Origin of the sequence: Pseudoflavonifractor sp. 60 (genome assembly GCF_009911645.1) — a bacterium.
In the GTDB taxonomy this organism is placed as follows: Bacteria; Bacillota; Clostridia; order Oscillospirales; family Oscillospiraceae; genus Lawsonibacter.
Genome location: NZ_QWKI01000125.1, coordinates 1 through 43581, shown reverse-complemented (window position 1 = coordinate 43581; position 43581 = coordinate 1). Strand labels below are relative to the sequence as shown.

The window sequence follows — 43581 nt, the reverse complement described above, 5'->3', positions numbered from 1 at the left end:
TGTTGCTTTTTTCTCCTTCCTCTATGTCCACAAATTTATTTCATTTTCCTATTGACTTTTCCTTTGCAGACTTTTCCCCACGGGAGGCGTCCTCGGGCTGGGTCGGCTCCTCCGGTGCGGGCGCGGGAGGGGGCGGGGCCTCCTCTTTCGCCGGGGCGGGCTGACTGGCCGTCTTGCCCTGCCTGGGAGTTTTGGCCGCCTTGCCAGCGCCGCCCCCGCCGGGGGCCTGCTTCTCCGCCTTGGGCGGGCGGCCCTTGCGTTTGGGTTTCTCACCCTGGGCCGGGGCTTCCTTGTTCTTGGGACGGCGGCCACGGCGTGGAGTCTCCGGCTGCTCCTGGGGCTTCTCCCAATCCTGCCCGCCCTCCTTGGCGGAGTCCGTCTGCTCCTGCCCGGCCCCCGCCCGGACCGACGACAGGTCGATCACCTTGTTCTCCGGAGACGGGGGACCCTCCATGCCGGGGATCACCCCCTGGGCCTCCGGCTCCGGGGTGGGCGGGTCCGGGATCGTCACGCCGGGAAGTTCGGAGGCGTCCGGGATCGCCTCACCCATTTCAAAAAGGGCGGCCCGCCCCTCATGCTCCAAAATGAGCTGTTCCTCCACGGTCAGCACCTCCGGCCCCGGTGGGGTGGGGACATTTGGCGTTTCCGGCGCGGGAGGCTCCGGCCTCTGCTCCTCCGGGGCTGGGGTCGTTTTCTTTTCTTCTGCCATTCGCTTGACCTCCTTACTTTTTCAAATGCGAACGGGGCCAAAACCTTAGTTTGGCCCCGCCCCTTGATACCTTTTCCTCCTTTCCCTGTCACGCAAAAACGCCGCCCTTTTTACAGCCGGGCGGCGTTTTCGGTAAGGTTGACAGTCCATTTTGTTGTTGTTTATATTGTTTCCCTTTGTCAAGCGTTGCAAGCAACTTAGGATTAAATGGCTACTTCAATAAAAGTATAGCATATTTTAAAGGAAAAGCAACTATTTTGTTGTAATTGATTGAAAACTCTCGAATAAGGTACTGCCGCAATCTGGTAATATCAACCTCGTATACCTTTGGTTGAAATTGGCCATTAGTTGCACATAAGAGTGCAACCAAATCGCTATTTTTATTATATTTTTATATTTTGTTTCTCAAAACCACAATTATACGATTTAGAAAAAATTACAATAATCCGAGTTATTCTGTTGAAAAACCAGTATTTGCACTGGCTGTGAAGAGTAACTCGGATTATTATTACTGCTCAGATTATATTCGTAATCCGAGTTCTCGGATTAGGAATAGTTGTGGATATCCTCCGGTGCAATGTATTTCAAATAGACGTTGTAGACCCTGGTGCTCCACTCCATGTAATGGGCCATCCGGGGCGGGGCCACGATATAATCCACCGCCAGGCTGGGATCGGCTTTCAACCTGGTATCGTCAGAGGAAGGACCGGTAAACTGCCGCCCCGGCGCGCACCGCAGCCTTCGGGCGTTGACTTCCTCTACCCTCTGCACGACCTCAAATAATCTGGCGCGGCCATAAATGCCATAGGCTTTCAGAGAGGGGGTAACCGCCAGACAGATGGTCTTTTCCGTTCGGCTCAGGTCGGCCACCACCAGGTTGGTGGTCAGAGGGTCAAGGCCGCGCTCGACACACTCTACCGAAGCGTAAAAGCTGCGCAGGTCGATGGCAATGTAGGTGCGTTCTGCCATAGTGGCCTATCCCCTCTCTAAAACATTTGTTCTTTTATTATAGCATATCCTAATTCAGAGCGACAAGTCAGAAATGCGAAAAATATGTACAAGGAGCATATCAAAATGGATATCCGAAGTGACAGACAAAAGGGTAGGACGGAAGTACCACATGGATCCCCAGACGGCAAAGTGGTATGCGGAGTCGCCGCAGAAGCCGGAGTACATGTTAAGCGAACCCAAGCCCTCGAAGATAGACCTAAGCAGATCGCGGACAAGCGACAGGAGGAGGCACCGTATTCGGCGTTGCAGATCTCGGAGAAGTTGCGCTCTTTTTGGCGTTTTTTGGCATAATAAACGAGAGCAAACCCTATATTTCATCGCCTTCTAAAAAAACTCACAAAAGCTCTTGACAAATGGAGAAAAAGGGTTTACAATGACTGAAGCAGCTGGAGATGTGTTTGTTGTATCTCCTGCTGATTGAAAATTCTGCAAGGAAAGAGGTGGGCACAGATGCAACAGCGTTATGTCACCCAAGGAGCACTCTTCATTTGCAAGCGATTGGAGTATACTGTGCGTGTGTCTGCCCCCTGACGGAGTCAGAGTCCCAACATCTACACAGCTTCTTCTCCATCGTTTGCATGGCAGACGGTGGTATTTTTATACCCATTTTTAAGTAAACACCACGATTACAGAAAGGAGATGGCAGAAATGACGATGCCGAAACGGGAAATAAACAGCATTTGGGCCCGGGTCCGCGACGATGTGGACATTGACGATCTGATCTTTAATTACGACGCCTATCACACCAGTGAGGACGACACAGTCAGCGACTGCTGATCTGACAGAATACAGCTGAAAAAGGAATGATTTGCCGCCCCAGCCGGGGCGGCGTTTTGTATTGTGGGCAGGTGTTAAAAATGGAAGCTCCAGGGCGGTTCCCGAAGAAAGAGAGCCAACAGCCACACCGCCATAGCGGCACAGGGCCCTGCCGCCAACAGAGGGAACAGCGCCAGCGCCCTGTAACGCGAACGCTTCCAAATATTCCGCGCCAGAAGGAGCAGGAAGACGGCCCCTCCCGCCGCGCCGGCTATCATAACCAGAATGAGGAAATAACCCAGACCCATAATCCTCTCCCTTTCTCACAGATCGTCTCCGACTCGCCCAAAAAACTGCCTTATAAGCTCGATCTGCTCCTTGATATTTCCCTTGCGCAGACAGTCCGCCTCTTTCCGTCCGCCCAGCCCCAGCAGGGGCACAAAGCAGAAGCACTGGCCGAATTGCAGAGGCCCCCACCGCCTCACCGCCGCCTGGTACAGCTCCAGGTCAAAGAATCTTGCATCAAAGGCGCCGCTCTCCACATCCTCCCAGAAGAAGTCAAAGCCGGCGGCGACGCCCTGGAAGACGCCCTCCCTGTATTTGACCATGCGGATATACCGGCCCTTCTCCCAGGTAATCAGGTCGGCAAAGGCGGTGGCAAAGATGGGAATGGCCTCGCCGCCCAGGGCGTAGGTGTCCTGAAGCAGGTCCTGGTAGTCCTCCGGATTGACCACCTTCAAATAGCCGTCCAGCACCGTACCGAAGCCATATTTCTGCCAGACCGCCGTCAGCGCCGGAGGCAGCAGCGGCGAAAATCTGGCACACAGCGCCCCAGAGGCGGCGGATTCCTGTACAAAACCGTCAAACAGCATTGGTATATCCTCCTGAATCGGGAGAATCATTCCCGGCGGGAACAGACATCATTAAAATAAACAGTTTACTACAGAAGGTCAAATATTTCCACCCCTGGCGGTCAAAAAGGCCCTCCGCATTTTTGCACAAGAAAATACAGAAAAAAGGTCAGAATATTCCAAGGAAGGGGCTTGCTTTCTGAGAGGGATTATACTAAAATAATAGGCAAGCGACTAAAACGTCCGCCCCAAGGGGCAAATTTTCCCGGTTTGCTCCGGGGAGCAATTTGGAGGTCGAAACTATTATGAGCAAGAGCAAGACTAGAAAAGTAGGCTTTACCGAAACCGTCCTGCGCGACGCCAACCAGTCCCTCATCGCAACCCGCCTGCCCTACAGCAAGTTTGAGCCCATTCTGGAGACCATGGACAAGGCCGGCTACTACTCCGCCGAGGTGTGGGGCGGGGCCACCTTCGACGTGTGCCTGCGCTACCTGCAGGAGGACCCCTGGGAGCGGCTGCGGAAGATCCGCAAGAAGATGCCCAACACCAAGCTCCAGATGCTGCTGCGCGGCCAGAACATCCTGGGCTATAAGCACTATCCCGACGACGTGGTGCGCAAGTTTGTGGAGTACTCCATCAAGAACGGCATCGACATTATCCGCATTTTCGACGCCCTGAACGACGCCCGCAACCTGGAGGTGGCCATTGACGAGACCGTCAAGCGGGGCGGCCATGCCTCCGGCACCATCTGCTTTACCACCAGCCCGGTCCACACCCTGGAGAAGAACGTCCAGATGGTGAAGGACCTGAAGAGCATGGGCGTCAAGTCCATCTGCATCAAGGACATGGCCGGCATTATGGGCCCCAAGGAGTCCTATGACTTGGTGTCCGCCATCAAGGACGCCGTGCCTGAGCTGCCCCTGGTCATCCACACCCACTGCACTACCGGTCTGGCCTTTATGACCTGTCTGAAGGGCGTGGAGGCGGGCGCCGACGTGATCGACACCGCCATCTCCCCCATGTCCGGCGGCACCGCCCAGCCCGCCACCGAGACCCTGGCCTATGCCCTGCGCTCCCTGGGCTACCAGGTGGACCTGGACGACAAGGTGCTCATCAAAATGGCCGACTTCTTCAAGGGCGTCCGGGCCGACTTCATCAAGGACGGGACCCTGGATCCCATCTCCATGGCCACCGACACCCAGTGCCTCAACTATCAGATCCCCGGCGGTATGCTGTCCAACCTGATCTCCCAGCTGAAGATGATGAACGCCATCGACAAGCTGGACCAGGCCCTGGCCGAGACCCCCAAGGTCCGCGCCGACCTGGGCTATCCCCCGCTGGTCACCCCCACCAGCCAGATGGTGGGCTCTCAGGCGGTGCAGAATGTGCTGGCCGGCGAGCGCTACAAGGTGGTGGGCAAGGAGATCAAGGCCTACTGCCGCGGCGAGTATGGCCGCACCCCCGCCCCCATCGACCCCGCCATTCAGAAGAAGATCCTGGGCGACACTCCCGTGGTAAAGGGCCGCTTCGCCGACTCTCTGGAGCCCGAGTTCGAGAAGACCAAGAAGGAGCTGGGCGCTACCGCCAAGTGTGACGAGGACGTGCTGAGCTACATCGCCTTCCCCCAGGTGGCTATGGCCTTCTTCAAGGACCGGGAGGCCGGCTTCCCCAAGAAGGCAGACCCCGCCAAGAAGGCCAGCGCCCCCGCCGCCCCCAGGCAGGAGGACCTGCCCCCCATGCCCGCCTGGCAGGGCCACGTGTACTACGCCAATGTGCCCGCCTCCGCCGCCAACGGCATGACTTCCCGGCCCATTCAGCCCTTTGCCGCCAGCTATCAGCCCCCCCACCTGGTGATGGGCGCCCGGGACAACTGCCCCGGCACTTACACCATTACCATTGACGGCAAGGCTTACGCTGTCTCTGTGGCCGCTGCGGATGGTTCTGCGCCCACTGTTGCGGCTCCGGTCGCTGCCGCCGCCCCTGTGGCCGCGCCTGCTCCGGCTCCTGCCCCCGCCGCCGCTCCGGCTCTGGCCCCTGCACCTGCCGCAGCACCTGCACCCGCTGCCCCCGCCGCCGGCGAGACCCCTGTCCCCAGCCCCATGCCCGGCAACGTGTTTAAGGTGGAGTGCAAGCCCGGTCAGGCTGTGAAGGCCGGCGATGTGCTGGTGGTCCTGGAGGCCATGAAGATGGAAATTGAAGTGACCGCCCCCGTGGACGGCACCGTCAAGTCTGTCTCCGCCGCCGTGGGTACCGCTGTCAATACTGACGACCTGCTGGTGACCCTGGGCTGACCTGAATCCCCAATCCCATAAACTATACAGCTCCCTGGCGAAAGCCGGGGAGCTGTTCTGTGTAAAGAAAGTACAAAACCCATGCAGCAGGGCATCAGGCGCAGCAAAATGGAGAGATTCAGATTAGCGGGCGGCCATATGGGGCCACTCCTACAAAAATAAAGAAATCCACCCACAAAGGGCCTTCGTTACCGGGCGGCGGACTGCCAGTGCCCCAAAGACTTCCAGAGCGAGGGGAACGTTCTTTTTCGCTTCCCTTTTCTTACAAGAAAAAGGAAGGCCCGCCCGGCGAGGGCAAACAGCGGTCAGCCGCTACCCGCCAGGACTGTCAAAGAGGGAGAGCTGTTCCGGCGCGGGGCCGGCCAGGGCGGGGGCCTCCAGGGAGATCAGGTGACGCAGTAGGCCATCCTCACTGACCCGCAGGCCCTGCATCATCCGGCCGGAGCAGGTAAGAAAATACTGGGCCCGTTTCAACACAACCCCCAGCCGTTTCAGCCCCTCGAAATTCAGCGGTCCCACCCGCCGTGCGGTCAAAATCCGCTTGGCGGAGCGGACCCCCAGCCCCGGGACCCGGAGCAGCGCCTCATAGTCCGCCTTGTTCACCTCCACCGGGAAGAACTCCAGGTGGCGCAGGGCCCAGCAGCATTTGGGGTCCATCCGGGGGTCCAGGTCGGGCTGCTCCTCGTCCAATATCTCCTCCGCCCGGAAGTGGTAATAGCGCAGCAGCCAATCCGCCTGATACAGCCGGTGCTCCCGCAGCAGGGGCGGCTGAAAATTCTCCGGCACGGGAAGCAGAGGACTGGAGGACACAGGCATATAGGCGGAGTAAAAGACCCGCTTCAACTGGTAGCGGTCGTACAGTGCCTGAGTCAGGGCGAGGATGTGCCGGTCGCTCTCCGGCGTGGCCCCCACAATCATCTGGGTTGACTGCCCCGCCGGTGCGAAGCGGGGGGCGTGGCGGCAGGTGGCCAGCTCCTGCTTTGAGGCGTCAATGCCGTCCCGGATCTGCCTCATAGGGGCCAGAATCGCCTCCCGCTTCTTGTCAGGCGCCAGCAGAGCCAGGCTGGGAGAGGAGGGCAGCTCAATGTTCACGCTCAGCCGGTCGGCCAGCAGGCCCAGGCGCCGGGTCAGGATCGGGTCAGCCCCTGGAATGGCCTTGGCGTGGATGTAGCCGCCGAATCGGTACTCTCTGCGCAGCAGCTGGAGGGTACGGATCATCAGCTCGGTGGTATGGTCCGGATTTTGAATGACAGCGGAGGAGAGAAACAGCCCCTCAATGTAGTTGCGGCGGTAGAAGCCCATGGTCAGCTCGCACAGCTCCCTGGGGGTAAAGGCCGCCCGGGGCACGTCGTTGGATTTGCGGTTGACGCAGTACTGGCAGTCGTAGACACAGACGTTGGTCATAAGCACTTTCAGCAGCGAAATGCACCGTCCGTCGGCGGAGAAGGAGTGGCAGCACCCCGCCATTGTGGTGTTCCCGATGGTCCCCGGCCTGCCGGAGCGGTCCAGTCCGCTGGAGGTGCAGGCCGCGTCATATTTGGCGGCATCAGCCAGGATATTCAGCTTGTCCAGCAGCTCCATGGTCGGGACCTCCTTGCAGAAAATATGTTCTATAGAACTTATGTACTACCATTATAACGTAAAAAATCCCCCTGTCAAGGGGGATTTTTCTTGGGCGGGGAATTATACGGTGGGGCTTGTCTTGAGTATGTCGATTATGGTATAATACGCCAAGCAAGAGGGGAACGGCTTGACCTCCGGATTCTGGAGGTGACGAGATGTCAGTATTAGAAGTGTTGACACTACTTAATCTGCTCGCCGTTGTGATTTTCGGCATTCTCAATCTAAAGAAATAACCGGCCCCCCGCAATAGGAAACCGGCATTTCTCCAGATTCTAAATCTTTGAGGAAGAGCTGTGTGACCTGTTGCAGCAGGTCGCCCCTCTTGTCCCTCATTATAGCAAAGGAGTTTGGTTTTGTCAATGGAGAAACGAGAGACATTTTCCTCCCGCCTGGGCTTCGTGCTCATCTCGGCGGGCTGCGCCATCGGCCTGGGCAACGTGTGGCGCTTCCCCTACATCACGGGGAAATACGGCGGAGCGGCCTTTGTGCTGCTGTACCTGCTGTTCCTGGTCATCCTGGGTCTGCCCGTTATGGTGATGGAGCTGGCGGTAGGCCGGGCCAGCCAGCGGAGCATTGCCCTGTCCTTCCAGCGGCTGGAGCCCAAGGGGAGCAAATGGCACTGGTACAGCTATGCCGGCTTTGCGGGCAACTATCTGCTGATGATGTTTTACACCGTCATCGCCGGGTGGCTGCTGTACTACTTTGTCAAAATGCTGCGGGGAGAGTTTACCGGCCTGGACGCCCAGGGGGTCGCGGCGGAGTTCAGCGACCTGCTGAGCCGTCCGGGAACCATGACCCTGTATATGGTGATCGTGGTCTGTGTCGGAATGCTGGTGTGCGTCCAGGGTCTGCGCAACGGCGTGGAGCGGGTGAACAAGGTGATGATGGTGTGCCTGCTGGCCCTGATGGTGGTGCTGGCCGCCAACTCCGTCCTGTTGGAGGGGGCCGGGGAGGGCCTGCGGTTCTACCTCCAGCCCAATTTCCACAATCTGGTTTACGACGCTGAGGGAAACTGGATCCTGGGCGAGGCGGTGTTTGCCGCCATGGGGCAAGCCTTCTTCACCCTGTCCCTGGGCATTGGAGCCATCTCCATTTTTGGCAGCTATATCGGCAAGGAGCACCGTCTGGCCGGGGAAGCTCTGCGCATCGGCGTGCTGGACACCTGCGTGGCCTTTGTGGCGGGACTGATTATCTTCCCCGCCTGCTCCGCCTTTGGGGTGTCCACCGGAGAGGGGCCCTCCCTGGTCTTTATGACCCTGCCCAACATCTTCAATCACATGGCACTGGGCCGGCTGTGGGGCGGAGCTTTCTTCCTGTTCCTGTCCTTCGCCGCCCTGTCCACGGTGATTGCCGTCTTTGAGAACATCATTTCGTTCACCATGGACCGGTGGGGACTCGACCGCAAACGGGCGGTCATTGTCAACTTTGTGGGCATACTGCTGCTGTCCATGCCCTGTGTGCTGGGGAGCAATCTGTGGTCCGGTTTCACCGTACTGGGGATGGACATATCCGGCATTGAGGATTTCCTGGTCTCCCAGAACATTCTGCCTCTGGGCTCTCTGCTCTATGTGCTGTTCTGCACCAGCAAGGGGGGCTGGGGCTGGGAGAACTTCCTGGCCGAGGCCAACGAGGGTCAGGGGCTGGTTTTCCCCAAGGGGGTCCGGTTCTATGTCAGCTATATCCTGCCCCTGATCGTCCTCTTCGTTTTTGTTATGGGCTACTGGAACCAGTTCGGCCCCAAGTGACAGCACAAATGGAACGCCCGCCCTCCAGCCGGAGGGCGGGCGCATTTCGTTCAGTTGGACAGGCGGCGCAGGGGACAGTCCGAAAGGGACACTCGGTCCACCAGAGCGTGGAGGCCGTTGTCCTCCAGATAGTCCTGCAAAATAGCCAGGGACTGAGCGGATTCCGGCCCAATAATAAGCTCTGCCACCAGGTCCTCTATGCCAACGCCGATCTCCTGGCACATGGCGGCCAGGTCCAGGGGGTAGTACTTTTTGATCCGCTCCTGGGTCACGTGGTAGCAGGCTTTAACCCCGAACTCCTCCTTCTCGAAGGGGGAAACTACCAGCCTGGTCTCGTACTCTGAGGAGAAGGAGGGGTGCTTGAAGGACACCGAGCAGGCCCAGGCGTCCCGCATAGCCTTCCGGACGGCGGGATTGCCGGCGGACAGACTTCCATCCTGACCGGCCAGTTCACAGAAGGTCTCCACCATGGGGTGGCCCGCCATATCGTCCTGGTAGAAGACGGTCTGAAGGGACAGAGCCCCCTTGGCAATTTTTTGTAAATACTCCCGCTGAAAGGCAATGCAGATGCCTCGCCCCCGGTTGCCGTACCGCTCCCACTGGGCGGCATCGTCCCGCTGGAAGGAGAAGCAAGCGGCAAAGGCGGAGTACTCCTTTTTCAGCTCCAGCTCAAACAGCTGCTGGACCGCCCGAGCCTGTCCTCTGCGTCCCTCCCCCTCCAGCCGCTCCACAATGGCGCTGGCCAGCCGCTTCATGAAGTGGCGCATCTCCGCTGAGTCGTTCATGCGCAGAACGTTGTTGACCCGCAGCTGGGCGCAGCGGAGAATGCCGTCCAGCGCCTGGAAATCGGTGTAGTGATACAAAATGCTTCCGCTGTACATATTTTCCTCCCCTATCCGCTCTGAACCGGCGGCCTCTGTTCTATTATAGCACAAACAAGGGGATTTGACATGATTTTTTTCAGCCCGCGTCTGCCATCACAACCCCTTTCAGATATTGGTCAAAGATCTGGTACTCCCCCTGGGACAGAGGGGTTGGACAGGACAGGACCACCAGCCGGTGTCCAGGACAGTTCGAATGGTAGGGGGGATGGACGTGGGGGAAGGGGTTGGTCTGGTAGCCCTGCCGCTGATAGAAGCCCTGCCGCCGCCGGGAAACCCCGTCCTCCGGCGGGTCGATCTCCAAAATGATGGACTTCCCCCGGCTGCGGAGCAGCTCCAGCGCGCGCCGTCCGTATGCCTGATTCCGCAGGTGGGGCTGGATACAGAAGTGTTCCACATAGATAAACTCCGCCGTCTCCCAACACAGCAGCAGTCCGACAAACAGCTCCTGGTCATAAATCAAATGGTATTGGTAGTCCGAACAGCCCATGATCCTCCGCTGGGAGTCCTCCTCCCGCTGCTCGTGGAGGGGAAAGCCGAGGGCATACAGCTCCCTGGCCTGGGGGTACATGGGGTGGTCCGGGGATGTTATACGGTCCAATCTCATCAGAATTCTCCTTTGCATTGGATTTGGACCTTAGCATACCACAGAGGCGGCGGCAGCGCAAGAGGGAGCGGTAAAAGCCGCGTCCGGGAGGGCGTCACCCCGAGGAGAGCATCGCTCCACCTGGTCCGCCGGAGGGCAAACGGAATTGGGTCCGTCGTTTTATCTAAAATCTCCCCAAAATGATTAGTGAGAATGACCGAGAAAAAGGGGGAGGGTTTGGAGCAAAACGATTGGACAAAACTTGCTCCTGTGGTATAATGTGAAAAGGATTTCAAGATACCGGGGAGAAGGGCTATGAACATTTCAGAAATCGCCAAGCTGGCAGGGGTGTCCCCCTCGGCCGTTTCGCGCTACTTAAACAACGGCTATCTGTCGGCGGAAAAGAAAGAGGCCATCCGCAGAGTGATTGAGGAGACCGGTTACCGTCCCCTGGTCCAGGCCCAGATCCTGCGTACGCGGAAAAGCAAGACGGTTGGGGTTATCATCCCCAACATCGAGTCCTTTTCCATCAGCAGCGTGGTGTCTGGCATCGACTCCGTGCTGGAGGAGCAGGGCTTTCAGATTCTGCTGGCAGACGCCCACAACCTCCCGTCCAAGGAGCTGGTCTATCTGGACACCTTTGACGACCAGCGGGTTGACGGGGTGATTCTGCTGGCCACCGTGTTTACCGCCAGGCATATCACCATGATCAAGAAGAGCCGGGTCCCCGTGGTGGTGGTGGGCCAGCAGCTGGCAGGGGTTCCCTGTGTCTATCACGACGACTACCACGCCTTCTACGACGTGACCAGTCTGGTGTTGGAGCAGGGCTGCCAGCGGCTGGGCTACATAGGCGCGCCGCCCCAGGATAAGGCGGCGGGTCAGGCCCGCAGCCGCGGCTATCAGGACGCGGTCCGGGACGCGGGCCTGGAGGACCAGGCCAGCCACACTGCTGCTGCCAGCTTCACCATTGCCTCTGGACGGGAGAAGGCCCAGGAGCTCTGGGAACGCTGGGGACCCCTGGACGCGCTGGTCTGCGCTGCCGACGCTCTGGCGGTGGGGGCCCTGCAATATCTGAGAAGTCAGAACATTGCGGTGCCCCAACAGGTCCGGCTGACTGGACAGGGGGCCTCCAGCCTCAGCGAGGTCTCAGTCCCCTCCATCACCACCATTCGGTATTTTTATCAGGAGAGCGGGGCCAACGCCGCCGCTTTGCTGCTGGAACAGCTGAAGGACCCCAGCAGCCCTGCCAAGGAGATCAAGCTGGGCTATACCATTGTAGCCTGCGGCTCCACCGGGCAGGAACGGCCCTGAAAGCGGGAACGGGAATCATAAGTTTGTCACAGACTTGACGGAAAAAAATCCGCTTCTCCACGTAAAAACAGCAGATTTTTCACTATTTCCCCCGGAGATGAGTGGAAATGGCTGAAATTGATTTCATCATTTCGCACAAAACAGAGTCTAAAATTTTGGCCCGCCCTCCAATTTACAAAAATTTTGTTTAGATTTATAATTTTACAAGCCGTAGTCTCACAAGAGCGTGCAATTGATTTTAATGCCCCTGCGGCGTCTGCAATCTGGCGCGATCCAGATATCAATCTATATCAAGAAAGGATGTTATGCACCATGAAACAGTTTACCTACACCATTACCGATCCCGTAGGCGTCCACGCCCGTCCCGCCGGCCTGCTGGCCAAGGCAGCCAAGGGGCTGGACAGCACCGTCACCATTACGAAGGCCGACGGCAGCAAGTCCGCCGCTGCCACCAAGCTGATGGCTCTGATGGGCATGGGCATCAAGACCGGCGAAACGGTCACCGTCACCATCGAGGGCGGCAACGAGGAGGCCAACGCCGCCGCCATGGAGCAGTTCTTTAAGGAGAACCTGTAAACGCCGCTCAGAGGGCGTCTGCCCACTGGGCGGACGCCCTCTGCTGTATCTGGATCTGAGAGACCGATTTCTATAAGGAGGAATAAACGATGATCTTAATGCAGGGAAAGGGCGTCTCCAAGGGCGTGGCCAGCGGGCCGATTTACTTCTTCCAGCGCCCAGATACCACCATTTCGGACGCTCCCGCCGCCGATATCGAGGCGGAGAAGGCCCGCATTACCCAGGCCCAGGAGAAGTCCATCGACCAGCTCAACGCTCTTGCGGACAAGGCCCGGGAGGAGACCGGCGATGAGACCGCCATCCTCTTTGAGACCCACGCCATGTTCGTGGAGGACGAGGACTATGTGGACTGCATGATGAATGCCCTGACCGAAAAGGGCTGCTGCGCCGAGAAGGCGGTGGAGATTGCCGGTGAGGAGTTTGCCGCCATGCTGGCTGCCATGGACGACCCCTATATGCAGGGCCGCGCCGCCGACATCAAGGACGTGACCCGGCGCATTCTGAACAACCTGATGGGCCTCACCGAGGGCGGTATCGACTCCCAGGAGCCCGTGATCCTGGCCGCCGACGATCTGGCCCCCTCCGAGACCCTTCAGTTGGACAAGAGCAAAATCCTGGGCTTCATGACCCAGGGCGGTTCAGGCAACAGTCACACCGCCATCCTGGCCCGCACCATGGGCATCCCCGCCATCTGCGGCTTGGGCGATGCACTGAAGCAGGACTGCGCCGGCCGGACGGCCTACATTGACGGCGAGACCGGTCAGGTGGCCATTGATCCTGATGAGATTACACTTGGCGCCTTCCAGGCCAAGCTGGAGAAGCAGAGAGAGCTGAAAGAGCTGATGGAGACCATGAAGGGCCAGAAGGACGTGACCCTGGACGGTCGGGAGATGATGGTCTACTGCAACATCGGCTCCCCCGAAGACGTGGCCGCCGTTCAGTCCAACGACGGCCAGGGCATCGGCCTGTTTCGCTCTGAGTTTTTGTATCTGGCCACCAACGACTATCCCAGCGAGGACGCCCAGTTCAGGGCCTATCGGGATGTGGCCGCCGCCATGGACGGCAAGCGGGTTGTTATCCGTACCCTGGATATCGGCGCGGACAAGCAGGTGGACTACTTCCAGCTGCACAAGGAGGAGAACCCCGCCCTGGGTGTCCGGGCTATCCGGATCTGTCTGAACCGCCCCGAGGTCTTCCGCACCCAGCTGCGCGCCCTGTACCGGGCCTCCGCCTACGGCAAGGTGGCCATTATGTTCCCCATGATTACCTCCGTGTGGGAGGTGAAGGAGTGTAAGCGGGCCTGTCAGAAGGTGATGGCAGAGCTGGACGCCGAGGGGGTCCCCTACAACAAGGAGACCGAGATCGGCATTATGATCGAGACCCCTGCCTCCGTCCTGGTGGCCGAGGAGCTGGCCAAGGAAGTGGACTTCTTCTCGGTGGGCACCAACGACCTGACCCAGTACACCCTGGCCTGTGACCGTCAGGCCAACGACCTGGGCAAGTTCTTCGACCCCCACCACCCCGCCGTGCTGCGGGCGCTGAAAATGGCCACCGACGCCGCCCACAAGGCGGGTATCTGGATCGGCATCTGCGGCGAGCTGGGCGCGGACCTCAGTCTGCTGGAGACCTTCCTGGCCATTGGTATTGACGAGCTGTCCGTCTCACCCACCTCCGTCCTGCCCCTGCGCGCCGAGATCCGCAAGTCCATTGCCAAAACCTGCACCCTGGAAAAGCTGGAGTGCTGAGCCCGAATCCATCCGAGAACAACACCCCGTATCTGACACGAAAACCGGAGCGAACCCAGTTTGTTTGCTCCGGTTTTTTGCTTGAGCCGGAGAATGGGACTGGATGGAAAGCGGAGCGCCCCTATATTCTGGAGGTGGAGCAGGTGGTCATTTTTCTGGACATTGACGGTGTGATCTGTACGGAGCTCAGCACCCGGCTCAGCGGTCTGCTCCGGCTTCCCCTGGAACGGCAGATTTTTGACCCGCGGTCCCTGTTCTGGTTACGCTGGCTGGTGAGGCACAGCGGGGCCAGGATTGTTCTGTGCTCCTCCTGGCGGGACGCCTTGACGGTGGACGACCCTCTGTGCCGCGCCTTTATCCAAAATCTGTACCGCCGTTTGGAACGAAATGGAACCCCTATCTGGGACGCGGCGCCTCAGGTGGGAGACAAGGGGGAGGACATTCAGGCCTGGCTTGCCGAGCGGTCGCAGATGCAGTATGTGGTGCTGGACGATCACGACTGTTTTGGAGGGAATGTCCAGGCGCGCAGCCGCTGGATTCCCATTCCGGAGGGCAGAGGCCTGCGCCGCAGAGAGGCAGAGGCGGCAGCGAACTGCTTGCATCCGCCGGGATGAGTTTCCTGTTTTCCACTTTTTTGGACGCTATGCCTCAAAAAACCGCGTTGTATTCCTAAATATTTGGGGAATATTGGAAAGATGAGCCTCTGCTGAAAAAAGTTGAAAAATACTCTTGACATTTTTCAATCATTTGTTATAATAGCTCTTGTCCCTGCGAGAGTGGGGGCCATAGCCGGATTGTGTAAGGGTAGCACGACAGACTCTGACTCTGTTTGTGAGGGTTCGAATCCTTCTCCGGCTGCCAACTGAATGAGGGTAGGAGTATTGAACAGTTAAGCTGGACTGTCTAATATTTCTATCCTTATCTTATTTTGCAAATTCTTGTGCTGTTGGGTTTTTCTATATTTCTTAATGAGATGTATTGTGTAAAGGGTGGTTTCACCAGACCACTACATTACATTGACTGAGGCTCATTTGTGGCAGAATGACACAGGCTTGAGGGGCGGTGATCGATCAGCAGGAGAGAACCGAAGTGGGAGCGTCCGGGGATGACCTGGGCGCTCCGTTCTCTTTGCCGGGCTCTCTGCTAAGAGCGCACTTACTCACCACCAGCAAGCTGGCGGTGGTATGGCCTGCGGCCATCGTGCGCCCTCAGAGGGCGGCTCCGCCGGGGGCGTCCTTCCCCTGCCGGTATATACCAGCAGACACCAACGGCGGCTTGTGCATCGGGCGGAGCTGCTCCGATGCACTGGGGGCTTGGGGACCTACAGCCACCAACAAGCGGCACCGGGTATATACCGGCGCATTGCTTGCCACTACCGCAACGTCCAAAAACAAGGGTAAAATATTGCCCATATTGATGCTATACTTTCATGCTTGACCTTGACTTTGATTAACCGCGTTGACTATAATGAAATTATAAAAGGGAGGGGTTCTATTGAAAGGCCAAGACTGGACGAAAGAAGAACTTGAAAAGTTGCAAGAACACTATGGTAAGATGCCAAATAAAGAATTGCAGAGAAAATATCTACCTAACAGGACACCGCAATCTATCAGACGGAAGGCATCTGAACTTGGCATTGCATTAGCAAAGAGACCAGAATGGAACAAAGAAGAGCTTGAAAAGTTACAAGAAAACTATAGTAAAATATCAATAGAAGAATTGCAGAAAACATGTCTGCCTGACAGAACAGTAGATGCTATCCTTGGGAAAGCATCTGACCTTGGCCTCACATTAGTAAAGAGTCCCGACTGGACCGAGGAAGAGATTGAAAAGTTACAAGAATACTATGGCAAAATGCCAAATAAGGAATTGCAAAAAACATACCTGCCCGACAGAACGATAAAGGCTATTATTGGGAGAGCAGTGCTCCTTGGTATTGGGTCACCAAGGAGTCCCGACTGGACTAAAGAAGATGATGAAATATTGCAAGAATACTATGGCAAAATATCAAATGAAGAATTGCGGGAAAAATATCTGCCTAATAGAACGTCACAGGCTATATTGGGAAGAGCAAGTATTCTTGGCATTACACAAACAAGAAACCTGAACTGGACTGAAGAAGAACTTGAAAAATTACGAAAATATTATAATAAAATGCCAAATGAGGAATTGCGGGAAAAATATCTACCGAACAGAACGATAAAGGCTATTATTGGGAAAGCAGGGAGTCTTGGTATCGGGTTGCCCAAGAGTCCCGACTGGACTAAAGAAGATGATGAAATATTAAATAAATGCTATGGTAAGATGTCAAGTAAAGAATTGCAGGAAAAATATCTGCCCAACAGAACGCTACCGGCTATATGGATAAGAGCACGTAACCTTGGCATTGCATCGAAAAGAGGTTCGACCGGAGTAAATGAAGAAAAGAAAGCCAATCCAGATTCCGCTAACCGTTCATCCGCATTATTATCTACCACTCATAGTAGCAATCCCTTTTCTGACTGGCTGGCTCAGAATATTGGGTTTTCTGAGAGTTCTATTGGTACATACTCTGATGCAGTAGGCGCAATATCGAAGGAAATGCATCAAAAAGGCACAATCCAAAAACCACTTGAAACTATGTCACCGTTTGAACTTGATCTTGCAATCTTTCTTATCATAAACGATAGAGATTTTGCCACAGAAAATACTCGCAGAAAACTGTTGTACAGAAATGCGCTTAAGCAATACCGCTATTTTCTCAATACCATATCCGAAGATTCGGGCGATCGTATTTATATGGAGACAATAGAGAATGACAGGCAAATTCCTGAAACCGAGAAAACAGCCATCATTCAATCACGAGTAGGTCAAGGTGCCTTTAGAAAATCTCTTATTGATAAATATAATGGGCGTTGTATTATAACGGGAATTGACCATCCCGATTTGCTTGTTGCAAGCCACATTAAGCCATGGGCAGCCAGTTCTAATAAAGAGCGCTTAAGTGTTGACAACGGGCTCCTCCTTAGCGCTACCTATGATAGACTTTTTGACCGTGGTCTCATTACATTCGATAGATATGGCAAGATTATTTTATCTTCTCAGATTGGGGCTGAAAATATTAAGCGACTTGGACTATCCCAAGGGTTGAAGTTTAACCTTCAAATAAACAAAAGTATGAATGAATACCTTTCCTATCACAGAGATATGCTATTTGTAGAATAGATCACAGGCATCTAACCGCCCCACTACTTATTTACCGGGGGATTTCATCTTTATGGTGAAATCCTCCTTGACAAATGTTCTCTTGGGAGGTCAAGATAGACAGCCTATGACGAAATTTCTGAAATCTACAATCAAAAACCAGGAAAAGATTGGACAATCCCGTTCATCCGAAGCAGCTTGCGGAATGCTTTTGAAGTATATTGCGCTCCTTGGTCACTGTGAAACATCAGAGACTGAGGAGCGTTTCTGCATATCTCATGTAAAGCGCGGGAATCCATTATGGAACCACTTTATCGCAGGGTTTCAAACAGACGAAAATGGAAACGGCGTGACCGAAGTCACGCCGCCCCTTGACAGCACTGCATATTCTGCATTCTCAAAAATTTGTTTACGGACACCGCCCAGGCGGGCAATTTCATGTTTAAAGCTTTACAGGCCCAGGCCGCCCAGATTCAATCCCCCGGTGAGGGACTGCATGGAGCTGGCCGCATCGGCATCGGCGGCGCGCATGGCCTCGTTGACGGCAGCCACAATCATATCCTGGAGCATCTCCACATCCTCCGGGTCCACCGCCTCCGGGTCGATAACCAGGCTTTTCAGCTCGTGCTTACCGTTCACCGTGGCGCTTACCATCCCTCCGCCGGAGGCGGCCTGGTACTCCTTCTCCTGGAGCTCCTGCTGCATGCGGAGCATATCCTGCTGCATCTTTTGGGCCTGCTTAATCATATTCATATTCATGCCGCCGCCCATGCCGGGCTTCCCGCGGCCATAACCCTTTGCCATATCAAAAACTCCTTTTCCGGTTTTTTATTGAATGGTAATATTATCCAGGTCACCAAAGGACATCAGCTTGTTCAAGGGGTCCTCCTCCGGGGCCTCCGACTGTTCCGGCGGGGTCCCCACGGTGACGATAATCCGGGGCGGCTGACCAAAGAGGGGTTCCGCCGCCTGAGCCAGCTTCTCCAGCACGGAGGGCTTGTTCAGCATAGAGCGGGTAAACTCGCTGTCCACCCACAGCCCAAGACGGCCATTCTGCCGCACTCCGGTGACCTTGGTCGGGTTGTTCAAGTAGGGGAACACCGCCGGCGGCACCTTCCCCCGCAGTCCCGCCGCAAAGCTGGACCAGAATGTCCGGTCGCCGCCTCCAACGGGGGCAGACGGCTGCTGAGGCACAGGGGCAGAGGGGACCGGCCTCTGGGGAGACGGGGGGACAGGGGGCTCGTCAAAGACATAGTCCCTTTCCTCCGGCGGCTCCTCGGGCAGGGGCGGCCTCTCCTCCTCCCAGGAGGACGGGTCCGGCGGAGGGGCAGGCTGTTTCGCCCCTTCCCGAGAGGCCGGGCCGGACTGCTGCGCTGGTGCGGGAATCCCCCGGGCCAGCTGCTCCTCCAGCCGGGCAATCCGGGCGGACAGACCGGCGGCGGACTCGTCCAGGCTCTCATCGCTGAGGCGGATGAGGCACAGCTCCGTGTCGGTGCGCCGGTTTCCGCTGCGGGGCAGGTCGGCCAGAGTCCGCTGGAGACAGGTGAGCATATGAAGCAGCCGCGGGCCGGTGAGCTGTTCCCCCAGCCTGCGCAGGCTCGCCTCGTCATAGCCCCCCGCCATCAGGGCGGCTCCCCCGCGGGGCGCGGTCTTTCGCAGCAGCAGGTCCCGGGCCAGAGAGGACAGCTCCCCCAGCACCGACCCCACATCCTTGCCCCCTGCGTACAGCCGGCCCAGAGTCTCCAGCGCCCCCTCGGTGTCCCGGGCGGCCAGCTGTCCCATGAGGGCGGCGGTCTCTACATTGCCCGCCAGTCCCAGGGCGTCCAGAATGGCCTGCTCGTCCACCGGTCCGCCTCTGCCGGCGCACTGGTCCAGCAGCGACAGGGCATCCCGCATTCCGCCGTCCGCCAACCGGGCCAGCAGAGCGGCCCCGGGGGCGGTGAGTTCAATGTGCTCCTGTTCGGCCACATATTCCAGCCGCTGGGCGATCTTCATGGGCAAAATCCGCTTAAAAGAGAACTGCTGGCACCGGCTCTTGATGGTGGCCAGTACCTTGTGGGGCTCGGTGGTGGCCAGAATGAACATCAGGTGAGGGGGCGGCTCCTCCAGAATTTTCAGCAGAGCGTTCCAGGCCTGGGGGGTCAGCATGTGGGCCTCGTCGATGATGTATACCCGCTTGGCCACGGCGGCGGGGGTGTACACCGCCTCATCCCGGAGAGCCCGCACCTGGTCCACGCCGTTGTTGGTGGCGGCGTCCAGCTCCAGCACGTCCAGAATGGAGCCGTTTTCAATGCCCAGACAGGCGGGGCAGGCGTTGCAGGGGTCCCCGTTTTGGGGATTCTCGCAGTTCACCGCCCGGGCCAGGATCTTGGCGCAGGTGGTCTTCCCCGTCCCCCGGGTCCCGGTGAAGAGGTAGGCGTGGGACAGCCGGTTTGCCGCCACCTGCCGCCGCAGGGTATCGGTGATATGCTCCTGCCCCACCACGTCCTCAAAGGTGCGGGGCCGCCATTTTCTGTACAACGCCTGATACATCTACTGTTCACCTCCAGGTCGATCCAACTCAAATAACTGGATCTACAGTCCTTGTTCCAATGCTTCTAAACTGTCATAGCAATCTGAAAACCGATAGAAGCCCTTCCATTTTGTCAAAACTGCCCAAACCGGCTCTCCTGCTTCGTCATCCAAAATCTCAGCAATATATGTACGGCCATATTTGAATATCCGGCGCGGAGTCTCGGTTTCAGAAAAATTTGTCTTGGAAAGTTTTATTTCCGATAGAATTTCGCAGTCATGTTCTCTGAGAAATTGCAATTCTTCCTCTGAATAACTGGTATCTAACACAAATCTCATGGTATCTCCTCGACGCTCACTTTGGCCGGGCCCATAAAAATATCCGGCGCGGAGCAAGACCGCACACCGGCCTTTGAAGCGCGGGACATACCCGTTACCTGGACAGCCGGCTCAAGAACAGTATCCCCGCGGCACACGGGTCAAACCGCTTAGTGCTGCTCGGTTCCCCGCCTGACACGGTTCACGGCAGCCCCGTTGCGCGGGACCGGTCTATCATCACTGCTTTTCCAGGGCAGACAGTACATCCACACGTCCGGGGGCCGGGATTCATTCCCGCTGTAGCGGATTGCGGGTACAGGGCACCGCTATCTCCCCAACTAGTGCGGCCTTGCTCCGCGCCGAAGCGGAACAATGTCTGAGAGTTATTGTACTATAATTTTCCCCGATTATCAATCCTTATTTTCAAATTTCCCTTTTCCACAAAAAAATACCGCAAAGGCTCCCGCCCCATTTCAGGGAAGTACCAAAGCCTTTATCTCTGATACTCAAACTCCAGGTCGTACATGGACACAATGTCCCCGTCCTTGATGCCCATCTCCTCCAGCTTGTCGAACAGCCCCGACTGGCGCAGCTTCTGATCGAACCAGTTCCGGGACTCGTAGTCGCCGAAGTTTACGTTGGCAATGAGCCGCTGGAGCCAGGGGGCGTCCACGACCCAGGTACCGTCAAACTCCTGGATCTCCACCTCGCCGCTGGTGTCCACCTGGGGGGGGCGCTCCACATAGGTGGGCTCATACACCGCCACAGGGGGCAGATCCTGGAGCTCCTGGGCAGCCTTTAGTACCAGCTCCCGGGTCCCCTGGTGGGCGGCGGCGGAAATCTCAAGGAGCTCCAGTCCCTGTCCCTCCACATGGGCCCGCAGCTTGTCCAGCAGGGCGGGGTCGGTCATAATGTCCGTCTTGTTGGCCGCCACGATCATCTTCCGGGCGGCCAGCTCAGGGGAGTACTGGGCCAGCTCGGCGTTGATGGCCTGGAAATCAGCCACCGGGTCCCGCCCCTCTGAGCCGGACACGTCTACCACATGGATGAGCAGCCGGCAGCGGTCGATGTGCCGCAGGAAGTCGTGGCCCAGACCCCCCCCCTCGGCAGCCCCCTCGATAATGCCGGGGATGTCGGCCATGACGAAGGAGACCCCCTCCTCCACGAAGACGACGCCCAGATTGGGGAAGAGGGTCGTAAAGTGGTAGTTGGCGATTTTGGGCTGGGCCCGGCTGACCACGCTGAGCAGTGTGGATTTGCCCACGTTGGGGAAGCCCACCAGCCCCACGTCGGCCAGCAGCTTCAGCTCCAGCACCACATCCCGGCTCTCCCCGGGCAGGCCCGCCTTGGCGAAGCGGGGCACCTGCCGGGTGGGGGTCGCAAAGTGCTGGTTGCCCCAGCCTCCCCGCCCCCCCCGGCACAGGACAAACCGGTCGGTCTGGGACATATCCTGGATGATCTCCCCGGTCTCGGCGTCCCGGATCACCGTCCCCCGGGGGACCCGGATGACCAGGTCCTCCCCGTCCCTGCCGGTACACTTCTTGCCTGCACCGTCGGCGCCGCTGCCCGCCACATACTTACGCTTGTAGCGGAAGTCCATCAGGGTCGACATATGGTCGTTGATCTCCACCACAATGTCGCCGCCCCGACCCCCGTCGCCGCCGTCAGGGCCGCCGTTGGCCACGTATTTCTCCCGGTGAAAGGACACCACACCGTTGCCCCCGTTCCCGGAGCGGACGGTGATCTTCGCGGTATCTACAAAGGGTGCTGCCATGTTGGGCACCTCCTTCTGTCAAAACTGATTTACAGCAGATAATTGTTTTCCCGGTTCGCCGGCTGGAGGGCTTTCAGCTTGTAAGTAGCGAAGCCCTCTACCACCAGAGGCTCCTGTCTGCACAGTGCCTCCGCCGCCTCGTAGCTCTCCGCCTTGAGGATATACATCCCTGCCACGCCGGTGTAGCCCTTGAACACTCCGGCCAGTTCGATGTGTCCGGCCTCATCCAGGGCTTTCAGGTTAGCCACATGCCGTTCCACGGCGGCTTTTGTCAGCTTGTTGTAGGATTTGGTTTTCTCAATAAACATCACATACAGCCATGGTTCCATATAGTCAGCCTCCCATGTCGCTCCAATCAATCCTTCGGTCCTTGAAGTAGTATTCCCGGTCCCGGTCGTTTACCTCCCGCAGAATCCGGCAGGGGTTGCCCGCCGCCACCACACTGGAGGGCAGGTCCCAGGTCACCACGCCCCCCGCGCCTACCACCACATTGTCGCCGATGGTGACGCCAGGGACCACCACCACATTTGCCCCCAGCCAGCAGTTGCGGCCAATGCGGATGGGGGCGTTGTACTGATAAGCCTGCTCCCGCAGCTCCGGGTCAATGGGGTGGCCCGCCGTGGCCAGCACCACATTGGGGCCAAACTGGGTGTAGTCCCCCACGTAGATGTGGGTGTCGTCCACCAGAGTCAGGTTAAAGTTGGCGTAGATGTTTCTCCCAAAGTGGACGTGTTTTCCGCCCCAGTTGGCGTGGAAGGGGGTCTCGATATAGCAGTTCTCCCCGATCTCGGCGAACATCTCCTTGAGCAGCGCCGCCTTCCTCTCCAGGTCAGAGGGGCGCACCTGATTGAACGCAAACAGCTTGTCCAGACACTGGAGCTGCTCCCGCTGAAGCCCCGGGTCCCCGGGCAGGTAGAGCATTCCGCTGTGCTGGCGTGTCTTGATGTCCATCAGCTTCCTCCCTCAAAGTCCAACAGGTTCAGGCCCACAGTATCACTGAATTTCCGGCCCAGCTCCCCCTCCCACACCTGCAAGAACAGCTCCAGAGTGGCGCTGATGGTGCAGGAGGACAGGTGGCCGGCGTGGACCTCCCCGGTCACCGGATTGCCGATGGTAATATGGAGGTGGAGGTAGGGCTTCCCCTCCTGCCGGGTCACGTTCCCCACCAGGGCGGAGATCTCATACTCCCCCTGATAGCGCCGGGAGTAATATTTTTTCTCCGATGTGTTAAAAATACCGATGGTCACATCGTTGGCCGCACCCAGGGCGGAGACGGAACCCAGCCGGACATTCTCCCGGTCCACCAGCTGGGTCAGACAGGCCACCACCTCCTCCCCGGGGTCCAGGCGCATGGCGTAGCCCTGGGGAAATTTTCTGTACTCCATAAACTGCCTCCTTTTGACAGATTAACAATCCATATGAAGCAAAAGCCGCAAACGGCGTTCGTTTGCGGCTTTATGTTTGGTGATTATTCCGCAGCGGCCTCTTCCACAATGGAGACCTGCTTGCGGTCCTTGCCCAGGCGCTCGAACTTCACGCGGCCGGACTTCATGGCGAACAGGGTGTCGTCGCTGCCCTTGCCCACGTTGACGCCGGGATGGATATGGGTTCCCCGCTGGCGGACCAGGACGTTGCCGGCCAGCACAAACTGACCGTCGCCCCGCTTCACGCCCAGCCGCTTGGCCTTGGAATCACGACCGTTGCGGGTGGAGCCCACGCCCTTTTTATGGGCGAAAAACTGCAAACCAATATTCAGCATCTTCTACACCTCCATAACGGATATATTTTCAGGGTACTCCTCAGCCAGCTGGACACAGTGGACCATGAGGGCCGCCAGCAGAGTCTGGCAAACGCTCTCGCTGTCCGGGTCCAGGGCCTTGGGGAGCTTCAGGGAGATCAGCGCGTCCTTGTCCCGCACCTTCACCGAGGCCTCCAGCCCCAGCACGTCGTTGACTGCACACGCAATCAGGCGAACGGCGCTGGTGAGGGCAGCGCACACAATATCCTCTCCCTGGGGGGCGTAGCCGCTGTGGCCCTGCATGTCAAAGCCAGTCATGCGGCTGCCCTCAGAATGAAATGTGACGGTGGTCATCAGGCCTTGATCGCGCCGATTTCCACCTTGGTGTAGGGCTGACGATGGCCCTGGCGCTTGCGGTAGCCCTTCTTGGGGGTGTACTTAAAGATGCGGATCTTCTTGCCCTTGCCGTTCTTGACCACAGTGGCGTCCACGGAAGCGCCCTCCACAGTGGGAGCGCCAAAGGTGGCCTTGTCCCCGTCCAGAACTGCCAGCACCTGGTCGAAGGTGATGGTCTGGCCGGCCTCGGCCTCCAGCTTCTCAATGAACAGGGTATCACCCTGCGCCACCTTGTACTGCTTGCCGCCAGTCACAATAATTGCCTGCATAGTATTCAACTCCTTTATTACGGGCTCGCTCTCCCAGGCGGGGTCTCCCCTCTTGCGGACCTGTTCAACGCGGCTGTAGTATTTTATCAATGAAAAAGTCTTTTGTCAAGGGATTTTAAAGTTTTTCTTTCATTCGCAATGTAGAGAAAATTTGCAGAACTGCCGGGGTAGTTCCACTTTGTGATGCCGCAGGAGCGCACAAGCGGCAGACTAGGGTCGTCCTATCCTACAAAAGATACTTTACGAATTAAAGTAAGTTTTCCAAAAAACGCATAGGCGATAAAATCGAGGCCCGGAAGAATGTTCCGGACCTCGCGGCAATTCAGGTATTGATCAGCAGTGCCCGCCATGGTGCTGGCGGAAGCCGCGTGAAGCCACAGGAGCGGCGTTGGCGCAGGTGCCATCACAGAAGCAACCGCCGTGGGCATATCCGCAGTAAACGGTACCACTGTGGGTATGCCGGCCAATGATCTCGCAGTTTTCCACGGTACACAGGGCGGCACAGGTCCCGTCACAGAATCCGCTCTCGTGGTCATAGCCGCAGCAGATGGCGTCATCATGGGTATGCCGTCCGGCAATCTGACAGTCCTCCACCGAACACAGAGCGGCACACTGGCCATTGCAGACTCCGCCGCTGTGGTCATAGCCGCAATAGGTCACGCCGTCATGGATATGCCGTCCATACTCCTCACAATCCTCCACAGGACACAGGTAGACCGCAGGGGAAACCCGCTGCCGGTTTCCGCCGTGATGTCTGCCGCAGGCAAAACCCGTAGACACCAGCAGAGCAGCCGCAAGTGCAAAGGCCATTGCGCAGTAAATCATTTTTTTGGTGTGCATACCATTTTCACCTCATAAAGAAATTTGTAGAACAGTATATGTAAGATGGAGCGAAATGTCAAGTCTGCGGAAATCCCTTCTCTTCCAACGAAAGGCTGAAGGGACATTGGACGCTGAAGAAAACCCGGATGCCCCGCAAGACACCCGGGTTTTTGCTGTTTTCGTGCTGCGGCTTCAGGAGAGCGTCTTAGAAGATACCCTGAGCCATCATGGCGTCGGCCACCTTCTGGAAGCCCAGGATGTTGGCGGCGGCCACCAGGTCGTAGAACTTGCCGCCCTCGCCGCGGGTCAGGTTGTAGCGCTTGGCCACCTCAACGGAGTTGTTGAAGATGTTCTTCATAATGCCCTTCAGCTTCTCGTCCACCTCTCCGGCGGTCCAGTACAGCCGCTCGGCGTTCTGGGCCATCTCCAGCTCGGAGACGGACACGCCGCCGGCGTTGACGGCCTTGGAGGGGGCAACAACCAGGTGAGGCTGCTTCTTCAGGAACTCCAGGGCGTCGTTGGTGGTGGGCATATTGGCCACCTCAATGTAGTACTTCACGCCGGAGGCGGCGATCTTCTCGGCCCACTCCATGTTGACGTCGTTCTGGGTCGCGGCGGGCATATAAACGTCCACATCCTTGACGCCCCAGCACTTCTGACCGGGCACAAACTCGCAGCCGAACTTCTCGGCATAGGGCGCGCAGTGCATGGGATCCTTGGCACGCATCTCCAGGATGTAGTTCAGCTTCTCGTCGCCAACAACACCGTCGGGATCGTGGATGTAGCCGTCGGGGCCGGCGAAGTAGGTGACCATACCGCCCAGCTCAGCCACCTTCTGCATGATGCCCCAGCCCACATTGCCGTAGCCGGAGATGGCAATCTTCTTGCCCTTGATGTCGTCGCCATGGAACTTCAGGGTCTCGTCCAGATAGTACACAGCGCCGTAGCCGGTGGCCTCGGGACGCATCAGGGAGCCGCCGGTGGCCACAGACTTGCCGGACAGAGCGCCGAACTCGGAAGCGCCCACAATGCGGCGGTACTGGCCGTACATATAGTTGATCTCACGACCGCCGCAGCCCAGGTCGCCGGCGGGGCAGTCGATGTCCTGGCCGATGTGGCGGTACAGCTCGGTGATGAAAGCCTGGCAGAAGCGCATGACCTCGGCCTCGCTGCGGCCGCGGGGGTCAAAGTCGGAACCGCCCTTGGCGCCGCCGATGGGCAGGCCGGTCATGGCGTCCTTAAAGGTCTGCTCGAAGCCCAGGAACTTGATGATGGACAGGTTGACAGAAGGATCGAAACGGATGCCGCCCTTGTAGGGGCCCAGAGCGCCGTTGTACTGCACGCGGTAGCCGCGGTTGACCTGCCAGTTGTGGTTGTCATCTTCCCAGGTCACGCGGAACTCGATGACGCGCTCGGGCTCCACCATGCGCTCCAGCAGGGAGACCTTCTCATACTCGGGGTGGGCCTCGATCACCGGCTCCAGAGAGGAGAGGACCTCCTCCACGGTCTGCAGGAACTCGGGCTCGTTGGCGTTCTTGGCGCGGGTCTCGTTCAGAACCTTCTCAATGTACTTGTTCATAGCGGCATTCCTCCTAAAAAATATGTGGGTACTCTCTTTTTTGACGGAAATCCTTCATTCCCCCATGGAAAGGACTTCCTCTGCGCGTTGATGTGTATATCATACCACAAAATCCCGCAAAGTAAAGAACTATTTTTGTGGAGGTTACCACAACAAAACAATTGTAGCAAAAAGCGAAGAATACAAAAAACGGCTTTTTCTACAAAAAGAAGAAGCCGTTTTTGGTCATTCTGCAAGTTCTCAGTCAAACGCCAGGCCCAAGTAGCCCACCGTGTCCCAATTCCAGCTCTTTTCCATGGCCGAATCCAGCCACTTGAGCATGGCGAATTTTCCCAGATCTTCGTTGACGCCCACGCTCCACTCCAGGGACCGGGGCTGGCGGACCTGCCATCTCCGGGCCGGGGCAATTCGCTGAAAGTCCAGCCAGATGCGGGCCATATCCTGGAGGCTCCTCTGCCTGGGACACAGAAATTCCTTCATCATCACCAGCTCCCCGTCCGCCCGCTCGGCGCACAGGCACATGGGGCCCGCTGGGGTGTCCCCCACAAAGAGGCCGCCGTCCCCCAGGGCGCAGCACCCCGCCTGATAGGCCAGGGCGTCCTCCGGGTAGGCGATGTGGGGGATGTCCGCCAGCAGCTGTTCCCGCACCTGGCCGTACTCCTCCACAGAGGCGGGGCGGAGGGCATTGGCAGGGGACAGCTTTTCCAGCTCCTCCCGGTACTGATAGCTCTCCAGAACGCGGAAGCACTCCCGAAAGCCGTTGGCCCCGAAGAAGTTGTGGAGGGAGGGCTCTGCCGGGACGGTGGTGACGGCGGGGATGCCCAGGCCGCGGAAAAACTCATCCGCCCCAGCCAGCAGCTCTCCCGCCAGTCCTCGCCCCCGGCAGTCGGGATGGGTAGCCACGGCGTAGAGGTAGGCCGCCCGATACTCCCCCTGACCGGGGACCACAAAGGTGGTGTCGAACCAGGCGGTCATGGAGCAGACCGCGCCCTCCTCCTCCAGCACCACAACCCGCTCCGGGCGGTAGTAGGTGCGGTAGAAGTTGTCAATATAGGCGTCGCTGTCCCCAAAAGCCAGCTTCCACAGCTCCCGCTGGGTGGGGACGTCCTCGAACACAGAGGGGCGGACAGTGACCATAGCGCGGTCCTCCTTTGTCAATCAGTAGCCCGGGTAGATGTCGCTCTTCTTGGGCATGATGAGGGCGCAGATCAGATAGGCCCAGAAGCCCACGCTCCCGCAGAAAGCGGCGATCACCCAGCCAACCCGCACCAGGGTGGGGTCAATATCGAAATACTCCGCAATGCCGCCGCACACGCCGCACAGCATCTTGTAGGGGCCCTCCGTCCGATACAGTCTCTTGCTTCCCATATATTATCGCTCCTTTTGCCTTTATGTTGTTGGGGATTCGTTCTGTCTACATGATACTCCTTCAGGATTGAAAATACGATAGGGAAAGGATGAAGAATTGATTAAAATTTTGGCCGCCCGGTACAAGGTCCAGCAGTCCCCAAGTGCCCCCGGAAAGCTTCAATCTCTCCGGAGGCTTTTAGTCATCAGGTCGTCTGGGCTTATGATAACACAGCCAACAGGGATATGGAAGAGGAAGCTTATTTTTGCAGCAGCATCTTCCGCGCCAGCAGGGCGGCAGAGATGGTAAAGAACACCTCCAGGGCGGTGGACACCATCCGGGGGATCAGAAAGATGACCGCACAGCCCAGAACGATCAGCTTCCAGACCAGAAAAGGTCTTTGCCAGCGGTCCGGCTCCTCCTGCCGACGGAAGAGGATGACAAGCAGCAGAGCCACCATCAGCAGCACGCAGGCTTCAGCGGCCAGGGCCACATGGAGGACGGCGTGCTTGGGGAAGTAGGCCGGGAGGTAGGGAATGGCCACGGCATAGGCCAAGGACAGCAGGGCAACCGCGGTGAGCACGCGGACGGTCAGCCGAGCCCCGGGCTGGGGCAGGCCTACGGCCAGACCGCTGAGAACGAACAGGAAGTACCCTCCAGCCAGAAGGCCCCAGTAGACAAAGCCCCGGTAGTGGTCCGGCCCGGTGACGGCAATCACGGAAAAGTTGGTGCTGAACCACTGTACGCTCCCGGCAAACAGGAGCGTGTAGCCAGGAATGAGAAAGCAGGCAAAAAAGTCCAGCAAAAAACGTTTGACTTTGCTCATGGATGCTCCACGGCGGCCACAAGGTCGCCCTTTTCATTGAAATGGACCGTCCGGATCTGACTGCCGGTGGATTTTACAATATCATCCAGGCGCAGGCCCTCGGTGATGGTGGACACCAGGGAGAAGGCGACTCCGTGGCGGCGTGCCCGGCCCGTACGGCCAATGCGGTGGATATAGTACTCGTTCTCGTCGGGCACGTCGTAGTTGAACACGGCGTCTACGTCGTCGATATCCAGCCCCCGGGCCGCCACATCGGTAGCCGCCAGAACCCGCAGCTTGCCGTCCCGAAATCTTTGCAGGGTACGCTCCCGGAGAGACTGGGTGATATCGCCGTGGATAGCCTCGCAGGTCACCCCCCGCATCTCCAGCAGTCCCGCCAGCCGGTCGGTCATATTTTTGGTGTTGCAGAAGGCGATCACTCGCTCGTAGTCCCCCATCTCCAGCAGCCGCGCCATAACGTCCGCCTTCTCGCCCCGGTCCACATCCAGGCGGTACTGGGCAATGTCAGGCCGGTTCTCCTGGTCGGCCTGGACGGTGATCTCCACCGGGTCCCGCTGATAGACCCAGGAGATGTCCAGCACTTCCCGGGAAATAGTGGCGGAGAACATCCCCAGGTTGCGCCGCTTGGGCATCTGGTCCAGAATGTGGGTCACATCCCGGACAAAGCCCATGTCCAGCATCCGGTCCGCCTCGTCCAGCACCACCGTCTCCACCTTGTCCAGCCGGACGGTACGCCGCTTCATGTGGTCCATCAGCCGCCCCGGGGTCGCCACCACGATCTGGGGCTTCTTCTTGAGCTGATTGATCTGGGTGTTGATGGGCTGACCGCCGTAGAGGCACACGACCCGAATCCCCTCTTTAAAGGCGCACAGGTCCCGCAGCTCATCCCGTATTTGAATGGCCAGCTCCCGGGTGGGGGCCAGCACCAGACCGGTGACCCATTCGGCGGCGGGGTCGGTGTGCTCCACCATGGGGATTCCGAAGGCGAAGGTCTTGCCCGTGCCCGTGGGGGCCTTGGCAATCACGTCCTTCCAGTCCATGAAATAGGGGATGGCCCCGGTCTGGATGGGGGTTGCTTCTACATAGCCTTTCTTCCCGATAGCCTGCATCAGCGCGGGGGACAGGTCCATCTGGTCATAGCGGGCTGTACTGTTTACAGTTTGTCCGTTAATCTCCATATTATTTCGTTCCTTTCTGTCTATACGGTGAGGTCCGGCGATTCAAGGCCTCCCAACCGACACAGACAGTGACGAAACGCCTCTCTTCCAGGCGCGGCCCCGAATCCTTGAGGCAGTTCCCCGCCCCAGCAGTCATCCAGTTTCTATTATACCTGTTTTTTCGGGATTGTCCATCCCCTCCCGCCCACACAGGGGGTTCTTTTCTTGCAAATTTTGACGAAACCTGTTACAATGTCTCCGCTGCCCCACCCAAACTGGCAACAGGGAGGGGGTGAAGATATGGATACTGTTCTTAACTTTTTCTTGTCGGTCGGAGTAAATGTAGCGGCCTACTACATCTGCAAATGGCTTGACCGGCACAACAGGGGCCAGTAAGCCTGCCAATGCAAAGCAAGCTCCCGGAGAGCGGCCACTCTCCGGGAGCTTGTCTTTTGTGAAGATATTGGATACTGGATACCTTCTTAACCGCATTGATTATACCACACGTCTCCCCTGATATGCAAGAGGAAATTTACCAGGGGAAGAGATTTCCGAAGGGCCACTGATAGTAGTAGCCATTGCCCTGATTGCTGTCGCCGTAGTTCTGAGAGGGCTGTTGCTCCTCCTCCTGCTGCTGGGCCTGATTGTTGGCCTCGGTCTCGGCGTTCTTCTCATCGAAGGTGATGGTCAGCTTCAACTCCTCCTGGCTGCGGATGACCGTCAGGGTTGCGGTGTCGCCGGCCTTATAGCTGGTGGACAGGGCGGCGGTGAGGGCGGTGGAGGAGTCGATGGCGGTGTCGTCAATGGCGGTGATAATGTCGTTGGGCTGGAGGCCAGCCTTCTGGGCACAGGAGCCGTCGGCCACCGAGACGATGACCGCGCCGGCGGAGATGCCGTAGCGCTGGGCCTCGGAGGACACGCTGTCAACCCGGACGCCCATGTAGGGTTTGCCGGTGACATAGCCGTGGGCAATCAGGTCGGCAAAGATCTCCTTCACGTCGTTGATGGGCAGTGCAAAGCCCAGGCCCTCCACATTGACGCCGGAGGAGGATTGGGTATATTTGGCGGTGGTGATGCCGATGACATTGCCGTAGCTGTCAAAGAGAGGGCCGCCGGAGTTGCCCGGGTTGATGACGCAGTTGGTCTGGAGTACGTTGAGGGTCGTGGTCTCCCGCTGGCCGTTGGCGTTGGTGCTGGTGGTGGAAATCAGCCGGTCCAGAGCGGAGACGATGCCGTCGGTAAAGGAATAGGTCAGCTCGCCCAGGGGGTTGCCGATGGCGTACACCGCCTCGCCCACCACCAGCTTGGAGCTGTCGCCCAGGGTCACCGGGGTCAAGCCGGTGACCTCTATCTTCAAAACAGCCACATCGTTGTCCTTCTCGCCGCCCACCAGTTTGGCGTTGTACTTGTCCCCGTTGGCGAAGGAGACCTCAATGGCCACGTCCGACTTGTCCACCGCCTCCTCAATAACATGGTAGTTGGTGGCGATGTAGCCGTCCCGGCTGAGCACAAAGCCGGAGCCGGAGGCGGCGGAGGTGGTGGTCTGGCCCCAGACGTTTACGGTGGTGTTCACGGTGATGCCCACGCAGGAGGCCAGGTTGGCGGCGTAGAGCTGCTCTGGGGTCATGGGCTGGCCGCTGTTGGTGTTGACCACCGTCTGGATCTGGGGCCGGTTCTCCTCATAGATGGTGGTGGTGTTATTCGCGCCCGCCGTCCGATTGTAGAGGTACGCCCCCCCTACGCCGGCGGACCCTCCCACCAGGGCGCAGGCCAGCACCAGAGCCACGGCCCGTGCCGCGCCGCTTTTTTTCTTCCTCGGGGGCTGGCCTCCGGTCTGGAAGGGAGTGGGGGGCGGCGTGGGTTCCGGGTCCACATAGCCGCCAAAGCTGCCCCGATAGCCATCGTTTTCACTGTTGTAGAAATTGAACTCTTCCATAATCAAAACGCTCCTTTTGAAACGGTTTATAATGAGGTGTTCCCTTGAACTGATGCTATCATACCTCCAAATTATGAAAAAAGCATGAAGAAAAACAAATAACTTTTTGAATTTTCCCGGGGGATTTTTAAGTATTTTGTGAACAAAAAAAGGGCCCTCCTCATTTACAAGGAGGACCCTCTTCGGGACCGGTCTATTTGATCTGGGCCGAGGGCCCCTGGCTACAGGTATTCCACGCAGGTCTCCAGACCATGCCAGGAAAAATCCTCAATTTCCTTCCAGCTGTGGAAATTTTCCTCCAGCTCCTTCCAGGTAAGGAACCAGAAATCGTATTGAATGCCCAGGTGGGCGGGAAGGATATCCTCCACAATCTTTTTCAGCTCCTCGAAATTGTCTGGAATCCCCGCAATCCCGGGAAATGTGACGGACACCCGCTCGACTCCCAGCTCCTGGACCCGGGCCGGGACGCCGCAGCCCGAGATGGTGTCGTTGATGGCGGCCAGGGTAAAGCTGTCTCCGCCAATGCGCAGCAGGGCGGCCAGAGCGGCAGCCAGTTTCCGGGGCTCACCGGCCACGGGGCGGCGGAGGAAGAGAGAGGCTGTCTGTTCCAGCCCCCAGCTCTCCGCCGTAACCAGGGAGGACTCCCGCTGGATCTCCTCCGCCCAGGCCATCATATGGTCCAGTGCCTCCCCCTGGGCGTCCAGCTCTCCGCCGTTAAAGGGCGCCCCCAGGTCGTAGACCCCCAGAGGCAGCAGCAGTTCCCTCATGCACTGGGCATGTCTCATCCTGTTACCTCCACCTTTAGCGTCCCCAGCACAGGCAGCTGGTCCTCAGCCACCGCCACATCCGCCGCCGGAGCGGTAATGGCATAGTTGGCAACCCCTTCACAATTATAGATGAGACTGCCCAGCCAGGCCAGCAGAACCCGGCGCCCCAGCAGCCGGCCATTGAAGCGGTTCCGGATGGTCTCCTCCACCCGCTCCCGCACCTGGGCCCCATTTTGCTTCTCCTGAGGCTCCACCTGGACCGACACATTCACCGTCACCGTCTCCGGGGCCCGCACCTTCACATCCACGGCGATCTCCCGCCGCTGTTCAAAGTAGACCTGCATCTCCTGGAGCAGTCCCTGGCTGGGCGGTCCCGCCAGGATCGCGGGCACCACGTCCACCGAGCCAATCCCTCTGGGTCTGGGGATCACCGCCGCCGCGGCCACCTGTTCAAAGGACAGGGCCCCCTGCTGGTAGAAGGCGGCGTTGGCCCCGTTGGGCAGGCGCTTGAAGCTCTCTAACACCCGCTCCCGCAGGGTGTCGTCCTCCTCTCCGTCCGCCCCTCCGATACAGGGCTCCGGGTTGACGCAGGAGGCCACCCCCATGGGGGCCACCGCCATGGATACGATGGTACCCGCAGACACGTTGCCTCCAGTGCCCGCCTCCAGCGCCCGAACAGGGACGTCCGCCTCAATGGCCCCCGCCCCGATGACTCCGGGCTGTGTGGTCTCAAAACGCACCAGGCCGGTGGTCATGCACACCGTCCCCAGTGGGATCTCCCGGCTGGAGTCGGACACATCCCCAGCGGTAAACCGCACAATCCCTGTGGCGGCCACCGGTGGCTTGCGCTCCAGGCCCCGCAGCTGGGCGTGGTAATCCAGATACTCCCCCTGAGCCGTCTGGGGAAAGGCCTGCCGCTTCACCCAGTCGGCCTGGACATACAGCGCGTAGATCTGGGCCGCCAGCGTGTACATCCGTGCGGACAGGTCGCACCCCTCCCGGGGCTCCAGGCCGGTCCGCTCCCCAAAGCAGTCCAGCAGCTCCCGATAAATTTCCTCAATGGTTTTCATCCATCCCCTCCTGTCATACCGCCACCTGGGCGGTCAGCTCCTCCCCCTGCCAGGCCAGCCGGACGGTCAGCAGGCCCATCTCCTCTGTCTGGACCAGCTCCACCGACTCCACCGCCAGCTCCGGCTCCTCCCGCAGGGCCTCGGCCACATACTGCACCGCCAGCGCCTGCCGGGCGGAGGGCTTCTCCCGGCCCAGCTGATACAGCCTGCTCCCCAGCTCGGAAAGGAAGGGCAACGCCCCCCGCCGGGCGGTGAGGCGGTAGAGGACCCTGGCCAGCACCTCCTCGCCCCCGGACAGCACGGTCAGCCCCCCCGACCCGTCGGGCACATAGTCGCCGTTCACCAGCTTTCGTTCCAAGCCATCCCCTCCTTATCTCAAAAGCGACCGCACGATCTCCTCGATCGCGCCGCGCAGGGGCTGGCCGTTTAGGTACACCTCTCCGGTGAGCTCCAGCCGGTCCTGTCCCAAAAAGAGGGCGCTCTCCCCGCCCTTCAGCCGGACCTCTCCCGACTTCAAGGGGTTTTCCCCGTCCTCCTCCTGGACCGTACCCAAAATACAGGGGGACTCCCCCTCTGCCCCGGCCTTGAGCACCAGTACCTTGTCCCCCGCCGTGGGCCGCCAGCCGTACCCGCCGGGGCTGTACACATTCAGCCACCGCCGCTCACCCCCCAGGCTCACGCCCGCAGGATCACCCCCCAGGGTCACGGTGCCCAGCTCCGCCGCCGCCTCCTGCACCGGCAGATTTCGATTGCGTTCCGATGTCCACATCTATCCACACCTCATCCTAATTGTTATTAATGATACCGGTTCACGGGGTGAAATCCGGTCTGGCCAGGTCCAGTCTGCTCCAGCAGCCCTGGCTGTCCATCCCCACCACCACCTGAGCCGCCCGGTACCGCCCGTTCCAGCCCCAGCCGCTGCGTTTCAGCTCCACCAGCTCACCAGGCCAGGCACAGAAGGGCTCCCCCAGGGTCACCTCCACCCGCTCCAGCTCCGCCGCTGACTTGTCCAACTGAAACTGTCCTGAATAGCGCATACTCTTAAAGCTGCTTCGGGCCGGCATGGTGACGATCCTTCTCGCCTACCCTCCGGCGTCCAGAAACGCGTTGTTTTTCACCAGCTCCACCTTGCCGCTCCACCGGTCCCGCACCAGGATCTGGGACAGTACGCCGTACCGCCTGTCCCGCCGCAGCATGGAGAGTACCAGGGCCTTGTCGTCCACAACCCGCGTCTGGCTGTCGTCCCACTGGTCCAGCACCAGCCGCCCCTGGCGGTCAAACCGGGGGACGAGTCCTTGGCTCCGCTGGGCAAAATCGCTGACCACCGACCACTCACTGCTCCCTGTCTCCACGGAAAAGTTGGCAATGGGGGGCAGCCTGGTCCCGACCGCCACCCCCACTCTATAAGGTATCACATGGTCCCGGATAATGTCCGCCTGAGTTGCCAGCAGGTAATCCTGACCCAGAGCCTCATTGTCCAGCAGGCGGGCGGCCATTCCCCGGCCAGAGAGCTCCAGAAATTGTCCCTTAGCGCTCATCTTCACCTCACACTCGTCCACCAGACCGGTAAACACCCGCTCCCCTTGATATTCGGCGGCAAATTCCACCCAGTCCCCTGGCCGGGCGGTGTTCTCCCCATCCCAGAGGCAGCGCATCCAAAAGCTGTCACAGGGGATACCGGCGGTGTACTCCAGCCGCCAGGCCACCTGGTCCGGCAGGGTCCACCTCTGTCCGGCGGCGTCGGTCACATAGGCTGTCAACGCACCCGCACCTCCTCCCCGACCCGGATCAGGTTTGGATTTTTGATTTGGGGATTGAGGGCAATCAACTCCTCCAGGGACAGGCCGTAGCGCTGCGCCAGGGCCCAGAGGGTATCCCCTTTTATGACTCGATGACAGGCGCTGGAGCTGCCCTGGGCCTCTCCGCTGCTGCGGGCTGTCTCAATCCTTTGGACCACCATACCATTTACTGGGCCGTTCCCCTCCCAAAACTCGAAGGAGTAGCGCACATAGTCAGGTCTGGGGGCCTGTTCCACCTTCAGGGAGACAAAATAGGCACTGGCGGCCTGCCACAGGGGGTGGACCAGCAGTCCTGGCCCCTCCTCGTAGAAGGTGTTGGCCAGCTGTCCGAACTGACTGTAAGCCCCCTCGCCCACAAACTCTCCCTCCCCTCTCATGATCCGGCTGCTCCGCCCCAGGTCCTGGAGCTGGTACTGACCGAAGGGGATCTTGTGAGCGGCCATAGTCCGGTTGTATTCGATGGTATACACCCTAGGGTTGTGGGGCCAGGTGTAGCCGCGATACCGCATGGGCGAAAGATTCATGCCATCACTCCTCTCAAAGCTCTCCACCGTCTCAATAGAGGCTGAAGCCCCCGTCATACCGGCGGCTGTCCCGGCGGAAGGCCTGGTCGGTCTGTTCCGCCAGGCTCAGGGCCCCGCCGGAGGAATCCTGAGCATTCTCGGGCCAGCTCCGCCCGCCCCATCTCTCCGGAGGCTCCAGCTCAGGCGGGACGTTTCCGCCGCCTCGGACCAGCGCCAGGGGATAGTCCGTCCGTCTCTCTCCTCTCTGCTCCGGCAAAAAGGTCTGCGTCCGTTCCAGTCCACTCCCCTCCAGCACCGCCGCCGCCCGCTCCAGCCGCGCCAGCTCCTCCAGCAGTGGGACGTCCCCCGTCTCCCGGGCGTCAGGCTCCTCCGGGACCAGCTCCCTCGCCGTCTCCCCCTTCGGCGCGTCCACCTGGCCGGTCTCGCCCGGTCTCTCTCCTGAGGAAAAGCGCTCCTCCAGCGCCCGCCGTGTCTGGACCTCTGCCGCTTCCCCCTCCGGGCGGCTCTCCTCCGCAAACACAGCGGCATCCTCCCGGGTGTTCCGCCCTCTGTTTCCTCTCTCTCCCGGCAGCGGCAAAAACCTCGGTGCCTCCTCCGAAAGGGGGACGGCCCCGCTCCTCTCCAGCCGCTTCACCTCTTCCAGCAGCACGCCGGCGTCCTCCAACAGTTCCTCCAGATAGTCAGTCACGGCTTCCCTCCTTCAGCTGTTCAAAGCGGGCCGGGTCGAAGGAGGAATTGACCTCACAGTCCTCCTCCGCCCGGCCGCAGACGGGACAGCGCCGCTCCAGCGCCCTGGTCCGGCAGCTGGGACACAGCCCCTCCAGCTTCTCCTCCCGGTCCAGCAGACCGTTGGCCAGACACCACAGAAAGTCCCGTTCCTTCATCGCTCTGGCCCGCTTCTCTGTGGGCAGAGCGCCGAAATCTCTCAGGACCCGCCACCGCAGCCGCTGTCCGGGGTCGCTGCGGAGTTTTTTTTTACGTGTTCCAGCTCCTCCCGGGACAGGTCCAGCCCCGGGTCGTTTTCCCTCCGGAAGGCGCTCCACCGTCCGGCCAGAGAGGCGATCTCCTCCACTGTCAGCCCGGCCAGCACCTCCTGCCCCCCGGCAAACACGGGGGTGTGGTCCTCCGACTTCTCCAGCGCCCGGGCCAGCAGGCAGGCGTTGGAGCACAGGGCCCGCTCCCGGTCTCCGGAAGCCAGCTCCCGGGCCTCCCGCCGGGCCTGGAGCACCTCCAGCGCCGACAGCAGCCGCAGGTCGAAGCCGTTTCCTAGGGACATCCGGTCCCGCCCCGCCAACATAGACAGTACCACGGTCACACCCCCGTCTCAATCCGCCGGGAGGCCACCAGGGTCACCTTTTCCAGCACCATGCTCCCAATGTTGGCGCTCTCCTGAATGGCGCTCCACTGGCAGTCGGAGTAGATAATTTTCCGGTCCGGTTTGCAGATAACCAGGGAGAAGTTTTCCAGGGAGTAGAAGTCGACCCCGTCCCGGATGGCCTCATCGGTGGCGTAGAGCCGGGTCAGCTCAATGACGTGGGCGGCCTGCCCGGGGACGGTGGCCACCGGCTCCGCCTCACCGAAGGCCTCCACCGCCGTGCTGTTCTTGGTGGTCTTGGCGGCGTAGCTCTGGACCACCGCGACCCGCATCCCGTCCACCTCCAGATAGATATCACTGCTGGTCGGAAATCCCGCAATGCTCATAAAATCCCTCCTTGCAAAATGATGGGGTTTCCAGATTCATCCGCGCTGTTCGCTACGGCTCGGACGCTTATACGGTGATATGCGCCGTCAGCCAAATCTGGTTCAGCCCGTGGGCGACAGCGAAGGAGAAGTCCACCAGACACCGGGTAGGGTCCTCCGGGTCGGCGGCCACCGACACGCCGTCGTAATCGGTGATGATCTCCCGGGTCAGCTTGTTCTCCAGCTCCAGCACCACCTGGGCCCGGATCGCCCCCCGGCTCTGGGCGGTGTTCTTGGCCCGATAGAACTTGCTGCGCAGGGCGGTGCGCAGACTGGGGATCACGTCGTCCACCACGCGGATGGCGGACAGGTCCCTCCAGGAGGCGTCCGCCGTCCCCGCGGTGCTGGTCCGGGTGGTCACGCCCCGCACCACGCTGACCACACCCCCCAGGCTCTCCACCGGTGTGACCCCACCCAGCACCAGCAGGTCGATGTCGTTGTCCTCCAGCCGGCTGGACAGCCCATGGAGTCCCTGGAGCCGTGCGCCGCCCAGAGGAACAGCCGGGTCGCCCTCCCCGGCGATAACCCCCGCAATGGCGGCGGCCAGAGGCAGTCCGGAGATGGGGTTCCCCTGGCCATCCAGACCGCCGGGAGCCGCCAGGACCGCCCGTTCGTGGTTGAGCTCTCCGGCCCGGGCAATCAGCTCCTCCACGCTCTCCTCCTTGGCCCCTGCGGCCACGCACAGCCGCTCCCGGCGCAGCTCAGAGGCGGAAACCACGCTGTCCCGCATCTTTTTCTGCACCTCCACATCGGTGCTGTCACACAAAACCAGGGCAATGTTTTCAACCCCGGCCAGCTTGGCAAAGGCCGCCTCATAGCCGCTCCTGTCGGCCACCGGAACGGCCGCCACTCCGGAGGCCCCATTTTTCAGCGCCAGCCGGATGAGCTCCGCCATATCCTCGCTCCCCTGGGAACCAAACAGGGCCACCGCCCGGTCGTAGCTGGTCACCGTCAGGACCTCCCCGGCGGGGGCCTGGTGATTGATTCCCACCAGTCCCACCAGCCTGCCGGTTCCGGATCCGCTGACCACTGCGGACGCGTCATAGGAGGAGTACACCCCCGGACGCTGATGCACGGAAATACTCATTGTCTCATCACACCTCTCAATTCAAAATCGATAAATCCGCCGCCTGCGTCGGTGACGGCACACAGCCATGCGTTACAGACCGCCTCCACGTGCCGTTTTAACCGGCGGCTCTCCCCGTCCCGGACGGTCTCCCCACAGGAGAACTCCCGCAGGTCCATCCCCTCCGGTCCGCCCAGGAGCAGGGCCCCGGCCAGTTTGTCGAAGGCGGCCTGAATTTTCTCCCCGTCCCCCTTCTCCGGGCCGTAGATATCCAGACCAAAGGTGAGCTCCGCCCGTTTTCCGAAGCGCTCCTCCCACCGGTCCGCCGCCGGGTCATACCGCTCCCCCAGGTAGTCCTGGAAGCTGGCCGGCTGGGCCTTGCATTTGCGCAGGGACACCGCTACCACCGGCCCGTCCCGCTCTGCTCTGGGCTCCATGGGCCAAGTGGTCACCGCGCAGATCCCCTTTTCCCGGAGGAAGTCCGCCATCACCTGGCGAATATTTTCCAGTCCCGCACTCACAGCGCACTCTCCTCTCTGGGGGCCAGCACCGCCCGCCAGTGGGGGCAAACACCCTCCCCCACCAGATGGGCGGAGCAAACCCGATAGATGGTCCCCTTCCACTTCACCAGGGTATCCAGGTCCAGGGGACAGTCCGCCGGTCCCAGGTAGCGGAACCGGTCCTGCCGCTCCAGGCCCAGAGGGGCGGGGAGCTGCTGGCTTTTCCCCTCCAGCAGCGGCTGGACAAACGCCCGGACTGCGGTCTCATACTCCCCGCTGCGCAGGGTCACAGGCTGTCCGTATTGTGCCAGCAGCCCCCGCCAAGCTTGTTCCATCAGCCCTCAACCCCCTGAAAAAAGAATCCTCTGTCTCTCAGCCACGGCCCCAGCAGCACTTCCGCATGGTCAGAGAGTTGTGTTCCGGCGCCCCCCGTCTCCTGGCGGATGGTCAGGTCCCCGGCGGTAAAGGAGGCGATCTTGCCGCCGCTCTTTGCCATCCGGGACAGCCGGTCCATCACCAGCATAGCGGCGGCCAGGGGGAAGGCGGGGCCGCAGTCCTGGGGGAGGGTCCCCTCCCGCAGCCGTGCGGCCAACTGCCTGCAAACCGCCTGGACCAGCAGCAGGGTCAGTTCCTCCTGCTCCTCTCCGGCCCCCATTGCCCTGCACAGGGACAAAATCTCCCGCTCCATGTTTACAGCTCCAGGACCCGGCTGGCCTGGGGGAAGATCTTGGTAAAGCCGCTGATCTCGGTAATAGCGGCCCGCTCCAGCTGGCGGTCGATGAGCTTGTCATACTCCACCATCACGCCGCCGCTGCGCACCATCTCCAGGGCAAAGCGCTTGTCCAGGCCGATAGCAGTCCTGGCGGGCAGTACACTGGTACGCAGCAGATTGGCCCCCAGGGGGGTAGTCAGCTTGCCGGTGCCCTGGAAGTTGAGGCCGGTGAGGGGATTCTGGAACTCGGGCATTTTCAGCATCTGCACCAGCACGTCGCCGGACACCAGCAGGGCGTTCATCTCATAGGGGTCGAAACGGGCCCAGAAGTCCACCAGGGCGTTGTAGTCAAAGGGGGTCTCCGCCTCCAGCCTGGTCACTTCCGCGGCGTTTTCCCCGTTGTCGCCGTGGATAAGCACATTCACCGCGTCCTCCAGCTGGGCCCGGGCAATGTGTGCGCCGATCTGCCGCAGGGTCACGGAGAACAGGTCCAGCTTCTGGAAGCGGACCGCCTCATAGCTGGCCACCAGCATCCGGCCCCGCTTGTGCAGCCGCACCAGGTTAGACTGTACCTTCACAGTGGTCTCCGGGATAGCCTCACCCTCGGCCAACGGTTTCAGCTCCTTCTCCTCCCCGCCGGCCTCAGAGGTAATGGAGCGGTAGTCCAGGCCCTCGAATTTGGTGACAGCGGCGGTGATGTGGGGGAGGATATCCCCCTCCTCCATCCCCTGGCGCACGGTGCGTGCGATGTACTCGGGGAAGAGTACGGCGGCGTCGGAGGTCTGGAAGAACTTCTCCACCACGTCGCTGGCCGCACCCTTCACTTTGATGTCGAACCGTTTCAGCTGCCGCTGGAAGGCGTCCAGCCCCTCCAGACCGGTCCCCTTGTAGCGCTCACTGGGGTCCTGGCTCTCCAGCACCTGGCTGAAGGAGCGGCCCGCCTCCTGATACATCCCCTTGTCCAGCTTCAGATTGTCGTAGTAAAAAGCCATGCTGTGTATCCTCCTTTAATCAATCAAATCATAAATGCGCTGTCCCGCTCCTGGGGGAGTTTATTCTGTTCTCCATAGGCCAGCTGCGTCTTCACCGGCAGCCGCTCTTCCGCCCGGCGGGCGTAGGATTTGCGCAGCTCCTCCAGCTCCCCGGGCAAGAGCTTGTCCGCCAAGGATTTTATGGTCTGGCCATCCAGCTCCCGGTCGGCCAGCAGAGCCAGCCGCACCACCTCGCCCCGGAGGTTTTCCAGATACCTCCGGCCCAGGGCGGCCTCCTGTTCCAGCCGCTCCAGGTCCCGTTCCTCCCGGCAGGCGCTCTTGACGACCCCGGCCCGGGGCTGGGCGGGCACTGCCACAAAGGAGAACTCATAGGCGTCCTCAGCCCCTTCCAGGGCTGCGTAGCACAGCTGGCCGCCATACTCCTGTCCCTTCTGGTGGCCGCAGCCGGCGGCGATCCGGTCCGCGCCGCACACAGAGCAGATGGAGTGCCGCACCGCGCAGCCCACACTGACCTCCTTTTTGATGCCCCCCTCGATTTCGGCAATCAGGTCCTTTGTGCTGTCGGTACGCATCATATAGGCAAATCCCTTCAGCCAGCAATATTCGTCTCCGGCTCTGGTAAGCCGCTGGGGCTCCCGGACCACCTTGGTCTTGTAGATCCGGGCCGCCTGTCCCTGGGCCGACCACCGGTGGTCAAAGATGCCGCACTTCCCCACGAACATGGGGGCCAGCTCCTCCAGGGTCCCGGTCGTAAAGCGCTCAAAGTCCCGGTCGATTTCGTTGTCGCACAGCCGCACGGAGAAGGTGTACACCTCCTCCGGTTTCAGGGGCCGTCTGGCCAGCCCGCCGATCAGCTCCAAATCGCCGGCGCTCAGGGCCGCGCTCTCGCCTCCCTGGGCTTCTTTGATGATGTTCATTGGATTTCCCTCCTCAATTTTTCCGTCTGGGCCCGGTACAGCTCCGCCCTGGCCTCCTCCACAATGTCCTGGAGATTAATGTCCTCCCAGAAAATTTCCGCCCGCTGGTCATAGCCGTGGAGCCTCAGCCACAGCTCCGCGACCCGGCACAAGGCGGGTTCCACGGCCCGGCGGATGGCGGTGATCTCGCTGGTGAGCATATCGGCCTGCTGGGCGCTCATCCGCTCGGTGGACGACCAGGACAGCCCCAGCATAAAGGGCGGGATGCCGGTGCGGGCCACCAGCTGTTCCAGGATCTGCCGCACGGGGACCTGACTGTCCAGCACGGGGCTGTCTGCGCCGATGACCCGAATGTCCACGTCGCCCACCGCCACAAAGTCCCGGACGCTACCCTCACGTCCCGCCTGCATGGCAGCGGACCACTCCTGAGCCAGGAGATTGCATCGCTCCTGGGCAAAGGTATCCTCTCCCTCGCCTGGCTTGTACACCATGGCGAAGCGCAGGTTGCCGGCCCGCTCCCAGTTCTGCCCGGTAGCCTGGAAGATCTTCAGCAGGATGCCTGTCAGAAAGGGCATGGACCGCAGCAGCGACACCCCGCAGGGGGCGTCCGCCGTGGGCTGGAAGGGGGTGAAGAGGAGCAGGTCCTGCCAGGGCAGCTCCCGGTCCTCCCCCAACCCCGCCTGGCACAGGCGGAAGTCCAGGGGGCTGTCCCCGATTTTCACCTCGACCTGTTCCGGGTCCGCACACAACAAAGCGGCAATATCCCCGCCGTCTCTGGTGAGCACAATTTCCCCCAGGGCGTGGCCGCAGGTAAACAGGTCGTCCAGATAGCGGTCCAGAAAGGCTTGCACTCCCCTCTGACCCCAGCCGATATCCACCGTCTGAAAGAACCGCTCCAGCCCGGCCTGAGCCTCGGAGCCGGCGCACTTCACCCCCACGCCGCCGCACAGCCGGGTTAGCTTCCAGATGGCGGCGTCCACAATGGGAATCCCCTCCCGGATGGCCCGGTACAGGGCGGTCTCCCCGGTGTGCAGGGGGACGTACCGGTCCAGCATACCGAAAGGGTTCCCCGCCCCCTGCCGCACCTGAACCACGGGAGCAGGGGGCTCTCTTCGCTTTTGCTTCCACCACTTCATGCAATTCCTCCTTGTCATTTTGTCCTCGCCGGACAGGCCTTCTTTTCTTTGAAAAGAAAAGAAGCAAAGCTCTGACACTCTTGCCATAATCGCAGGTACTCCACCCGGTCACGAGGATTTTTGCGCGGTAGTTTGATATTATGTTATAAAACGCCCCATGTGACTGCCCCGCTCCCTTGTCCAAGAGGTACAGCCCGGCGTCCCCCAAGCGGCGCAGCCGCTTGCCCCCTTTGGCAAAGGGGGTGCCCGAGCGACGCGAGGGCGGGGGATTGTCGTTTTACAGCGCACGACCCTGGGACCTTAGAATTGCTTCTGACGGTCAATCCCCACCGGCTTCGCCGGAGGGCAGATTGTCAATGAAGTGCAACAAAAAAGAAAAAGGAGGAGTCAGGAGGGTTTAAGAAAGAGTTCCGCAG

General features: G+C 59.7%; 49 protein-coding genes, 1 tRNA gene, 1 other RNA gene and 1 pseudogene. 9 read left to right on the top strand and 43 right to left on the bottom strand.

Going from position 1 to position 43581, the window contains the following annotated elements:
• Positions 1 to 40: 40 nt before the first annotated feature.
• Both D1646_RS13600 and D1646_RS13595 read right to left on the bottom strand, forming a co-directional pair.
• Positions 41 to 709: a hypothetical protein gene (locus tag D1646_RS13600; RefSeq protein ID WP_160636974.1), complete on the bottom strand. Its 669-nt coding sequence runs from the start codon at positions 707 to 709 to the stop codon at positions 41 to 43.
• A 549-nt stretch (positions 710 to 1258) separates the two neighbouring features.
• Positions 1259 to 1678 (bottom strand): annotated as a pseudogene (locus D1646_RS13595) (DNA methylase); the annotation flags it as partial.
• A 690-nt stretch (positions 1679 to 2368) separates the two neighbouring features.
• Here D1646_RS13595 and D1646_RS23745 point away from each other — a divergent pair.
• Positions 2369 to 2497, top strand: a complete 129-nt coding sequence (locus D1646_RS23745; protein WP_279279945.1) for a hypothetical protein — start codon at positions 2369 to 2371, stop codon at positions 2495 to 2497.
• A gap of 74 nt (positions 2498 to 2571) precedes the next feature.
• On the opposite strand, the gene D1646_RS13590 is transcribed toward D1646_RS23745, so the two are convergent.
• Both D1646_RS13590 and D1646_RS13585 read right to left on the bottom strand, forming a co-directional pair.
• Positions 2572 to 2784, bottom strand: coding sequence for a hypothetical protein (locus D1646_RS13590; RefSeq protein ID WP_160636973.1), 213 nt, complete (start codon positions 2782 to 2784; stop codon positions 2572 to 2574).
• 15 nt (positions 2785 to 2799) lie between these two features.
• Positions 2800 to 3348 carry a T6SS immunity protein Tdi1 domain-containing protein gene (locus tag D1646_RS13585; protein WP_160636972.1) on the bottom strand — a complete coding sequence of 183 codons (549 nt, stop codon included), beginning with the start codon at positions 3346 to 3348 and terminating at the stop codon, positions 2800 to 2802.
• A 284-nt stretch (positions 3349 to 3632) separates the two neighbouring features.
• Between D1646_RS13585 and D1646_RS13580 the strand changes: the two genes are divergently transcribed.
• Entirely contained in the window at positions 3633 to 5618 is a 1986-nt protein-coding gene (locus tag D1646_RS13580; RefSeq protein WP_160636971.1) for a pyruvate carboxylase subunit B, read from the top strand.
• Positions 5619 to 5930: 312 nt separating this feature from the next.
• Here D1646_RS13580 and D1646_RS13575 read toward each other — a convergent pair whose 3' ends face one another.
• The gene (locus tag D1646_RS13575) at positions 5931 to 7199 is read right to left on the bottom strand and encodes a putative DNA modification/repair radical SAM protein (RefSeq protein ID WP_160636970.1); all 1269 of its coding nucleotides are present in this window, start codon (positions 7197 to 7199) and stop codon (positions 5931 to 5933) included.
• A 401-nt stretch (positions 7200 to 7600) separates the two neighbouring features.
• Between D1646_RS13575 and D1646_RS13570 the strand changes: the two genes are divergently transcribed.
• A complete protein-coding gene (locus D1646_RS13570) occupies positions 7601 to 8986 on the top strand; it encodes a sodium-dependent transporter (RefSeq protein ID WP_160636969.1) in 1386 nt (461 codons plus the stop codon).
• Positions 8987 to 9036: 50 nt separating this feature from the next.
• Here the strand turns inward: D1646_RS13570 and D1646_RS13565 are convergent, their stop codons facing one another.
• Together D1646_RS13565 and D1646_RS13560 are read right to left on the bottom strand one after the other, a co-directional pair.
• Complete coding sequence (locus tag D1646_RS13565; protein WP_160636968.1) at positions 9037 to 9867, bottom strand: DUF2971 domain-containing protein; 831 nt, start codon at positions 9865 to 9867, stop codon at positions 9037 to 9039.
• A gap of 79 nt (positions 9868 to 9946) precedes the next feature.
• A complete protein-coding gene (locus D1646_RS13560; RefSeq protein WP_160636967.1) occupies positions 9947 to 10474 on the bottom strand; it encodes a GNAT family N-acetyltransferase in 528 nt (175 codons plus the stop codon).
• 294 nt (positions 10475 to 10768) lie between these two features.
• On the opposite strand from D1646_RS13560, the gene D1646_RS13555 reads away from it, so the two are divergent.
• The 6 genes from D1646_RS13555 to D1646_RS13530 all read left to right on the top strand — a co-directional run bounded on the left by D1646_RS13555 (position 10769) and on the right by D1646_RS13530 (position 17289).
• Positions 10769 to 11764 (top strand): LacI family DNA-binding transcriptional regulator, encoded by a 996-nt coding sequence (locus D1646_RS13555; RefSeq protein WP_160636966.1) that lies wholly within the window; start codon positions 10769 to 10771, stop codon positions 11762 to 11764.
• A 312-nt stretch (positions 11765 to 12076) separates the two neighbouring features.
• Positions 12077 to 12340, top strand: coding sequence for an HPr family phosphocarrier protein (locus tag D1646_RS13550; RefSeq protein ID WP_160636965.1), 264 nt, complete (start codon positions 12077 to 12079; stop codon positions 12338 to 12340).
• An 89-nt stretch (positions 12341 to 12429) separates the two neighbouring features.
• On the top strand, positions 12430 to 14085 hold the full coding sequence (gene ptsP, locus D1646_RS13545) for a phosphoenolpyruvate--protein phosphotransferase (protein WP_160636964.1): 1656 nt from the start codon (positions 12430 to 12432) through the stop codon (positions 14083 to 14085).
• Complete coding sequence (locus D1646_RS13540) at positions 14079 to 14699, top strand: HAD domain-containing protein (RefSeq protein WP_160636963.1); 621 nt, start codon at positions 14079 to 14081, stop codon at positions 14697 to 14699. Before ptsP ends, D1646_RS13540 begins: the two co-directional genes overlap by 7 nt.
• A 173-nt stretch (positions 14700 to 14872) precedes the next feature.
• Positions 14873 to 14946: transfer RNA gene (locus D1646_RS13535), tRNA-Gln, on the top strand.
• 633 nt (positions 14947 to 15579) lie between these two features.
• On the top strand, positions 15580 to 17289 hold the full coding sequence (locus tag D1646_RS13530) for an HNH endonuclease (protein ID WP_160636962.1): 1710 nt from the start codon (positions 15580 to 15582) through the stop codon (positions 17287 to 17289).
• 429 nt (positions 17290 to 17718) lie between these two features.
• On the opposite strand, the gene D1646_RS13525 is transcribed toward D1646_RS13530, so the two are convergent.
• The 36 genes from D1646_RS13525 to D1646_RS13345 form a co-directional block, all read right to left on the bottom strand.
• Positions 17719 to 18072: a YbaB/EbfC family nucleoid-associated protein gene (locus tag D1646_RS13525; protein WP_160636961.1), complete on the bottom strand. Its 354-nt coding sequence runs from the start codon at positions 18070 to 18072 to the stop codon at positions 17719 to 17721.
• A gap of 24 nt (positions 18073 to 18096) precedes the next feature.
• Positions 18097 to 19800, bottom strand: coding sequence for a DNA polymerase III subunit gamma/tau (dnaX, locus tag D1646_RS13520; RefSeq protein ID WP_160636960.1), 1704 nt, complete (start codon positions 19798 to 19800; stop codon positions 18097 to 18099).
• A 42-nt stretch (positions 19801 to 19842) separates the two neighbouring features.
• A complete protein-coding gene (locus tag D1646_RS13515; RefSeq protein ID WP_160636959.1) occupies positions 19843 to 20118 on the bottom strand; it encodes a hypothetical protein in 276 nt (91 codons plus the stop codon).
• Positions 20119 to 20177: 59 nt separating this feature from the next.
• Positions 20178 to 20444: signal recognition particle sRNA large type (gene ffs / locus D1646_RS13510), an RNA gene on the bottom strand.
• Positions 20445 to 20590: 146 nt separating this feature from the next.
• Positions 20591 to 21871: a GTPase ObgE gene (obgE, locus tag D1646_RS13505; RefSeq protein ID WP_160636958.1), complete on the bottom strand. Its 1281-nt coding sequence runs from the start codon at positions 21869 to 21871 to the stop codon at positions 20591 to 20593.
• Positions 21872 to 21900: 29 nt separating this feature from the next.
• Complete coding sequence (locus tag D1646_RS13500; RefSeq protein WP_160636957.1) at positions 21901 to 22200, bottom strand: YciI family protein; 300 nt, start codon at positions 22198 to 22200, stop codon at positions 21901 to 21903.
• A 4-nt stretch (positions 22201 to 22204) separates the two neighbouring features.
• Positions 22205 to 22822 carry a sugar O-acetyltransferase gene (locus D1646_RS13495; protein ID WP_160636956.1) on the bottom strand — a complete coding sequence of 206 codons (618 nt, stop codon included), beginning with the start codon at positions 22820 to 22822 and terminating at the stop codon, positions 22205 to 22207.
• A complete protein-coding gene (locus tag D1646_RS13490; RefSeq protein ID WP_160636955.1) occupies positions 22822 to 23256 on the bottom strand; it encodes a PPC domain-containing DNA-binding protein in 435 nt (144 codons plus the stop codon). Before D1646_RS13490 ends, D1646_RS13495 begins: the two co-directional genes overlap by 1 nt.
• Before the next feature lie 83 nt (positions 23257 to 23339).
• Positions 23340 to 23630 (bottom strand): 50S ribosomal protein L27, encoded by a 291-nt coding sequence (rpmA, locus tag D1646_RS13485; protein WP_160636954.1) that lies wholly within the window; start codon positions 23628 to 23630, stop codon positions 23340 to 23342.
• A gap of 3 nt (positions 23631 to 23633) precedes the next feature.
• Positions 23634 to 23963, bottom strand: a complete 330-nt coding sequence (locus tag D1646_RS13480) for a ribosomal-processing cysteine protease Prp (protein WP_160636953.1) — start codon at positions 23961 to 23963, stop codon at positions 23634 to 23636.
• Entirely contained in the window at positions 23963 to 24274 is a 312-nt protein-coding gene (gene rplU / locus D1646_RS13475; protein ID WP_160636952.1) for a 50S ribosomal protein L21, read from the bottom strand. The genes D1646_RS13480 and rplU overlap by 1 nt, the downstream gene beginning before the upstream one ends.
• A 333-nt stretch (positions 24275 to 24607) precedes the next feature.
• Positions 24608 to 25114, bottom strand: a complete 507-nt coding sequence (locus D1646_RS13470; RefSeq protein ID WP_160636951.1) for a hypothetical protein — start codon at positions 25112 to 25114, stop codon at positions 24608 to 24610.
• Between the two features lie 187 nt (positions 25115 to 25301).
• A complete protein-coding gene (gdhA, locus tag D1646_RS13465) occupies positions 25302 to 26675 on the bottom strand; it encodes an NADP-specific glutamate dehydrogenase (RefSeq protein WP_160636950.1) in 1374 nt (457 codons plus the stop codon).
• 240 nt (positions 26676 to 26915) lie between these two features.
• A complete protein-coding gene (locus D1646_RS13460; protein ID WP_160636949.1) occupies positions 26916 to 27812 on the bottom strand; it encodes a GNAT family N-acetyltransferase in 897 nt (298 codons plus the stop codon).
• 21 nt (positions 27813 to 27833) lie between these two features.
• Positions 27834 to 28043 (bottom strand): PspC domain-containing protein, encoded by a 210-nt coding sequence (locus D1646_RS13455; RefSeq protein WP_160636948.1) that lies wholly within the window; start codon positions 28041 to 28043, stop codon positions 27834 to 27836.
• Positions 28044 to 28282: 239 nt separating this feature from the next.
• Complete coding sequence (locus D1646_RS13450; RefSeq protein WP_160636947.1) at positions 28283 to 28849, bottom strand: hypothetical protein; 567 nt, start codon at positions 28847 to 28849, stop codon at positions 28283 to 28285.
• Complete coding sequence (locus D1646_RS13445) at positions 28846 to 30027, bottom strand: DEAD/DEAH box helicase (RefSeq protein ID WP_160636946.1); 1182 nt, start codon at positions 30025 to 30027, stop codon at positions 28846 to 28848. The genes D1646_RS13450 and D1646_RS13445 overlap by 4 nt, the downstream gene beginning before the upstream one ends.
• Before the next feature lie 511 nt (positions 30028 to 30538).
• Positions 30539 to 31942: a trypsin-like peptidase domain-containing protein gene (locus tag D1646_RS13435; protein WP_160636944.1), complete on the bottom strand. Its 1404-nt coding sequence runs from the start codon at positions 31940 to 31942 to the stop codon at positions 30539 to 30541.
• A 221-nt stretch (positions 31943 to 32163) separates the two neighbouring features.
• Positions 32164 to 32727, bottom strand: coding sequence for a DUF2313 domain-containing protein (locus tag D1646_RS13430; RefSeq protein WP_160636943.1), 564 nt, complete (start codon positions 32725 to 32727; stop codon positions 32164 to 32166).
• The gene (locus D1646_RS13425) at positions 32724 to 33779 is read right to left on the bottom strand and encodes a baseplate J/gp47 family protein (protein ID WP_160636942.1); all 1056 of its coding nucleotides are present in this window, start codon (positions 33777 to 33779) and stop codon (positions 32724 to 32726) included. The genes D1646_RS13430 and D1646_RS13425 overlap by 4 nt, the downstream gene beginning before the upstream one ends.
• Before the next feature lie 13 nt (positions 33780 to 33792).
• Entirely contained in the window at positions 33793 to 34137 is a 345-nt protein-coding gene (locus tag D1646_RS13420; RefSeq protein WP_160636941.1) for a hypothetical protein, read from the bottom strand.
• 12 nt (positions 34138 to 34149) lie between these two features.
• Positions 34150 to 34548 (bottom strand): hypothetical protein, encoded by a 399-nt coding sequence (locus D1646_RS13415; RefSeq protein WP_160636940.1) that lies wholly within the window; start codon positions 34546 to 34548, stop codon positions 34150 to 34152.
• 40 nt (positions 34549 to 34588) lie between these two features.
• Positions 34589 to 34843 (bottom strand): hypothetical protein, encoded by a 255-nt coding sequence (locus tag D1646_RS13410; RefSeq protein WP_160636939.1) that lies wholly within the window; start codon positions 34841 to 34843, stop codon positions 34589 to 34591.
• An 18-nt stretch (positions 34844 to 34861) separates the two neighbouring features.
• The gene (locus tag D1646_RS13405) at positions 34862 to 35539 is read right to left on the bottom strand and encodes a hypothetical protein (RefSeq protein WP_160636938.1); all 678 of its coding nucleotides are present in this window, start codon (positions 35537 to 35539) and stop codon (positions 34862 to 34864) included.
• The gene (locus D1646_RS13400) at positions 35536 to 36102 is read right to left on the bottom strand and encodes a LysM peptidoglycan-binding domain-containing protein (protein ID WP_243154170.1); all 567 of its coding nucleotides are present in this window, start codon (positions 36100 to 36102) and stop codon (positions 35536 to 35538) included. The genes D1646_RS13405 and D1646_RS13400 overlap by 4 nt, the downstream gene beginning before the upstream one ends.
• A gap of 31 nt (positions 36103 to 36133) precedes the next feature.
• Positions 36134 to 36790, bottom strand: coding sequence for a hypothetical protein (locus D1646_RS13395; protein ID WP_160636937.1), 657 nt, complete (start codon positions 36788 to 36790; stop codon positions 36134 to 36136).
• Positions 36783 to 36986, bottom strand: a complete 204-nt coding sequence (locus D1646_RS13390) for a molybdopterin oxidoreductase (RefSeq protein ID WP_160636936.1) — start codon at positions 36984 to 36986, stop codon at positions 36783 to 36785. Before D1646_RS13390 ends, D1646_RS13395 begins: the two co-directional genes overlap by 8 nt.
• A gap of 41 nt (positions 36987 to 37027) precedes the next feature.
• A complete protein-coding gene (locus D1646_RS13385) occupies positions 37028 to 37411 on the bottom strand; it encodes a hypothetical protein (RefSeq protein ID WP_160636935.1) in 384 nt (127 codons plus the stop codon).
• A 2-nt stretch (positions 37412 to 37413) separates the two neighbouring features.
• Entirely contained in the window at positions 37414 to 37803 is a 390-nt protein-coding gene (locus D1646_RS13380) for a hypothetical protein (protein WP_160636934.1), read from the bottom strand.
• A 67-nt stretch (positions 37804 to 37870) separates the two neighbouring features.
• Positions 37871 to 38929: a phage tail sheath C-terminal domain-containing protein gene (locus D1646_RS13375; protein ID WP_160636933.1), complete on the bottom strand. Its 1059-nt coding sequence runs from the start codon at positions 38927 to 38929 to the stop codon at positions 37871 to 37873.
• Positions 38926 to 39429, bottom strand: coding sequence for a hypothetical protein (locus D1646_RS13370; RefSeq protein WP_347565212.1), 504 nt, complete (start codon positions 39427 to 39429; stop codon positions 38926 to 38928). Before D1646_RS13370 ends, D1646_RS13375 begins: the two co-directional genes overlap by 4 nt.
• On the bottom strand, positions 39426 to 39743 hold the full coding sequence (locus tag D1646_RS13365; RefSeq protein ID WP_160636932.1) for a hypothetical protein: 318 nt from the start codon (positions 39741 to 39743) through the stop codon (positions 39426 to 39428). The genes D1646_RS13370 and D1646_RS13365 overlap by 4 nt, the downstream gene beginning before the upstream one ends.
• Complete coding sequence (locus tag D1646_RS13360) at positions 39743 to 40096, bottom strand: hypothetical protein (protein WP_160636931.1); 354 nt, start codon at positions 40094 to 40096, stop codon at positions 39743 to 39745. Before D1646_RS13360 ends, D1646_RS13365 begins: the two co-directional genes overlap by 1 nt.
• Positions 40097 to 40098: 2 nt before the next feature.
• Positions 40099 to 41112 (bottom strand): phage major capsid protein, encoded by a 1014-nt coding sequence (locus D1646_RS13355; RefSeq protein WP_160636930.1) that lies wholly within the window; start codon positions 41110 to 41112, stop codon positions 40099 to 40101.
• Between the two features lie 23 nt (positions 41113 to 41135).
• Positions 41136 to 42029: a hypothetical protein gene (locus tag D1646_RS13350; protein ID WP_160636929.1), complete on the bottom strand. Its 894-nt coding sequence runs from the start codon at positions 42027 to 42029 to the stop codon at positions 41136 to 41138.
• Positions 42026 to 43165: a serine/threonine protein phosphatase gene (locus tag D1646_RS13345; RefSeq protein ID WP_160636928.1), complete on the bottom strand. Its 1140-nt coding sequence runs from the start codon at positions 43163 to 43165 to the stop codon at positions 42026 to 42028. The genes D1646_RS13350 and D1646_RS13345 overlap by 4 nt, the downstream gene beginning before the upstream one ends.
• Positions 43166 to 43581: the final 416 nt, after the last annotated feature.

What these genes read in the sequence shown, in the direction of transcription:
- obgE (WP_160636958.1), bottom strand. Translation starts at nt 21,871, where the DNA reads ATGGCAGCACCCTTTGTAGATACCGCGAAGATCACCGTCCGCTCCGGG.
- D1646_RS13380 (WP_160636934.1), bottom strand. Translation starts at nt 37,803, where the DNA reads ATGAGCATTGCGGGATTTCCGACCAGCAGTGATATCTATCTGGAGGTG.
- ptsP (WP_160636964.1), top strand. Translation starts at nt 12,430, where the DNA reads ATGATCTTAATGCAGGGAAAGGGCGTCTCCAAGGGCGTGGCCAGCGGG.
- D1646_RS13600 (WP_160636974.1), bottom strand. Translation starts at nt 709, where the DNA reads ATGGCAGAAGAAAAGAAAACGACCCCAGCCCCGGAGGAGCAGAGGCCG.
- D1646_RS13435 (WP_160636944.1), bottom strand. Translation starts at nt 31,942, where the DNA reads ATGGAAGAGTTCAATTTCTACAACAGTGAAAACGATGGCTATCGGGGC.
- D1646_RS13415 (WP_160636940.1), bottom strand. Translation starts at nt 34,548, where the DNA reads ATGTGGACATCGGAACGCAATCGAAATCTGCCGGTGCAGGAGGCGGCG.
- D1646_RS13555 (WP_160636966.1), top strand. Translation starts at nt 10,769, where the DNA reads ATGAACATTTCAGAAATCGCCAAGCTGGCAGGGGTGTCCCCCTCGGCC.
- D1646_RS13355 (WP_160636930.1), bottom strand. Translation starts at nt 41,112, where the DNA reads ATGGCTTTTTACTACGACAATCTGAAGCTGGACAAGGGGATGTATCAG.
- D1646_RS13590 (WP_160636973.1), bottom strand. Translation starts at nt 2,784, where the DNA reads ATGGGTCTGGGTTATTTCCTCATTCTGGTTATGATAGCCGGCGCGGCG.
- D1646_RS13560 (WP_160636967.1), bottom strand. Translation starts at nt 10,474, where the DNA reads ATGAGATTGGACCGTATAACATCCCCGGACCACCCCATGTACCCCCAG.
- D1646_RS13410 (WP_160636939.1), bottom strand. Translation starts at nt 34,843, where the DNA reads ATGCCGGCCCGAAGCAGCTTTAAGAGTATGCGCTATTCAGGACAGTTT.
- D1646_RS13575 (WP_160636970.1), bottom strand. Translation starts at nt 7,199, where the DNA reads ATGGAGCTGCTGGACAAGCTGAATATCCTGGCTGATGCCGCCAAATAT.
- D1646_RS13500 (WP_160636957.1), bottom strand. Translation starts at nt 22,200, where the DNA reads ATGGAACCATGGCTGTATGTGATGTTTATTGAGAAAACCAAATCCTAC.
- D1646_RS13345 (WP_160636928.1), bottom strand. Translation starts at nt 43,165, where the DNA reads ATGAAGTGGTGGAAGCAAAAGCGAAGAGAGCCCCCTGCTCCCGTGGTT.
- D1646_RS13525 (WP_160636961.1), bottom strand. Translation starts at nt 18,072, where the DNA reads ATGGCAAAGGGTTATGGCCGCGGGAAGCCCGGCATGGGCGGCGGCATG.
- D1646_RS13400 (WP_243154170.1), bottom strand. Translation starts at nt 36,102, where the DNA reads ATGAATCTTTCGCCCATGCGGTATCGCGGCTACACCTGGCCCCACAAC.
- dnaX (WP_160636960.1), bottom strand. Translation starts at nt 19,800, where the DNA reads ATGTATCAGGCGTTGTACAGAAAATGGCGGCCCCGCACCTTTGAGGAC.
- D1646_RS13445 (WP_160636946.1), bottom strand. Translation starts at nt 30,027, where the DNA reads ATGGAGATTAACGGACAAACTGTAAACAGTACAGCCCGCTATGACCAG.
- D1646_RS13375 (WP_160636933.1), bottom strand. Translation starts at nt 38,929, where the DNA reads ATGAGTATTTCCGTGCATCAGCGTCCGGGGGTGTACTCCTCCTATGAC.
- D1646_RS13495 (WP_160636956.1), bottom strand. Translation starts at nt 22,822, where the DNA reads ATGGACATCAAGACACGCCAGCACAGCGGAATGCTCTACCTGCCCGGG.
- D1646_RS13550 (WP_160636965.1), top strand. Translation starts at nt 12,077, where the DNA reads ATGAAACAGTTTACCTACACCATTACCGATCCCGTAGGCGTCCACGCC.
- D1646_RS13360 (WP_160636931.1), bottom strand. Translation starts at nt 40,096, where the DNA reads ATGGAGCGGGAGATTTTGTCCCTGTGCAGGGCAATGGGGGCCGGAGAG.
- D1646_RS13460 (WP_160636949.1), bottom strand. Translation starts at nt 27,812, where the DNA reads ATGGTCACTGTCCGCCCCTCTGTGTTCGAGGACGTCCCCACCCAGCGG.
- D1646_RS13430 (WP_160636943.1), bottom strand. Translation starts at nt 32,727, where the DNA reads ATGAGACATGCCCAGTGCATGAGGGAACTGCTGCTGCCTCTGGGGGTC.
- D1646_RS13470 (WP_160636951.1), bottom strand. Translation starts at nt 25,114, where the DNA reads ATGCACACCAAAAAAATGATTTACTGCGCAATGGCCTTTGCACTTGCG.
- D1646_RS13425 (WP_160636942.1), bottom strand. Translation starts at nt 33,779, where the DNA reads ATGAAAACCATTGAGGAAATTTATCGGGAGCTGCTGGACTGCTTTGGG.
- D1646_RS13515 (WP_160636959.1), bottom strand. Translation starts at nt 20,118, where the DNA reads ATGAGATTTGTGTTAGATACCAGTTATTCAGAGGAAGAATTGCAATTT.
- rplU (WP_160636952.1), bottom strand. Translation starts at nt 24,274, where the DNA reads ATGCAGGCAATTATTGTGACTGGCGGCAAGCAGTACAAGGTGGCGCAG.
- D1646_RS13350 (WP_160636929.1), bottom strand. Translation starts at nt 42,029, where the DNA reads ATGAACATCATCAAAGAAGCCCAGGGAGGCGAGAGCGCGGCCCTGAGC.
- D1646_RS13480 (WP_160636953.1), bottom strand. Translation starts at nt 23,963, where the DNA reads ATGACCACCGTCACATTTCATTCTGAGGGCAGCCGCATGACTGGCTTT.
- rpmA (WP_160636954.1), bottom strand. Translation starts at nt 23,630, where the DNA reads ATGCTGAATATTGGTTTGCAGTTTTTCGCCCATAAAAAGGGCGTGGGC.
- D1646_RS13365 (WP_160636932.1), bottom strand. Translation starts at nt 39,743, where the DNA reads ATGGAACAAGCTTGGCGGGGGCTGCTGGCACAATACGGACAGCCTGTG.
- D1646_RS13580 (WP_160636971.1), top strand. Translation starts at nt 3,633, where the DNA reads ATGAGCAAGAGCAAGACTAGAAAAGTAGGCTTTACCGAAACCGTCCTG.
- D1646_RS23745 (WP_279279945.1), top strand. Translation starts at nt 2,369, where the DNA reads ATGACGATGCCGAAACGGGAAATAAACAGCATTTGGGCCCGGGTCCGC.
- D1646_RS13565 (WP_160636968.1), bottom strand. Translation starts at nt 9,867, where the DNA reads ATGTACAGCGGAAGCATTTTGTATCACTACACCGATTTCCAGGCGCTG.
- D1646_RS13455 (WP_160636948.1), bottom strand. Translation starts at nt 28,043, where the DNA reads ATGGGAAGCAAGAGACTGTATCGGACGGAGGGCCCCTACAAGATGCTG.
- gdhA (WP_160636950.1), bottom strand. Translation starts at nt 26,675, where the DNA reads ATGAACAAGTACATTGAGAAGGTTCTGAACGAGACCCGCGCCAAGAAC.
- D1646_RS13390 (WP_160636936.1), bottom strand. Translation starts at nt 36,986, where the DNA reads ATGAAGGAACGGGACTTTCTGTGGTGTCTGGCCAACGGTCTGCTGGAC.
- D1646_RS13585 (WP_160636972.1), bottom strand. Translation starts at nt 3,348, where the DNA reads ATGCTGTTTGACGGTTTTGTACAGGAATCCGCCGCCTCTGGGGCGCTG.
- D1646_RS13450 (WP_160636947.1), bottom strand. Translation starts at nt 28,849, where the DNA reads ATGAGCAAAGTCAAACGTTTTTTGCTGGACTTTTTTGCCTGCTTTCTC.
- D1646_RS13490 (WP_160636955.1), bottom strand. Translation starts at nt 23,256, where the DNA reads ATGGAGTACAGAAAATTTCCCCAGGGCTACGCCATGCGCCTGGACCCC.
- D1646_RS13570 (WP_160636969.1), top strand. Translation starts at nt 7,601, where the DNA reads ATGGAGAAACGAGAGACATTTTCCTCCCGCCTGGGCTTCGTGCTCATC.